Origin of the sequence: Oceanibaculum sp. (assembly GCF_022449305.1) — a bacterium.
GTDB lineage: Bacteria > Pseudomonadota > Alphaproteobacteria > Oceanibaculales > Oceanibaculaceae > Oceanibaculum > Oceanibaculum indicum.
The window spans coordinates 1-40,848 of sequence record NZ_JAKUSO010000029.1 but is presented as its reverse complement, the minus strand read 5'-3'; the positions used below and the strand labels follow the sequence as shown (position 1 = coordinate 40,848).

Sequence of the window (40,848 nt, the reverse complement as noted above, 5' to 3'; positions counted from 1 at the left end):
CAGCGGCATCGAAAAGGTCGAGGATATCAAGGGCCGCACCATGGCCTTTACCTCCGAGACCTCGAACTCCGGCTTCAAGGCACCGTCCGCCCAGCAACGCGCCGAGTTCAAGATGGAGGCCGGCAAGGAGTTCAAGACCGCCTTCTCCGGCAAGCATGACAATTCGATCCTGGGCGTCGCCAACAAGGATTACGACGCTGCCGCCATCGCCAACTCGGTGATGAAGCGCATGATCGAGCGCGGCGTCATCAAGGCCGATCAGGTGAAGACGATCTACAAGTCGCAGACCTTCCCGACCACCGGTTATGGCCATGTCTACAATCTGAAGCCGGAACTGGCGGAAAAGGTGAAGCAGGCCTTCGCCACCTTCGAATGGGAAGGCTCGGACCTGAAGAAGGAGTTCGAGAAGTCCGGCGAGGCCAAGTTCATCCCGATCACCTACAAGGGTCATTGGGAAGTGGTCCGCAAGATCGATCAGGCGATGGGCGTGAGCTACGCCTGCAAGTAAGCATATCCGATCGCTGACATAAGGGAGGCGGCCTGGCGCCGCCTCCCTTTCCGATTTTTGCGGGCATAAGGGACGTCTCATGCTGAAAATCCAGGGCCTGAGCAAGCGCTACAAGACCGGCGATCATGCGCTGAAAGGCGTCTCCATCGAGGTGCCCGCCGGGCAGGTGATGGCGCTGATCGGCCCGTCCGGCGCCGGTAAATCGACGCTGATCCGCTGCGTAAACCGGCTGGTCGAGCCGACCGACGGGCACGTCTTCCTGGCCGGCGAGGAAATTACCGGCAAGGGCAGCGGGGCCTTGCGGCGCCTGCGCCGGCGCATGGGGATGATCTTCCAGGAATATGCGCTCGTGGAGCGGCTGACGGTGATGGAGAATGTGCTCTCCGGTCAGTTGGGCTATGTCGGATTCTGGCGCAGCTATTTCCGACGCTTCCCACAGGAAGCAGTGGATCAGGCCTTCCAGACGCTGGAGCGGGTAGGGCTGCTCGACCATGTGGACAAGCGCGCCGACGCCCTGTCCGGCGGCCAACGCCAGCGCGTCGGCATCGCCCGGGCGCTGCTTCAGAACCCCGACATCTTGCTGGTGGACGAACCCACCGCCAGCCTGGACCCCAAGACATCGCGCCAGATCATGCGGCTGATCTGCGAAATCTGCGCCGAGCGCGACCTCGCCGCCATCATCAACATCCACGACGTGCCGCTGGCGCAGATGTTCGCCCAGCGCATCGTGGGGCTGCGCGCCGGCGAAATCGTGTATGACGGGCCGCCGGAAGGGCTGACCGATGCCGTGCTGACGGAAATCTATGGCGAGGAGGACTGGACACTCGCCAACCAGCGCGACTCCGAGGATGAGGACAGCGAGCAGCGCCTCGATGAAGAACGCCTGGCGGGGGCGGTATGAGCCTCGCCTCCCCCTCTGGCGCCGCCGCTGCCGGCCGGGTCTGGCGCCGGCCGCCGCTGATCGCCAATCCGCTGTTGCGCTGGAGCCTGATTATCGGGTCGCTGGCCTATCTCGTACTGGCCGTCGGCAGTGTCGAGGTGAACTGGCTGCGCATCTATGAAGGGCTGGACCGCGGCTGGGCCTTCATCAAGGGCTTCCTGGCCCCCGATTTCACCAGCCGCTGGGGTGACATCGTCGATGGCATGGTGGAAAGCCTGACGATGACCGTCACCTCCACGGCGGCCGGCATCCTGCTGTCCGTACCCATCGGCATCGGCGCGGCGCGCAATGTCGCCCCGCGCTGGATCTATTACGCCTGCCGGTCGATCATCGCCGTGTCGCGCAGCTTCCAGGAAGTCATCATCGCCATCGTGCTGGTGGCGCTGGTTGGCTTCGGGCCGCTGGCCGGCTTCATCACCCTGTCCTTCGCCACCATCGGCTTCCTGTCGAAGCTGCTGGCCGAGGATATCGAGGATATCGACCCGGCCCCGGCCGAGGCCATCCGCGCCACCGGCGGCAGCTGGTTCCAGTGGCTGAATTACGGCATCCAGCCGCAGGTCATGCCGCGGCTGATCGGCCTGTGCCTGTATCGGCTGGACATCAATTTCCGGGAATCGGCAGTGATCGGCATCGTCGGCGCCGGCGGTATCGGTGCGACGCTGAACACGGCCATTGATCGCTACGAATTCGATTCGGCTGCCGCCGTGCTGATCCTCATCATCGCGATTGTCATGGCCGCCGAATATTCCTCCAGCTATATCCGCAAGTGGATTCAGTGACATGCCGGTGACGGAACGGAACGGCAAGCCGGAATGGGCGCTGCGCACGACGCCGCAACAGCTGGCCATCTGGGCCGGCTGGCTGGCCGGTGTGGCGCTGTTCGTCTATTGCTGGGAACTGATGACCCAGACCACCATCTGGGCCTTCTTCTGGGATGCGCCGCGCCAGGCCGGTGACCTGTTTGGCCGCATGGTGCCGCCACGCTGGAGCTATATGGATCAGCTCTGGTGGCCGCTGTGGGACACGCTGAACATCGCCACGCTGGGCACGCTTGCGGGCATCGTCATGGCCGTGCCGGTAGCTTTCATGGCGGCGCGCAACACCACGCCCAGCGCCACCTTCCTGCGGCCGCTGGCGCTGCTGATCATCGTGTCGTCGCGGTCGATCAACTCGCTGATCTGGGCACTGCTGCTGGTTTCCATCATCGGGCCGGGCATCCTGGCCGGCATCATCGCCATCGCGCTACGCTCCATCGGCTTCGTCGGCAAGCTGCTCTATGAAGCCATCGAGGAGATCGACGAGAAGCAGGTGGAGGCGATCCGCGCCACCGGGGCATCCCGCGCGCAGGTGCTGACCTATGGCGTGGTGCCGCAGATCATGCCCGCCTTCGCCGGCATCTCGGTGTTCCGCTGGGACATCAACATCCGCGAATCGACGGTGCTGGGGCTGGTCGGCGCCGGCGGCATCGGATTGCAGCTGCAATCCTCGCTGAACGTGCTGGCCTGGCCACAGGTGACGCTGATCTTCATCGTCATCCTCGGCACGGTGGTGTTGAGCGAATATGTCTCCGCCAGGGTGCGCCACGCGATCATCTAGCCCTGATCCGCAGCGGAACGAAAAAGGCCGCCACCCGCGAGGGTGACGGCCTTCTTTCTTGCCGTTACGGCAGGACTGGCTTACAGGCCAGCTTGCGTGACGAACTTGGTGTTCAGGTACGCCTCGATGGCTTCCGAGCCGCCCTCGCTGCCATAGCCGCTGTCCTTGATGCCGCCGAACGGCACTTCCGGCAGGGCCAGGCCATGATGGTTGATCGACACCATGCCGCTCTCGACCGCCGCGCCGATGGCGTTCGCGGTCTTGGCGGAGTTGGTGTAGGCATAGGCCGCCAGGCCGTAGGGCAGGCGGTTGGCTTCCTTCACCACCTCGTCGAAGCTGCTGAACGGCATGATCGGGGCGACCGGGCCGAACGGCTCCTCATGCAGGATGCGGGCATCGTCCGGCACGTCGGTCAGCACTGTCGGCTCGAAGAAATAGCCCTTGTTGCCGATGCGCTTGCCGCCGGTCTTCACCGTGGCACCCTTGGAGACGGCGTCGGCGACGAAGCCTTCCATGGCGGTCACGCGGCGGCCATTGGCCAGCGGGCCCATCTCCACGCCATCCTCCAGGCCGTTGCCGACCTTGGTGTTCTTGGCGATGGTGGTGAAGGCATCGACGAATTTGCCGTACAGCGATTCATGCACCAGGAAGCGGGTGGGGGAGACGCAGACCTGCCCGCCATTGCGGAACTTGTTCACGCCCAGGATCTTCACCGCGGTGTCGAGGTCGGCATCCTCGAACACGATGGCCGGCGCATGGCCGCCCAGCTCCATGGTGACGCGCTTCATGTGCAGGCCCGCCAGGCCGGCCAGCTGCTTGCCGACGGCGGTGGAGCCGGTGAAGGTCACCTTCTTGATGATCGGGTGCGGGATCAGATATTCCGACACCTCGGACGGCACGCCATAGACCAGGTTGATGACGCCCGCCGGCACGCCAGCATCGATATAGGCGCGGATCAGCTCCATGCAGGAGGCCGGGGTCTCTTCCGGGCCCTTGATGATGATCGAGCAACCCGCCGCGATGGCGCCGGAAATCTTGCGCACCGCCTGGTTGATCGGGAAGTTCCAGGGCGTGAAGGCGGCGACGGGGCCGACCGGCTCCTTGATCACCAGCTGGTAGATGCCATCGGCGCGGGCCGGGATGACGCGGCCATAGGCGCGGCGCGCCTCCTCGGCGAACCAGTCGATGATATCGCCGCCGGCCAGGGTCTCCATCTTCGCCTGCGCGACCGGCTTGCCCTGCTCCAGGGTCATCACCTTGGCGATCTCGTCGGCGCGGCTGCGCAGGATATCGGCGGCCTTTCGCATGATCTTGTAGCGATCATAGGCCGACACTTTCTTCCACTGCTCGAAGCCCTTCTCGGCGGCGGCCAGCGCGCGGTCCAGGTCGGCCTTGTCGGCATGCGGCACGGTGCCGATCTGCTCCTCAGTTGCCGGGTTCAGGACGGGTTCGCTGCGGCCCGTGGCGCCCTTGCACCATTTGCCGTCGATATAAAGGGAAACCTCGGGATACATGGCGTCTCTCCTGTGCTTCGGATCGGTCGGACCGGGTATGTCCGGTCCGATATGTCGCTCTTGCGGGCGGATGTTAGTAGCCCTGACAGGCGAAGCCAAGGGTCAAGGCAGACGCATGGCTGCGGGGCGCTCATTATTGTTTGCGGAATCGGCTAAATTTTAGACGTTCTTACCTTTTTATTACAAAATAATATTGATTTAGCCCCAGATCATTCAAATGAAATTGTGGTTGTTACACCTATTCGTTCAATAAAATTATATTGCTCTTTTAGGCGAACGTGATCGTAAGGTGCTGGTATTTTTTCAATTACTCTTTCTAGATATTTTTCAGGATTTTTCTTTAGTTTCTCTACATTATTATCTTTTATAAATATTTGACATACGCCAACTCTATATTTTTCAGAATATGATTCTATTTCTTCAGGAATTGGTTCATCTTCTTCTTTTATGCGATAACAAAACCATGATCGGTTACAGAATCTTTTGTGGGATATAGCCTGAAAAATATCTTGTTTCCAGTTATTTTCTCTAATTTTAACTTCACATGATACGAGTTCAATTTGTACTGAACCAAAAACTTCAATCCTTTCTATCCCGATTATATCAGGATTTCCCCACTTTCCACCGGATTTCATCTTTGATTTATCCTTGGATATATATCCTTTTGTTTGAAGCCATATCTCAATGAGTTCATATAAATCTATTTCTTTAAAAGTAAATTGACCTCTTGTAGTTTTTATTTTTTCTTCTTCATCAATTTTATCATGTGTTGCCTCTGGTTTTTGATACCAGTAACCTCCCCTTCTTTTGTTGCTAGTTACATATGAATCTGGATCATTATTTGCGGCGTGACTGATGTATTGGGCAATTGTCGAATTAGATATATTGATTTTAATTTTATTTTCACTTATTAATTTTTGAATATGGTAAAGAATTTCGAAGTATTTTTTCGAACTTGATTTATCTATTGCTTTATTTTCTTTGAGGAATTTTTCAGATTCATTCTTTACAATTAGATACGCATCACTTGGCATTTTTTCCCCCTTCTCAATAAGTCGCCCGCCCGCCGGACAGGTCGAAGACCGCGCCGGTGGTGAAGGAATTTTCGGCCGAGGCCAGCCAGGCGACCATGGAGGCGATCTCCTCCACCTGCACGAAGCGGCCGCGCGGGATCTTCTGCAGCATGTAGTCGATATGGGTCTGGGTCATCTGGTCGAAGATGCGCGTCTTCGCGGCAGCGGGCGTGATGCAGTTCACGGCGATGTCGTGGCTGGCCAGTTCCTTGCCCAGCGATTTGGTCAGCGCGATGACGCCGGCCTTCGCCGCCGAATAGGCGCCGGCATTGGGGTTGCCCTCCTTGCCGGCGATGGAGGCAGTATTCACGATGCGGCCATAGCCGCGGGCGACCATGCCGGGCACCACGGCCTTGCAGCAATGGAACACGCCGTTCAGGTCGATATCGATGACCCGTTTCCACTCCTCGACCGGGTATTCGGTGACAGTGGTGTTCATGCCGGCGATCCCGGCATTGCAGACCAGGATGTCGATGCCGCCCAGCGCTTCGACGGTCTTCTTCTCCGCTGTCGCCACCGCGTCATAGTCGGTCACGTCCACCGGTACGCCGATGGTCTGGCCCGACAGTTCTTCCAGCGCCTTCCTGGTGACGCCCGCATCGGCATCCCAGACCGCCACCGAGGCGCCTGAGAGCAGCAGGCGCTTCGTGATCGCAAGGCCGATGCCCTGCGCGCCGCCGGTGACCACGGCCCGGCGGCCCTTCAGATCGATCTGGTTCATGGGAAAGCTTCCTCCGCTGTCGCTGTTCTTATTCCTTAACGGCACCTGTCATCGAGGAGACGTAATGCTCCACGAAGAAGGAATACAGAATGGCGACAGGAAGCGATCCGAGCAAGGCGCCCGCCATCAGCGAGCCCCAGTGATAGACATCGCCTTCCACCAGTTCCGTCACCACGCCGACCGGCACCGTCTTGTTCTCCGAGGAGGAGATGAAGGTCAGGGCGTAGATGAACTCGTTCCAGGACAGGGTGAAGGCGAAGATGCCGGCCGAGATCAGCCCCGGGACGGACAGCGGCAGGATGATCCGGACCAGGATCTGCAGGCGTGAGGCGCCGTCGATCAGCGCGCATTCCTCCAGCTCGTAGGGGATGGAGCGGAAATAGCCCATCAGCAGCCAGGTGCAGAACGGAATCAGGAAGGTCGGGTATGTCAGGATCAGCGCCCAGTTGGTGTCGAACAGCCCGTAGGAGAACACCATCGTGGCCAGCGGGATGAACAGGATCGAGGGCGGCACCAGATAGGCGAGGAAGATCGCCAGCCCGACGACACGCGCGCCGGAGAAGCGCAGCCGCTCGATGGCATAGGCGGCGCACACCGCGCAGAACAGTGACAGGAAGGTCGCCACGGTGGAGACCAGCATGGTGTTCCACAGCCAGACCGGGTAGCTGGTGTCGAAGAACAGCTTCTCGACATTGGCCAGCGTGGCGTTCACCACCCAGAACGGGCTGAAATCGTGGAAATTGTACAGCTCCTCGTTCGATTTGAAGGTGGTGATCGCCATCCAGTAGAACGGGAACAGCAGCACGAACAGGAAGATCAGCAGCGGGATATAGACCGTCACCACCCGGCGCGGGATGGAGGAGAGATAGGTCATCCCCTCATTTGGTGCCGGCCCCCTGGAGCGTCCGCCCTCACGGGCCTCGATGTCGGTGCCGGCATGGTCGGCCTGGCGGTTTGTCACGGTGCTCATGATATGGCCCTCAATCCCCTTGCCGCCCTCAATCCTTGCCACCCTGCTGCCAGCGCCGGCGCTGCAGGCCGAAATAGCTGAACAGGATGGCCGCCAGCAGGAACGGGATCATGGCGACCGCGATGGCTGCACCCTCGCCAAGCTGGCCACCGGGGATGGCGCGCTGGAAGCCCAGCGTGGCCATCAGGTGAGTCGCGTTCAGCGGCCCGCCACGGGTCAGCACATAGATCAGCTGAAAGTCGGTGAAGGTGAACAGCACGGAGAAGGTCATCACCACCGCGATGATCGGCGTCAGCATCGGAAAGGTGACGAAGCGGAAGCGCTGCCAGCTGTTGGCGCCATCAATGGTGGCCGCTTCGTACAGCGATTGCGGAATGGTCTGCAGGCCTGCCAGCAGGGTGATGGCGACGAAGGGGATGCCGCGCCAGGTGTTGGCGGCAATCACGCTGGCCCGGGCATTGTCCGGGTCGCCCAGGAAATTGATGTATTCGTCGATCAGCCCCATCCGCTGCAGTGACCAGGAAATCACCGAGAACTGCGCGTCATAAATCCACCAGAAGGCGATGGCTGACAGCACGGTCGGCACGATCCAGGGCAGCAGCACGATGGCGCGCAGGAAGGCCTTGAAGGGCAGATGCTCGTTGATGATGAGCGCCAGCCATAGCCCCAGCACGAATTTCAGGATGCTGGCGACCAGCGTGTAGAGGAAGGTGTTGTACACCGACAGCCAGAATACCGGGTCGTCGGCCAGCAGCTCGAAATTCTCCAGCCCGATGAAATAGCCGCGCCGCCCGATGGTGGTGTCGGTCATCGACAGGTAGATGCCCAGGATCAGCGGCCAGGCGAGGAACAGCAGCAGGATCGCGGCGGCCGGTAGCATGAACCAGATCGCCAGGAAGTTGCGGTTGTTCATCAGCCGCGCGGTCAGCGGCACGTGAAAGTCCTCGGCCTTGGCGAAGCGGTTGTGGCGCGCTCCGGCGGGTGTCTCGGCGACCATGCGGACTCCGTTCGTTGGGGCAGGCAGCGTGCGGCAGGAGCGGCGCTATCCTGAAGGACAGCGCCGCCCCCGTCACGCATCAGACGCGGTAGTAGCGCTCGGCGCGCTTGGCCGCGCGTTCGGCCGCCTGTTTCGGCGTCTGGTTGCCCGCACAGACCTCGGCGAACATGTTGACGATGATGTAGTCCGCCATCGCCGCCGCCGAGGCATAGCCCAGATCGCCGGCAAAGCCGTTCCACTGCATGTTCTTCACGCAGTCACGGTAGGGCGTGTGCTTCGGGTCGGAGGTCCAGATCGGGTTCGATGCATAGGCCGCCAGCGGATGGGTGATGTAGCCGATGGCCGCCTGCTGCCAGGGCTCGTACTGCTCCTTCTCCCACATGAAGCGCAGATATTCCTTCGCCGCATTCGGGTATTTGGAGTGCTTGAACAGCATCGCCTGGGTGAACAGGTGCAACTCGGTCGGCTTGCCCACCGGGCCGATCGGCATGTTCACATGCTCGATGTCGGCGGCCACGGCCTTCATCGCGTCTTCCTTGGACGTCTTGGCGGCGTAATAGACCGAGATGCCGTTGTTGGTGGCACCGATTTCGCCGGCCAGGAAGGCCTTGTTGTTGTTCGAGTCCAGCCAGGACAGCGTGCCGGGGATGAAGGTCTCGTACAGCTCCTTCACATATTCCAGGGCTGCGACCGTCTCCGCGCGGTTCAGCACGACCTCGTTATTCTCGTTCACCATCTTGCCGCCGAAGCCCCACAGGATGGTGTGCACCCAGCCATTGCCGTCACCGACCGCATTGCCCAGTGCCATGCCCATCGGGTGGCCCTTGGCCTTCAGCGCCTTGGCGCATTTCAGCACTTCGCGGTAATCCTGCGGGAACTTCTCGAACCCGGCTTCCTGGACCCAGCTCTTGCGGTACACCATGCACGCACCCGCAGCGCCCAGCGGCAGGCCGATCCAGCGCCCGTCCTTCTTGCCATAGCGTTCGGCAACCGGATACCAGCCGCCATATTTCTTGCCGAGATACTCGGCGACGTCGCTGACATCGACCAGCTTGTCGGGATACTGGTGCGGGTCGTCGAACCAGCCGACGATGATGTCCGGGCCGGAGCCGACATTGGCCGCCACCGCCGCCTTGGGGCGCACATCTTCCCAGCTTTCATTGTCGATGCGCACCTCGACACCGGTCTTCTCGGTGAATTTCTTGGTGTTGGCGACCCACTGCTCCTCGTCACCGGCGACGAAACGGCGCCAGCGCAGCACGCGCAGGGTCGCCCCGGCCTCCGGCTTGAAGCTCATATCCTGGGCGGCGGCACCGCCGGGCCCGACCAGCCCAGCACCCGCCACGCCAACAGCAACGCCGGCGCTGCTCTTCAACAGATCGCGTCTGGTAAAACTCATTGCCCATTCCTCCCTTGTTTGCCGGTCCGGCTTTCCGCCGGCCGTTTCGGCCCTTGTCCGGGCCAGCGGCGAACCGTCCGTCAGAGGCGGTTGCCGGTCTCCGCGTCGAACAGGTGCGTGTGGCCCGGCTGCGGCGCGACCTTGATCCGCTCGCCCGGCCGGAAGGCATGGCGCTCCCGGAACACGGCGATGATCTCGGTGCCGCCCATGTCGGCCACCACCTGAATTTCGGACCCTGTCGGCTCGATCACCGTCACCGTCGCCTCGGCGCCATCATCGGCCAGCACCAGATGCTCCGGGCGGATGCCATAGACGACAGGGCGGCCATGCGCGGCGGCGGGGGCATTGTCGAGCGGCAGGCGGATGCCGCCATCGCTGACGAAGGAAAGCTTGCCATTCGCCTCAATGCGGCCGCGCAGCATGTTCATGGCGGGTGAGCCGATGAAGCCGGCGACGAACAGATTGTCCGGCCGGTCATACAGGCCCAGCGGATCGCCGATCTGCTCGACGATGCCATCATGCATGACGACGATCTTGTCGGCCATGGTCATGGCCTCGATCTGGTCGTGCGTGACATAGACGGTGGTGGAGGTGAGGCGCTGGTGCAGCGCCTTGATCTCGGTCCGCATGGCAACGCGCAGCTTGGCATCCAGGTTGGACAGCGGTTCGTCGAACAGGAAGACCTGCGGGTCGCGCACGATGGCGCGGCCCATGGCGACGCGCTGGCGCTGGCCGCCGGACAACTGGCGCGGATAGCGGTCCAGCAGGTTGGTCAGGCCCAGAATCTCCGCCGCGACCTTCACCCGGCTGTCGAACTCCTCCCTCGGTGCGCCGCGCAGCTTCAGCGAGAAGCCCATATTCTCGCCGACCGTCATGTGCGGGTAGAGGGCATAGTTCTGGAACACCATGGCGATGTCCCGTTCCTTCGGCGGCACATGGTTCACCACACGTTCGCCGATCAGGATTTCGCCGCCGGAAATGCCCTCCAGCCCGGCGATCATCCGCAGCAATGTGGATTTGCCGCACCCCGAGGGGCCGACGAGGATGACGAACTCCCCATCCTCTATGTCAATGGAAACACCATGAAGCACTTCGACCGGGCCGAAGGCCTTTCGCACGTCCCGAATCTGCACGGACGCCATGCTTTCCCTCCCATCACCTGCATCAAGGCAGGCTTTGTTTTATTAGGGAAAACCATAGAAGGCGTTTCTAATTCGCGCAAGGGGATTAGGTGTGTGTGCGGAGCTGATTCCTTTTCAGGTTGAATAAGACAAACCGTATGAGACCTTGGCCGTTCTTCTCAAACCTTTCCGCCCAGTTCGTCCTCGATATGGATGCGGACGATCTCCTCGAAGCTGCTTTCGGCCTTGAAGCCCAGCGCCAGGGCGCGCTTCGCGTCGAACTTGTGCGGCCAGCCGGCAACGATGGTCTGGATCACCGGGTCGGGTTCGCGGCGGATCAGCTTCACCGCCTTCTCGCCGGCAACCGCCCGCAACGCCGATATCTGCTCGCCGACCGTGGCGGAGAGGCCGGGCATGGTCAGGTTGCGGCGCGGGCCGACCTTGTCGCCATCGATGGTCGCGGCATGCATCAGGAAGCCGACGGCCGCGCGCGGGCTGGCGTGCCAGTGGCGCACCTCCTCGGAAACCGGCAGCACCGCCTCCTTGCCGGCCAGCGGCTCGCGGATGATGTTGGAGAAGAAGCCCGACGCTGCCTTGTTCGGCGTACCCGGCCGCACGCAGATGGTGGGCAGGCGGATGCCGATGCCGTCCACGAAACCCTTGCGGGTGAAATCCGCCAGCAGCAGCTCGCCGATGGCCTTCTGCGTGCCGTAGCTGGTCAGCGGCGCGGTCAGGAACTCGTCGCCGATCGCCTCGGGGAAGGGGGCGCCGAACACGGCGATAGAGGAGGTGAAGACCAGACGCGGCCGGTACTCGGTGCCGCCGGTGCGGCGGATCGACTCCAGCAGGTAGCGCGTGCCATCCAGGTTGATGCGGTAGCCCTTCTCGAAATCCGCCTCGGCCTCGCCGGAGACGATGGCGGCGAGATGGAAGATCACGTCCGGCCGGCTGGCAATCAGGCGTGCGGCGGCGGTCGGCTGCGACAGGTCCGCCGGCTCCACCTCCACCGTGAAGGCGGCGACGGGCTTTTCGGGGGCTGACACATCCACCAGATGCAGATGGCTGATGGCACTGCCGCCAAGATTGCCGTCCGCGATCAGCCGCTGCGTCAGCTTGCGGCCGATCATGCCGCCCGCCCCGATAATCAGAATCCGCATGAAGTCTCTCTCCCTGATTTGTTTTTTTGTCCCTCTCCCCTTGCGGGAGAGGGATGCCGAGGTTTGGCGACGTAGGAGCCTAGACTCGGCTGGGTGAGGGGTGACCGCTCTGACCGTGCCGTACTCCTCACCCGCTCGCTCGCGCTCGCACCCTCTCCCGCAAGGGGAGAGGGTTTGGATCAATGATTATCCCGGGCCACGCCCTTGGTCTGGGCGACGCGCTGGTACTTCACCGCCGGCTTCAGCACCATGCCCTCGTCGAACTGGGCGACCATGGAGCGCTGGATTTCCTGCCAGGGCGTCTGGTGGTCGGGGAACGGGAAGCCGCCCTTCGCCACAAGGTCGGCCCTGCGTTTCTCATACTCGTCGCTGGAAATCAGGATATCGGCGGTGCGCTTGTTCAGGTCGATGCGCACCCGGTCACCGGTCTGCAGGATGGCGAGCCCGCCATTCAGGGCGGCCTCCGGTGCGGCGTTCAGGATCGAGGGCGAGCCCGAGGTGCCGGACTGCCGGCCATCGCCGATGCAAGGCAGCGCCAGGATGCCCTGTTTGATGAGGGCGGCCGGCGGCTGCATGTTCACCACCTCCGCCCCGCCGGGATAGCCGATGGGGCCGGTGCCGCGCACGAACAGCAGGCAGGTTTCATCGATGTTCAGCGATGCATCGTCGATGCGGTGGTGATAATCCTCCGGCCCTTCGAACACGATGGCGCGACCCTCGAAGGCATTGGGGTCCTTCGGGTTGGAGAGGTAGCGCTTGCGGAAATCATCGGAGATCACGCTGGTCTTCATGATCGCTGAATCGAACAAATTGCCGCGCAGATGCAGGAAGCCGGCCTTGTCCACCATCGGCGTGTCATAGGACAGGATGACATCATCCCCCTCGCGCTCGCGGCCCCGGCAGTTCTCGCCGATGGGTTTGCCGTTGGCGGTGACGGCATTCTCGCGGATATTGCCGTGCTTCATCAGCTCGTTCACCACGGCGGGGATGCCACCGGCACGGTGGAATTCCTCGCCCAGATACTTGCCGGCGGGCTGCAAATTCACGATCAGCGGAATGTCGTAGCCGATCTTCTCCCAGTCGTCGTTGGTCAGCTCCACGCCGATATGCCGGGCAATCGCGTTGATGTGGATCGGCGCGTTGGTCGAACCGCCGATGGCGGAGTTCACCACGATGGCGTTCTCGAACGCCTCGCGCGTCAGGATGTCCGACGGTTTCAGATCCTCCCACACCATCTCCACGGCGCGCAGCCCGGTCTCGTAGGCGATCTGCCCGCGCTCGCGGTAGGGGGCGGGAATTGCGGCACAGCCGGGCAGGGACATGCCCAGCGCCTCGGCCAGCCCGTTCATCGTCGAGGCCGTGCCCATCGTGTTGCAATGGCCGACCGACGGGGCGGAGGAGGAGACGATATCCATGAACTCCGCATAGTCGATCTCGCCCGCCGCATGGCGTTCGCGCGCCTTCCAGACGATGGTGCCGCTGCCGGTGCGCTCGCCCTTCCACCAACCGTTCAGCATCGGCCCGCCGGACAGCACGATGGCCGGAATGTTCACCGTGGCGGCGGCCATGATGCAGGCCGGTGTGGTCTTGTCGCAGCCGGTGGTCAGCACCACGCCATCCAGCGGATAGCCATACAACAGCTCGACAAGGCCAAGATAGGCGAGGTTGCGGTCCAGCGATGCGGTCGGGCGCTTGCCGGTCTCCTGGATCGGGTGGACCGGAAATTCGAAGGCCACACCGCCGGCGGCATTGATGCCCTCGCGGACGCGCTTGGCGAGGTCGAGGTGGTGGCGGTTGCAGGGCGACAGGTCGGAGCCGGTCTGGGCGATGCCGATGATCGGCTTGCCAGATTGCAGCTCCGCCCGCGTCAGGCCGAAATTCAGGTACCGCTCCAGATAGAGCGCCGTCATACCGGGATTGTCGGGATTATCGAACCAGAGCTGCGAGCGAAGCCGACGCGCGCCGGCCGAAGGCTGGCTGCCAGAACCCATGAAACCCTCCCAAGCGGTTACGATGGCTGATTTTTCTCAGCCTTGCCGCGCAGTATGAGGCTTCGCTGTTGGGAAATCAAACGCCGCCGGAACAAGGCTGAGCGGCGTGCCGTGAAAGGCTGGCGTCAGGCGGCGAGGCTTGGCACGCCGGCGCCGATATCGATGAAGCGGCGCTCGCGCAGGCGGCGGTGTTCGACCACCACATCCTTGCGCTGATGGGGCTTCAGCCTGCCCTCGATGTCGTTGCTCTGGAAGATCATCTGGTCGGCGCGCCCGTCGCTGCCCCGCACCGGATAGCCGATGGCCTCGTTCAGCACGATACGGCCGCTGGAGGTGACGGTTTCGATCAGGTTCCGCGTGCCGCAGGGATGGTTCAGCATGGTCTGGAAGGTCTGCACCGCCTGGGCCCGGCGTTCTTCCGGCACGAAATCCAGATAGTTCCGGCCGGTGATCTCGAAGCCATAGCGCCTGACCTCGTCCGTGCCGGCCAGGCGGAAGCGGACCATGGACGGCGATTCATATTGCAGGATGACGAAGGAGGGCAGGATCTCCTTCAGCTGCAGCAGGTCGATCTGGTCGCGGTCCGGCAGGAAATCCCGCTTCGGCAGGGACATCCAGTATGCACCGAACACCCGCGCACGCGGGTGAATGATATCGGGATTGTCGCTCATGGCCGTACCCGCTTCGGGGTGATTTATATTATTTGCCTAAATTTCCATGTTTTAGGCGCGCCAATCAATAGGAAAATCCCGATCCCGTGCAATCTGTGCGTGTCAGAGCATCTCCAGCGGTCGGGCGCTGGCGGGGGGCGGAAAGGCCCGGTCGAGAATGGCCAGGTCCTCGCTGTCCAGCCGGATGTCCAGCGCCGCCAGATTCTCCTCCACATGCGCGGTGCGCGCGGCCTTCGGGATGGCGACGATGCCCGGCTGGCGCAGCAGCCAGGACAGGGCGATCTGCGCCGGCGTGGCGCCATAGCGTTCGGCCACCTTGCCCAGCGCCGGATATTTCAGCAGCCTTCCCTGCTCGATGGGCGAATAGGCCATGACCGGCACGCCGCGCTCGCGCGACCAGGGCAGCAGGTCATATTCGATGCCGCGGCGCATCAGATTGTAGAGCACCTGGTTGGTCGCCACCTTTCCGGGGGCGAGCTTCTCAAGCTCCCGGCAATCATCCATGTCGAAATTGCTGACACCCCAGTGGCGGATCTTGCCGGCCTGCATCAGCGCCTCGAAGCCGGCCAGCGTCTCCGCCAGCGGATGCGGGCCGCGCCAGTGCAGCAGATACAGGTCGATCCGGTCGGTCCCCAGATGCTTCAGGCTGCGCTCGCAGGCGGCGATGGTGCCTTCGCGGCTGGCATTGCCGGGCAGTACCTTGCTGACCAGGAACACATCGTCACGCCGTCCCTTCATCGCCTCGCCGGTGATCTGCTCGGCACGGCCATTGGCATACATCTCCGCCGTGTCGATCAGCCGGATGCCAAGGTCGAGCCCGTGGCGCAGCGCGTCCGCCTCCTGCCCGGCGCGGCGGTCATCGTCGCCCATGCCCCAGGTGCCCAGACCCAGCACCGGCATGGGTTCGCCGCCCGGCAGGGCGATGGTGGGGATTTCCGGCATGATGGTCCTCTTGGTTTCTCTGGATTGTCAGTCGTCGGGCCGCAGCCGGCGCTGCTGTTCCTCGATCTGCTCGGCGGTCAGCAGCCGGTGGCCGATATCGACATTGCCGACCAGCAGCCGCGTGCAGCGCCCCTGATCGTCGGCGAGCGGCAGGATCAGCCGCCGCCAGGCCTCGGCAGAAGTCCAGGGCGGGGAATTATGTTCGGTGAACAGCGGCATCATCCGGCGATAGACCGCCAGATAGCCGGCCCGGTAGAGCAGGGCCGCCGGGGTGCGGGTGACGCGGTTCATCTCGGAGACCAGCCAGCCGGTCCAGTCGCGCCCGGCCTTGCTGGCGACCTTGGTGCCGTAGAGCCGGTAGCGCGCGTCGAACCCCTCGCGCTCCACATCCAGCAGCATGATGTTGCCCAGTGCCGGCACGAGGTCGATGCCATCGACCTGCGCGGCCAGTGGCACCCCGTCCTTCTGTCCCTCACCGAGGCCGCGCCAGTAATCCAGCAGGAAGGCCAGCTTTTCGTCGCTGACCGACGCCGAACCGGGCACCCAGGCGATGCGCACGACGCACTCGCTGATCGCTTGGACATCCGACGCCGGCACTTCCTCCCGCGCGGCCAGGATGGAACCGGCGGCGGCGACGATGGAATCGTCCGTCGGCTCGGTCCAGGAGCGTTCGGGCCAGGGACGTTCGGGCGGCAGGCTCATCGTCGGTCATGTCCTGTCTTGGACGGGGGGCCGGGCGGGCCTCCCATTGAACCCTCATTCTGAGGGATTGTTCGTATGGTAACGATCACGCCGGAAAAGTGGAGCCGCAAAAACGCCGGCCAGCTTACCCCATATAGCCGAGCATGCCGATATAGCCGATATAGAGCATCAGGAAGCCGCTGCCGATCACCCGGCCAACGGTGCGGGCGCGCAGCAGCACCAGGAAGGCCAGCAGCGTGATGGCCAGCATGATCGGCCCGTCGATCAGCAGGAAGCGCTCGCTGACGCCGATCGGCGCGATGGTGGCGGTGATGCCCAGGATCGCCAGCACGTTGAAGATGTTGGAGCCGACGATATTGGCCAGCACCACGTCGGAATGGCGGCGGATGGCGGCGACGATGGCGGTCGCCAGCTCCGGCAGGGAGGTGCCGACGGCAACGATGGTCAGGCCGATCACCGCCTCCGACACGCCGAAGTCGCGGGCAATCGCGGTGGCACCCTCGACCATCAGCTCCGCGCCGACCACCAGCAGCCCCAGCCCGGCCAGCGTGGCGATGATTGCAATCGGCAGCTTCAGCGGAACGTCGGAAACCTCGTCCGCCTCATGCTCGTAGGCCGACCCTTCCGCGATATCGGCGCGCGACTTGCGCTCCTTCAGGAAGGCCAGCGCCAGATGCAGCGCCAGGCCGGCCAGCAGGGCGAAGCCGATGAGGCGCGTGATCTCGCCATACCACAGCGCGGCGACCAGCGCGGTCGCGGCCAGCAGCATGACCAGCGCCTCGCGCTTTATGCCGCCATCGCTGTTGCCGAGCGGCGAGAGCAAAGCGGCGATGCCCAGGATCAGCAGGATGTTGGCGATGTTGGAGCCGACCACATTGCCCAGCGCGATATCGGGGGAGCCGGCCAGGGCCGCCTGCAGCGACACCACCAGCTCCGGTGCCGAGGTGCCGAAGCCGACGATCACCATGCCGACCACCAGCTTGGAGATGCCGAGCCGCGTGGCGATGGCGACGCTGCCGCGCACCAGCCCCTCGCCGCCCAGGAACAACAGGAGGAGGCCGGCGGCAACCATTCCGAAATCGAGAAGCATGGGGTATCAGGACCGGGTTGTGGGCGGGCGCGCGAAAACCGGCGACAGGTCGCCGGAAAAGGGCCGGGCGGGACCGCTCGGCGGCCCCTAATATTGGACCGCCGCGCCAGATCGCAACCCCGGCACCACGATTATGCGTGGATTTTCAGGGGGGAGTTATGCCCCCTCACCCGGTTCGCTATCGCTCACCACCCTCTCCCGCGAGGGGAGAGGGTTCAAAACCACCCATTCTTTCCCTCTCCCCTGGCGGGAGAGGGTTGCGGAGGCTTGGCGAGGAACGACCCTAGCCGCAGCTGGGTGAGGGGGAATATCCAGCCCGCCGCCTTATGCTTCGAGACGCCCGCATATTTACTGTCGTCACCCTCGGGCTTGACCCGAGGGTCCAGAGAGGCGGTGCCGTTCGCTGGATGGTCGGCCCCTCGGATCAAGTCCAAGGGTGGTCCGACCATGACGAAGAACAAAAACCCTCACGCCGCCGCTTCGAGGGGCGTGCGACTGATCTTGTCGGTGTTCTTGCCCTCGATGCGGATCAGCTTGGTGGGGCCGGCGCGGTAGGGCGCATGCACGTCGCCGGCGAGATAGAGATGCGCCACGCCCGGCGTCAGCCGATAGGTGCGCGTCTTCTCCACCCGGCCTGGCTTGCCGCCGGAGGGCGGGGTGACGATGCGCCAGTCGGTCATGTCGGTCTCGCCCTCGGCCTGGCCGTAGATCGCCCAGGTGGGGCCGTGATCGTGCGGGCCGGAATCCTTGGCGCCGGTATAGACATGGCGGCAGATGGCGAAGCCCAGATCGGCATCCTCGTACAGCACCTCGCGTTCCTTGGGGGCCGGCACGCCGAAGCAGGCGGTCATGAAATCCTCGTCGCGCAGGGCCTTCTCGGTCAGAAGGCGCACCTTCTCCTGACCCGCAGGACCGGGATCGGCGGTCAGCGCCGCGCGGATATCGGCCGCGAACTCATGCAGCGTATAGGACATAGGGGGCATCCTCCGGAGCGTTTCTTGGTCAGCAATCCGGACAGGTTAGGAGGCTTTCGCCCCGCCGCCAAGGGGCGAGGGGAGAGAGGGCAGACGTTCGGATGCTAAGTTTTCCCCAAAAAAAGCTGTCTGTTGATGGAATGTGTGATGCGTGTGTTCGCTCAATACTAAGAAGGGAGTTTTAATATTTATTCCATGTGGCGTTAATATTTTTACGTAAAATTGCTTCTATCGCTTTATGATTCGACGAGGAATGGAACCATAACTCTAACATTTCGCCGTCGCTCACCGTCGTATAAATCAGGTTGTTTATTCGGCAGTTAGTTTCCTGCCCGCCCTTAAAGCAATTCTTGGGCGAAATGATGCCGTATCCCGAGTTGAACCGGGCAGAAAGATTTGAGCATTCGCCAACATATTTCAGGTTATCGCCGGCCATGACAAGATATACGCCACTTTGCTTGTAGGTCTTCGGGATGGTGAATTTGCAGAATGGCCCCGAGCCGTAGCGGTTAAGCGGATCGCCGCGCACATTGGCGTATCGCGATTGCGGTAACAGAGCAGCAATTGCCCCGTCCAATGATCGCGCCGGCTGAATGTCGGCGACGAATGAAAATTCGAACCCTTCGACGTTCATTGTTACGGCTGGTGTATTTTTTCGGTAAGAAAGAACACGCCATGTAGTGTCGTAACGACCATCGAAGCGAACGCGAACGTCAATGGGATACCGACTAAGGCTTTGAATACGAACCATGGCCAAGTCATGCCAGTGCTGCAAACAATATATTCTTGCAAAGCTTCAATAGAGCCTGACAACGCATTAATAGTGACTAGAGAAAAGCATAGGCCGAACGATAGGATGACAAGATAGGAAAACAAGTATGACAGGAACAACCGCCGCGTTAGCTTGACCGTCGCAGTCTTTCCCGCAACGCGCATATCGACTTCTGGCGCTGGTGCCGGCATTTCGTGGTCCATAGTCGTGTTGCCGAACGTAGCGACCGCCGCAAGACCAGCGAAGTAGAAACCGGGCAGCGTCGAAACGAGCGTCAATAGGTTGGACGCCAACCCTTTGTCACCGATTAGCGCGGGTTTCACCGGCAAAATCAAATAGATACCTATCGCTATCACTGTAAGTGTTAGCGGAAGCCATCTCGTATAGGTTTGCATTTCTCCGTGCGAAATACGGCGATAAGCGAAACCTCGGCTAAGTTCATATATTAGCTGTTTCAGCACCTTAGATTGTCCGATGGGCCAAAAATTGTGGTACGGCCAAGTCGTGCAAATGCGGAACAATCTGCATAGCAGATTGCGCCAAAAATGGATATATATTGTTTAATTCAAACGATAAAACATACATTTCTGTTAATGGCGCTCCTGTTGCCGCATCAATTTTAACAGTCACCGTTCGTTTTGAGTTTGGAACACGATACTTAATTTGCGCCGTATTATATGTCTGAGCGTTTTGTCGAATTGCTTGACGAAGCGAAGCCCACAAGTTTGCCGGAAGGTTATTATGATCAATGCCAAGCTTTAGTTCCGATTCCGACTTTGTGAGATACGGTGCCCCCGCTATTGGCGTTACCTGTTCGGCCTTGATTAGCGACATGCTGGAAATACGGCCGGCGTTTATATCGTTGATGAGTGTGTCAGACGGGCGGCCCCGCAATTCAACATGTGGGCAGCATCTATCTCGGCGCGGCTCGTTGTTTGCGTCTAGGCCGCCTGCCGGATGAAGGTAAGAAAAAAATGTGGCATCGTCGTGATATTCGAAGTTCAGAAACTTCGAAAGAAGGCGGCGGACTAAATCGAACGGAAGGCCAGGAACACGCTCAATGGCGCAAGTGTAGATATTCGGTTGGTTTTGCTCCGGTGCCGTTGAAATTAAGACGTGACACCCGAAATCCGAGCCAACGGTGCCAACCTTCACATGTTCGTCGAATCGACCAGCGGCAGGGTCGGAATATACGCTGTTCGGTGTGGTTGTGTCTGACATGCGGACTAACAAAGTGATGAACTGTTGGGCTGCGTCCTCGGCCATATCGCCGATCAACATCGTCGCTGTATTCGATCTAACCGGATAAGTCCGACCAGCATTCTTCATTTTCAGTAGAATGGGGACAATTTCGTTCATCGTTGGTATAGTCGCGCCTGCCTTTCGCGCCGCTAATTCCAAATCAAAAATATAAAACTGCCGTCTATTATTCTGCATTCAATGTTTCTCCAAAAAAGGCTATTTTCTAATATTGAGAATATAGAAATTAACCTTGAATGCTACGATAGCCCAGTGTGCTTTTTTTCTAGAGGTTAGTCTGCGCAATAGCGAGAAATCAGGCAGAAGAAATTTTAGCTTAACTTCGGTTCGGCGACGGTATGGAATTTAGTGCTATATCACTACAGTTGAGCCTTCCGATTTCAAGCGGCTTCCTATTGCGCTTCCGGTCGTCAATTGTATTTTTATGATCGTAACAACGGTTAATCCAGATTGCCTACAATATTTTTATCAATCGCGGGCCAAGATTATGTTCCCCCCTCACATTAAAAACACGCCCTTGCCGGTGGTCTGGCTGTCGAACAGGCGGTAGGCGGGCTCGGCCTCGTCGAGGCGCCAGCGGTGGGTGAACAGCGCGTCCACGTCGATCCCGCGGTCGGCGATGAAACGGGCGCAGTCGGCCTGGCCGATGGTCGAGAAGGTCCAGGAGCCGATCAGCGTCACCTGCCGGCGCAGCAGGTCGTTGCTGACATCGAGCGTCACCTCGCCGCCCTCGCCGACGAAGCAGGCCTTGCCCCAGGTCCGCACGCATTTCACCGCCTGCGCGCGGGCGGCCGGCGCCGACGAGGCATCGAGCGACAGGTTCGCGCCGAGGCCATGCGTCAGCTCGCGGATGGCGCCGACAACATCCCCCTTGCCATTTGCCAGTTCGGCCGGGTTCAGCACTGCATCGGCGCCGAACTCCAGCGCGCGGGCCAGGCGCTCCGGGCTGGTGTCCAGCGCAATGACCCGCGCCCCCAGCGCGCTGGCGAGCTGTGTCGCCGACAGGCCCACCGGCCCCTGTCCGAAGATCGCGATGGTGTGGTCGCCCTGTAGCCCCAGCCGTTGCAGGGCGCCCCAGGCGGTGCCGGTGCCGCAGGAGATCGCCGCCCCGGTGGCGAAGGAGAGTTCGTCCGGCAGCTCGACCAGCGTGCGTGCCGGGCATTTCATGTAGGTCGCGTGCGCGCCATGGCCGGTGACGCCATAGACCTCCGCCACGCCCTCGACGCAGAGCTGCATCCAGCCGGTCGAGCAGTGCGGGCACACGCCGCAGCCGCGATAATGGTGCTGCATGACGCGCATGCCGATGCGGGCCTGCTTTTCCGAGACACCGGGGCCGATGGCGACGACCACGCCGCAGGGCTCGTGCCCGCCGATGATCGGCCCGTCCTGCATTTTGAAGCCCAGCGCCTTCGCCCCGCCCGGCGTGCGGTAGAATTTCAGGTCGCTGCCGCATATGCCGGATGCCCTGATCTCCAGCACCACCTCGCCGGGGCCGGGCGTGGGGTCGGGGAAGTCGCGCAGCTCCAGCCGCCGGTCGCCCAGAAAGACGATGCCCTTCATGCCGCGTGTCCTCTCCCTGTTTCTTCTGTGCGGGGCTGTTTGTTGTGCGCTTCCGCTTTTTCAACCGTGACGCTACTGCCGGTTCCGGTGCTTTGACAAGCAGGTGCTGTTTCTTGGCATGGCGCTGGGGGTTTGCATGATGGCCTTACGGTTCTCTCTGACCGTCATTCCCGGGCTTGTCCCGGGAATCCAGACCTCGGCTTGCTTTGGCGCGGCCTGAGTAGGCTGAACCCTGGACCCCCGCAATAAATGCGGGGGTGACGGTCTGGGTATGGGTGACGGTCGGAGAACGGCGAGGTGAAGAACGGAGTAAGGGAGGGGGCAGCCAAGCGCCCGCAGTTGACAACCTCGCCGGTGCCGCCTTTGCTGAGGCGCAAAATGAACCGGAGGAACCGCCCATGCCCACCCCGTCCTCACCCAAGCTGCCGACCCGGCTGACCGAGCTGTTCGGCATCGAGAAGCCGATCCTGTGCGGCGGGCTGATGTGGCTGGCGACGGCGGAATATGTCGCGGGCGTGGTGAATGCGGGCGCGATGGGCTTCATCACCCCGCGCTCCTACCCCGATGCCGATGCCTTCCGCGATGCCGTGCGGCGCTGCCGGGAGATGACCGGCGGCAGGCCGTTTGGCGGGAACCTCTATATCTCCGCCCGGCCGGCGGAGAACGAGAAGATGAAGGCCTATGTCGATGTGGTGGTCGAGGAGGGGGTGCGCTGCATCGAGACGGCGGGCTACAGCCCGGAGGCGCTGCTGCTGCGCCTGAAGGATGCCGGCTGTGTCGTGCTGCACAAGGCTACGACCGTGCGCCATGCCGCCAAGGCGGTCTCTGCCGGCGTCGATGCGGTGGCGCTGATCGGCGCGGAATGCGGCGGCCATCCCGGCATGGGCGATATCCCCGCCATGCTGCTGGCCGCCCGCGCGCTGGAGACGTTGGATGTGCCGGTGGTGGTCGGCGGCGGCATCGGTTCGGGCCGGCAGATCGCCGCCGCGCTGGCGATGGGCGCGGATGGCGTGCTGCTCGGCAGCCGCATGTTGGTGGCCGACGAGATCTGGGCGCATCCGCTCTACAAGCAGCATCTGGTCGGGCTGGACGAGACCTGCTCGACGACCGTGCTGCGGTCGCTCAAGAACACCTACCGCTGCCTCGCCAATGAGACGGCCGCCGAGGTCGCCCGGCTGGAAGCTGACGGGCAGAACGATTATGCGGTGTTGGGGCCGCTGGTCGGCGGACCGATCCAGAAGGTGGCCTACGAGACCGGCGACTGGAGCAAGGGCGTGCTGTCGCTCGGCCCGGCCGCGGCCTGGTGCGACCGGCTGGAGCCGGCGGGCGCGATCCTGGACAGGCTGGAGGCCGAGGCGCTTGCCTGCCTGCGCGCCACCGCCGCCCGGCTGGAAGGGCTACAGCCGGCTTAGGACGCCCCTCTTAGGACGCTATAGCGGCCAGCGCCGGCTGGCGCTGCGGGAACAGCGCCCGGCTCAGATAGCTGGCCACATCGCGCAGTTCCTCGCCCAGCCGGTCGATCTGCTCCGGCGTCTGCTGGCCCTGGATGGCGATGCCGCTGATGCCGAAGCGCGGCGTGCCGGCCTGGTCCACCACGGCACTCGCCACCGTGGTGATGCCGCGATAGAGATAGCCCACATCCTTGGTCCAGCCGCGCTTGCCGGCCTCCGCCACCTCCGCCTCGTACTGCTCATAGCTGGGCGGGTTCTGCCAGCGCAGGGTGGTGAAGCGCCGCCGCAGCTCCGCCGGGGGCAGGGCCAGATGCGCCGCGACGCAGCGCCCGACCGCGCCGATCAGGAAGGGCAGGCGCGATCCCACCCGCATGTCGACGCGCACCACATGCTCGCCATAGGCCCGGTCGATGACGACGATGTGGCCGTCCTCGGTCACCCGCCACAGCGCGATCAGCATGTTGTGGTTCAGCGCCAGCCGCTCGATCTCCGGGCGGATCAGGTCCAGATAGCTGGTGCCGATCAGCCCGGTCGCCAGCTCCGCCACGGCGAGGCCCAGCGTGTAGGTCTTGTCGGTCTCGTGGAAGCTGACGAAGCGCGCCCGCGCCATGGTCCGCAGGATGCTGAAGCAGGTGCTGGGGCTGATGCCGGTCTCGCGCGCCACGGCGGCGACGCCCAGCGGGCCCGTTGCATCCGCCAGATGCTGCAGGATGCGCAGCGCATGCACGACCGCGCCGACATCCTTATGCTTTTCTGCCGTATCAGCCATTCAACACTCCGATTGCAATTCTGAATACAGAATGTACCATGGCTTCCCAACGAGACGCCACAGGCGCGATGCGGGAGGATAAAATAAAGGTATTTCAGTAATTTGAATATGTTTTGTCAGGCTTCTGGCGGCTTTGCCCTCCGGAAGGCGGATGACGGAACGGACATTCTCTTTTGCAGAAATGTGAATGTCGTTCGAATTTTGAAATCCCGCCGTTTCCCGCTCCGCGCTGCCGGCGCCGTCCCGTGTATTGCGACGCCAAGCGAGACAGAGGAAACGCATGATCCCCACACAGAGCCAAGGCCCCGGCCCCGAAGCGCAGTACCGCGCCTTTCTGGACGAGGGCCGCTTCATGATCCAGCGCAGCGCCTCCACCGGCCAGCACGTATTCTATCCGCGCGTCGCCGCCCCCGGCACCGGTGCCATGGACCTGGAATGGGTCGAGGCGTCGGGCCTCGGCACGATCTATTCCATCACCGTCAACCGGGGCCGTGACAGCAGCTTCAACATCGCGCTGGTGCAGCTCGACGAAGGGCCGCGCCTGATGACCCGCATCGAGGGGGTGGAAACCGCCCCCATCGGCACGCGGGTGAAGGCGCGGATCACGGAGCTGGAGGGCGAGAAGGTCATCGTGTTCGACCTCGCGGAAAAGGGAGGTGCGGCATGAGCAACATGAATGTGCGCGGCCGCACGGCCATAGTCGGGGTCGGCGGGGTCGGCTGGGGCGAAGCGCCCGGCCGCAGCGCTATCGAGCTGCTGGGCGAGGCGGCCATCGCCGCCGTGAAGGATGCCGGGCTGGAGCTGAAAGATATCGACGGGCTGTGCGCGGCGACCAGCACGCACGCCTTCCCGACCCTGTCGGTTGCGGAATATCTGGGCATCAAACCGGCCTTCTTCGACGGCACCAATATCGGCGGGTCGTCCTTCGAGATGCATCTGCTGCAGGCCGCGCTGGCGCTGGAAGCCGGCATCTGTAACGCGGTGCTGATCTGCTATGGCTCCAACCAGCGCACCGCTGGCGGCCGTCTCGTCTCGATGAGCGAGCCGCAATGGCTCGAAGCACCGTTCAAGCCGCGCCATCCGGTGACTGCCTATGCGCTGGCGGCGCAGCGCCACATGCATGAATACGGCACCACGAGGGAAATGCTGGCCGATATCGCCGTCTCCGCGCGGCAATGGGCGAACAAGAACCCGAACGCCTTCGCGCGCGGCCCGCTGACCCGCGAGGATGTGCTGAACGCCCGCATGATCAGCGACCCGCTGACCACGCGCGATTGCTGTCTGGTCACCGATGGCGGGGCGGCCTGCGTCATGGTCCGCGCCGACCGGGCGAAGGATCTGAAGCACAAGCCGGCCTATGTGCTGGGCGTCGGCGGCGCGCATTCGCACCGCTCCATCACCCAGATGGCCGACCTGACGCGCACCGTCGCGGCGGAAAGCGGCCCGCGTGCCTTCGAGATGGCGGGGCTGAAGCCGTCCGACTGCGACCTCGTCATGCTCTATGACGCCTTCACCATAACCACGCTGCTGTTCCTGGAGGACCTCGGATTCTGTCCGAAGGGCGAGGGCGGCCGCTTCGTGCAGGATGGCAATATCGCGCCCGGCGGCTCGCTGGCGGTGAACACCAGCGGCGGCGGCCTGTCCTGCGTGCATCCGGGCATGTACGGGCTGTTCCTGATCCTGGAGGCGGTGACGCAAATCCGTGGCCAGGCCGGCGAACGCCAGCTCGACAAGTGCGATGTCGCGATCTGCCACGGCAATGGCGGCGTGCTGTCCAGCCAGGTGACGGCTCTGTTGGGCTCGGAGGCGGCGCTGTGAGCGACCGGCTGTCGCGCCTGTTCGCGCCGCGCTCGGTCGCCATCATCGGGGCGTCCGGCGATGCCAGCCGGATCGGCGGGCGACCCATCGCGTCCATGCTGACGGGCGGCTACAAGGGCACCATCCTGCCGGTCAATCCGAACCGGCCGGAGGTGCAGGGGCTGACCGCCTATGCCTCGGTCGGCGACCTGCCGGAGACGCCGGACGTCGCCATCGTCGCCGTGCCGGCGAAGCTGGTGACGGAGACGGTGCAGCAGCTGGCCGCGCGCGGCACGGCGGGCGCCATCGTCTTCAGCTCCGGCTTTGCCGAAATGGACGAGGATGGAGCGGCCGAGCAGGACCGCATGATCGCAGCCGCCAACGCGCATGGCATGCGCGTGCTGGGGCCGAACACGCTGGGCCTGTTCGATTTGCGCAGCGGCTTCTACGGCAGCTTCACCTCGGTGTTCGAAGGTGGCATGCCGTCGGTCGGGCGCATCGGCATCGCCAGCCAGTCGGGCGCCTATTGCGGCCATCTGGTCAGCGTCATGCGGGCGCGTGGCCTCGGTATCGCTGCCGGCGTGATGACCGGCAATGAGGGCGATGTGACGCTGGGTGACGCCATCGGCCATATGGTCACCGATGACGGCATCGACGTGATCGCCGTCTATGCCGAGGGCATCAACCGCGGCGACAGCTTCGTGGCGGCTCTGGAGGCCGCCCGGCAGGCGCGCAAGCCGGTGGTCGTCATGAAGGTCGGGCGCAGCGCGCTGGGCGGCGCGGCGGCCAAGTCGCACACCGCCTCCATCGCTGGCGACGACACGGTGACCAGCGCCGTGCTGGCGGAATTCGGCGCGGTGCAGGCGCACACCACCGACCAGATGCTGGATATCGCGCAGCTGGCGACGCGGCGCATCTATCCGGTGAACAACACGCTGGGCGTCATCACCGTCAGCGGCGGGGCCGGCGTCGTCGTTTCCGACGCGGCGGAGGAGCTGGGCCTCGCCATGCCGGAAATGCCGGAAGACGCGCAGAAGCGGCTGAAGGCGATCCTGCCCTATGCCGCCCCGCGCAATCCGGTGGACTGCACCGCGCAGGTGCTGAACGACCTGTCGCTGATGGGCCAGTTCTCCGAGGCGGTGGTGGCCGAGGGCGGCTACACCTCGATCCTGGGGTTCCTGACCTATACGGCGGGCTCGCCGACGCTGTCGCCGCGCCTTCGGGAGCAGCTGCGCCTGCTGAAGGACAAGCACCCGGACCGGCTCTATGTGCTGTCCGTCGTGGCCGGGCGCGACCGCATCGCGGAATATGAGGGCGACGGCTTCAGCGTGTTCGAGGACCCGACCCGCGCCGTCGTCGCCATCGATGCGATGGGCAGGTTCGGCAAGGGTTTCGCCCGCAAGCCGGGGCAGAAGCCCCCTTCCGTGCCGGCCATCTCCCTGCCGGCAACCACGCCGACCGAGGCGGAGGCCAAGCGGCTGCTGGGCGAGGCCGGCATCAAGGCAGCGCCGGAGCAGGTCTGCACCACGCCGGAGGAGGCCGCAAAGGCCGCCGCCGGCTTCGGCTATCCGGTGGTCATGAAGATCGTCTCGCCGGACATTCTGCACAAGACGGAGATCGGCGGCGTGCTGCTGGACGTGGGTGACGAGGCCGCCGTGAAGGCCGGCTACGCCACGTTGATCGAGCGCGCGAAGCAGCATGCGCCGAAGGCCCGTGTCGAGGGCGTGCTGGTGGCCAAGCAGCTGAAGGGCGGCGTCGAATGCATCCTCGGCATCCATCGCGACCCGGTGTTCGGGCCAGTGGCGATGGTCGGCCTCGGCGGCGTGTTCGTCGAGATCGTCAAGGATGTCGCCTTCCGCCGCTGTCCGTTCGGCGTGGATGTGGCGGCGGAGATGATCGGCTCGCTGAAGGGCGTCTCCCTGCTGCAGGGCGCGCGTGGCCGGCCCAAGGCCGATGTGACGGCACTGGCGGAGATGCTGTCGCGCCTGTCGGTCATGGCCCATCAGGCGGGTGACACGCTGCAATCGGTGGACCTCAACCCGGTGATCGTGCTGCCGGAGGGCGAGGGTGCCTACGCGGTCGATGCCGTCATCGAGATAGGGGGCGGCGATGGCCATTGAGTACGAGAAGCTGCTGAACTTCCCGATCCCGGAAGTCCGCCAGCATCTGACCAAGCGGGACAGCGTGTTCTATGCGCTGTCCGTCGGCCTGGGCATGGACCCGATGGACGAGCGCCAGCTCGACTTCGTGGACCATCACCGGGAGATGAAGGCCATGCCGTCGATGGCGGTGGTGCTGGGCCATCCGGGCTTCTGGCTGCGCAACCCGGAGACCGGCGTCGATGCCGTGCGCGTGGTGCATGGCGAACAGGGCATCGAGATCCACAAGCCACTGCCGGTCGAGGGCGCGATCATCGGCACCACCCGAGTCACCGGCATCGTCGACAAGGGCGAGGGCAAAGGCGCGCTGCTCTATTCCGAGAAAGAGGTGCGCGGCGCCGACGGCACGCTCTACGCCACCACCCGCTCCACCACCTTCCTGCGCGGCGATGGCGGGTTCGGCGGTCCGTCCGGGCCGGTGAAGCCGCCGCATCCGGTGCCGGAGGGCGAGCCGGATATGGTGGTCGATCTGCCGACAAGGCCGGAACAGGCGCTCTATTACCGGCTGAATGGCGATGACAATCCGCTGCATGCCAGCCCGTCCATCGCGGCGAAGGCGGGCTTTCCCCGGCCGATCCTGCACGGGCTGTGTACGCTGGGCGTGGTCACCCACGCGCTGATCCGCGCGCTGGCGGGCTACGATGCGGCGGCTCTGAAGTCGCTCGACCTGCGCTTCTCCTCGCCGGTCTATCCGGGCGAGACCATCCGCACGGAAATCTGGCGCGATGGCGCCTTCCGCGCCCGCCTGCTGGAACGCGACGTGGTGGTGGTGAATAACGGCAAGGCGGTGATTCATGGCTGAGGAAACAGCACAGGTGCTGCGCGAGAGCCGCGACGGCGACATCGCCATCCTGACGCTCGACAATCCGGCCCGGCGCAATGCGCTGTCGTTGGAGATGCGGCTGAAGCTGACCGAGGCGCTGCGCCGGCTGGACGGCGACAAGGATGTCCGCGCGCTGGTGCTGACCGGCACGGGCGGGCATTTCTGCGCCGGTGGCGATATCGCCGGGCAGGGCAGCGGAAGCCTCAATGACGGGCGCGAACGTTTCCGCATGACGCATGAGATGGTGCGGCTGCTGGTGCGCTGTTCCAAGCCCAGCGTCGCCGCCGTGGAGGGCTGGGCCGCCGGTGCCGGCCTGTCGCTGGCGCTGCTGTGCGACAGCGTTGTGGCGGGCGAGGACGCAAAATTTTCGGCGCCCTTCGGCAAGGTCGGGCTTATCGCGGACCTTGGCCTTCTGCACACGCTGCCGCGCCGCATCGGCGAGGGGCGCGCGCGGCAGATGTTGCTCTATGGCGAGGCGATGGAGGCGAAGGAAGCGCTGGCCACCGGCCTGGTGGACCGGCTCGCCCCCGATGGCGGCGTGCTGGCGGTGGCGCTGGAGCGCGCCCGGCTGCTGGCCGCCGCGGCACCGCTGCCACAGCAGCTGACCCGGCAATATCTCTGGCGTGGGCTGGACGAGGCGCTCGACTGGGAGCGCGAGGCCCAGGCCGCCCTGATGACCACCGAGGATCATGCGGAAGGCCGGAATGCCTTCCTGGAGAAACGCGCGCCGCGCTTTGCCGGCCGCTGAGCGAAGAGAGAACGAGGAAAAGACCATGCAGACTTCCAACATGCTGGCCGGCAAGGTGGCGCTGGTGACCGGGGCGGGCGGCGGCATCGGCCGAGAGATCGCCGTCGCCATGGCGACCGCCGGGGCCGACATCCTGATCAACGATATCGGCGTCTCGCTGACCGGCGAGGGCGGCTCCGGCACGCCGGCCGAGCAGACCAAGCAGATCATCGAGCAGCGCGGCGGCCGCGCCGCCATCAGCACCGAGAGCGTGTCCGAATGGGCCTCGGCCAAGCGCAGCGTCGAGGCCGCGCTGGACGCCTTCGGGCGCATCGACATCGTGGTGAACAATGCCGGCATCCTGCGCGACGTGATCTTCCACAAGATGTCGCCGGAGGACTGGCTGGCGGTCATCAACGTGCATCTGAACGGCAGCTTCTTCATCAGCCGCGCGGCCGCCGAGCATTTCCGCAAGCAGGAGAGCGGTGCCTACGTCCACATGACCAGCACCTCCGGCCTTGTCGGCAATTTTGGCCAGGCGAACTATTCGGCGGCAAAGCTGGGCATCACCGCGCTGTCCAAGTCCATTGCGCTCGACATGGCGCGCTACAACGTCCGCTCCAACTGCATCGCGCCCTTCGCCTGGAGCCGCATGACCAGCTCCATCCCGGCCGATACGCCGGAGCAGAAGGCCCGAGTCGCCAAGCTGCAGCAGATGACGCCGGACAAGAACGCGCCGCTGGCGGTCTATCTCGCTTCCGACGCAGCGTCGCATGTGTCGGGCCAGGTCTTCGCCGCGCGCATGAACGAGATTTTCCTGATGAGCCAGAGCCGGCCGATCCGCTCCATTCATCGGTCCGAGGGCTGGACGCCGGACCTGATTGCCGAGCACGGCATGCCGGCGCTGAAGGCTTCGCTGCTGCCGCTCGATCGCAGCCCCGACGTGTTTTCCTGGGACCCTGTATGACCCCGTAACGCCAACCACCGACGAGAAACCGCGACCAACGCGGTCGTCATCAAAAGAGGAGGAAACCGAGATGCGTATCACCCGCCGTACCTACCTGAAAGGCACCGCCGGCCTTGCCGCCGCCGGCATGCTGGGCACTCCCGCCATCATCCGCGCTGCCAGCGCCCAGACCGCCCTGCCGAACCTGGCCTCGACGATGATCTGGAGCACCTATGACGTTGGCTCCACCGGCTATGTGGAGGCCTCGGCCATCGCCGATGCCTTTGGCAAGAAATTCGGTTCCCGTGTCCGGTTGCAGCCTTCGGGCAGCGCCATCGGACGGGTGAAGCCGCTGACCGACGGGCGCGTCTCGCATGCCTGGCTGGCGAACGAGCTGTTCTTCTCGGTCGAGGGGCTGCACGAATATTGCGCAGCCGACTGGGGGCCGCAGAATCTGCGTACCCTGATGGGCCGCACCAACGCCTTCTCGGTCGTCGCCACCAAGGTCAGCGGCATCAAGGAACCGAAGGATCTGAAGGGCAAGCGCTTCGCCATCGCGCGCGCCAACAGCTCGGTCAATATCAAGGTAGAGCCGATCCTGGCCTTCGCCGGCCTGACCTGGGACGATGTCGAGCTGATCGAGTTCCCCAGCTATGGCGCGACCATGAAGGGGCTGATCGAGGGCAAGGCCGATTGCGCCGGCGTTGCCCCGGCGGCGGCTACGCTGCGCGAGCTGGAGGCCAGCCCGAACGGTATCGGCTGGGTGGCGCTCGACCCCTCTAACAAGGAAGGCTGGGCACGCGCGCAGAAGGCGGTGCCGTTCGTCGAGCCGTTCCAGGAGACCATCGGCGCCGGCCTGTCGAAGGACAATCCGGTATGGATGATGGGCTACCGCTATCCGATGATCACCGTTTCCGCCGACGCCAGCGTGGACGAGGTCTATGCCATGACCAGGGCGGTCGCCGAGACCTTCGATGGCTACAAGGATGCCAGCCCCGTCATGGCGCGCTGGGAGGCCGCCAAGGCTGGCACGCCGCCGATGGATGCCGCCTTCCATGACGGCGCCATCAAGTATCTGAAGGAAGCTGGCATCTGGAAGCCGGAGCATCAGACCTGGCAGGACGCGTCGCTGAACCGGCATGCCAAGCTGCAGGCTGCCTGGGCCGACATGATGGCGAAGGATTCCGCCGCCAAGTCCGCCGATCCGGAGGCGCTGCAGAAGATCTGGTACCCGATCCGGGCGGATGTCCTGAAGTCGCTCTGACGCGCTGAGACCTGCCGGGAATCTGACGGTTCCCGGCAGGCTTTCCCTCTTTTCCAGGGCTGCCAGTATGAGTACCGAGACCGATGCTCTCCCCGCCGACCCGGAGGCCCGCTCCAAACGGCTGACGGGTGCTGCCTTCTGGGTGGCCTTCGCGATGACGGCGGTGGCGCTGTTCATCACCGTCAACCAGATGTTCAATCTGGGGCTGGGTGGGTTCCGCCCGGTCAGCACGGGCTATTACTATTTGATCATCGGCCTGTTCGGCGGGCTGGGATTCCTCGCCTTCCCGGCGCGCAAGGGCGAGCTGCGGGTGCGCTGGTACGACTGGCTGCTGACGGCGGCCTGGCTCGGCAGCTCGGTCTGGCTCGCCAGCCGGGCGCAGCAGATCATCGACCGCGGCTGGAACCTGGAGGCGCCGCTGGAGGCGACTTTGATCGCCGGCCTCTACGTGCTGCTGGCGCTGGAGGCGCTGCGCCGCACCGGCGAGTTCATCCTGTTCGTGTTCTGCATCGTCTTTGCCGCCTATCCGCTCTATGCCGGCTCCATGCCGGGCTTCCTGTGGGGCGTGCAGCTCGACCTCGCGCAGACGGTCACCGAGCATGTCTATGGGCTGGAGAGCATCATCGGCATCCCGATGCAGGTGGTCTCCGATACGCTGATCGGCTTCATCGTGTTTGGTGTTGTGCTGGCGAATACCGGCGGCAGCAGCTTCTTCATGGATTTCGCGTCCGCCCTGATGGGCCGCACGCGCGGTGGCCCGGCCAAGGTCGCCATCGTCTCGTCCGGCCTGTTCGGCATGCTGTCGGGCAGCCCGACCTCGAATGTGCTGACCACCGGCACGCTGACCATCCCGACGATGAAGCGCAGCGGTTATGACCCGGCCTATGCCGGCGCTGTCGAGGCCTGCGCCTCCACCGGCGGCTGCCTGATGCCGCCGGTGATGGGGGCGGCCGCCTTCATCATGGCCAGCTTCCTGAACGTGCCCTATGCCGAGGTCGTGACGGCGGCCTTCCTGCCGGCCATCCTGTTCTATCTGGCGCTGATGCTGCAGACCGACCTCTATGCAGCGCGCAAGGGGCTGGTCGGCCTGACCGGTGACCAGGTGCCGCGCCTGCTGGGGACGCTGAAGGAGGGCTGGTACTATATCCTGGCGCTGGTTGGCCTGACCCTGCTGCTGCTGATGTGGCGCATGGAGGGTGAGGCGCCGTTCTGGATCTCGCTGTTCCTGCTGGCTGTCGCGATCCTGCGCCGCAAGGCCATCGGCTTCGACCTCCGTGCCTTCTGCCGGCTGGTCGTCGATACCGGGCAGGCGGTTTCGCAGCTGGTCTGCCTGATTGCCGGCATCGGCCTGATCATCGGCGCCATGTCGATCACCGGCGTCGCCAATTCCTTCTCGCGTGAGCTGGTGCAGTATGCTGGCGGCAACCTTGCCCTGCTGCTAGCGGCGGGCGCAATCACCAGCTTCATCCTCGGCATGGGGATGACAGCCTCGGCCTGTTACATCTTCCTTGCCATCGTGCTGGCGCCGGCGCTGGTGCAGGTCGGCATCGATCCGATGGCGGCGCATCTCTACATCTTCTACTGGGGCATGGTGTCCTTCATCACCCCGCCGGTGGCGCTGGCCGCTATTGCCGCAGCCTCCATCGCCAAGGCCGATGCGATGAAGGTCGGCTTCAAGGCGCTGCGCATCGGCTGCCTGCTGCTGCTGCTGCCGGTGCTGTTCGTGCTGCAGCCGGCGCTGATCCTGAAGGGGGAGGTTGCCCTCGTCCTGCAGTCGGCGGCGACCGCGACCGCGGCGGTGATCCTGCTGTCGGCAGCGTTCGAGGGCTATCTGTGGCGGCTGGGCCGGCTGCCGGTCTGGGCGCGTGCCGGCATCGGCGCCGGCGGGCTGATGCTGTTCGTGCCGGAGCTGATGACCGACCTGATGGGGCTGCTGCTCGCGGGGGCATCCATCATCGCCGCATTGCTCGGCAAGAGGCTGACCGAAGGGAGGGTAATCCGATGAACGGCAAGACCGCTTCCACCGGCGCCATCGCGCCGGACACGACGGGCATGAACTTCTATACGGCCGATCCGTCGCTGTCCGACCTGCTGGACATTCATCTGCCCGCCGATATCCGCGCCCATATCGAGCCGCACCTGGCGGCGCTGGGGGCGGAGGTTGGCGGCAGGCTGGACGAATGCGGGCGGCTGGCCGACCGGCACACGCCGATCCTGCACCAGCGCGACCGCTTCGGCCGCGATATACAGAGCATCGAATATCATCCGGCCTACCGCGAACTGGAGGAGGCCGCCTTCGGCCGCTACGGCATCCATGCGATGTCGCACCGTGACGGCATTCTCGGCTGGAAGGGCCGCTATCCGGCGGCGGCGAAGCATGCCTTCACCTATCTGTTCAACCAGTCCGAATTCGGCATGGGCTGCCCGATCAACGTGACCGACGGTGCCGCCATGCTGCTGGACCGTTATGGCAGCGACGATCTGAAGGCGCGCTATCTGGACGGGCTGACCACCACGGACATGGCGCGGCTGACCCAGGGCTCGCAATTCATGACGGAGAAGGAAGGCGGCTCCGACGTCGGCAAGCTGACCACCCGCGCCGTGCCGGAGGGCGATCACTGGCGGCTCTATGGCGACAAATGGTTCTGCTCCAACGCCGACGCGAAAGTCGCGATGCTGCTGGCCCGGCCGGAAGGGGCGGGCGAGGGTACGCGCGGCGTCGGCCTGTTCCTGATGACGCGCTTTCTCGACGATGGCAGCCCGAACCAGTACCGGATCGTGCGGCTGAAGGACAAGCTGGGCACCCGCTCCATGGCGTCCGGCGAGATCAAGCTGGAAGGCGCTGTCGCCTATCATGTCGGGCAGCTTGACCGCGGCTTCGTGCAGATGGCGGAGATGGTGAACTGGTCGCGCCTGTCTAACGGCGTGAAATCCACCGCGCTGATGCGCCGGGCGCTGCATGATTCGATGACCGTCGCCCATAACCGCGTGGTGTTCGGCAAGCTGATCGCGGAGCACCCGCTGGCGCGCCGGCAGCTGCTGAAGCTGATGCTGCCGCTGGAACAGGCGCTGTCGCTGTGCTTCGTCACCGCGGATGCGCTGGACCGGGCGGAACAGGGCGGCAGCCAGGAAGCGGCGGCGCTGCTGCGCATCCTCACGCCGGTATTGAAATACCGCTCGACCCGCGATGCCCGCAAGCTGTGCGGCGACGCGATGGAGATGCGCGGCGGCATCGGCTATGTCGAGGAATTCGTCACCCCGCGCCTGCTGCGCGACGCGCATCTGGGGTCGATCTGGGAGGGGACTGGCAACATCATCGCGCTGGATGCGCTGCGCCGCGCCGTCGGACGGCACGGGGCGGAAAGCGCCATGGCGGACGATCTGCACCATCGTATCGGCGAGATGGAGGGCGTGCCCGACGCCTATCGCGACCGGCTGAAGGGGCTGGTGGACAGGGCGATTGCCTTCGCCCGCGACGTTGCCTCCCGCGACGAGCACGAGGCCGACTCCCGGCGCGCGACCAGCACGCTCTATCACGTCGCCAGCTCCGTCACGCTGGCGTGGGAGGCATCGCGCGTGCATGCGCGGCGCGGCGATGCGCGCCGGCTGCTGCTCTCCCGGCTGGTACTGGATCACAAGCTGGGGGCGGGCGACCCGTTCGCGCTGCAGGCCGGGGCGGCGGAGGAACGCATTGCCGGCCTGCTGCTGTCCGACAAGCCGGTTGCGATGAAGGAGGCGGCGGCAATCGCCGGGGCAAACACATGAATGCGGTGACCCAGATGACCAGCGACAACAGCGAGACGATCAGCCTGCTGCGCGATTCCGTCAGCGGAACAGTGCCGTTCGACGGCAAGCGCATCCGCAGCCTTCGAGGCGCGGAGCCGGATTTCGACCGTACCCTCTGGCGTGCCATGGGCGAGCAGGGCTGGCTCTCCATCCTGGTGCCGGAGGAGCAGGGCGGCCTCGGCCTCGGCATGGCTGCTGCTGCCGCCGTGGCGGAACGGCTGGGCGCGGCCTGCGCGCCGGAGCCCTATGTGATGGCCGGGTTGCTGACGCCGTATCTGCTCTCGCAATCCTCCAATCAGGCCCAGAAGCAGGGTCTGATGCCGGCCGTGCTGTCAGGTGACCATCTGGTCTCCCTGGCCTGGCAGCCGGCCGGCGGCTCCCTCGATCCGGAACAGGCGGAAATCACCGCCCGGATGCAGGGCGGGGATGTCATGCTGTCCGGCCAGTGCCGTTTCGTCGTGCCGGCCCTCGCGGATGCCTATCTGGTGCTGGCGAAGGCGGAGAGCGGCCCCATGCTGGTGCGGGTCGATGCTGCGAAGGCCGCCGCCGGCCGCGTGCTGGAGCCTGGGCCGGATGGCGTGGCGAGCGCGCGCCTCAGCCTGTCGGAAGTGAAGGTGCCGGCGGATGCCGTACTGCTATCCGGCGAAGCCGCGCGCACGGCACTGCGGCAGGCGCTGGATCTTGCGGTCATCGCGCAATGCGCGGAGCTGTGTGGCCTGATGCAGCGCTCGCTGGAGATGACACTGGAGTATCTGAAGACCCGCCAGCAGTTCGGCGCCGCCATCGGCAGCTTCCAGGCGTTGCAGCATCGATCCGTTGATCTGTTCATCCAGCAGGAGCTGGCGCGCCACGCCACCGACGCCGCCGTGCAGAAGGCGGAGCAGGGCGCAACCGGCAAGGCGCTGTCGCTGGCGGCCTCAAGCGCCAAGGCGCGGGCCGCGCAGGCGGCGATGCTGATCGGCACCCAGGCGATCCAGCTGCATGGCGCCATCGGCTTCACCGACGAATATGACCTCGGCCTCTATATGAACCGCACGGTGCGGCTGGCGGCGACGCTGGGCAATGCCGCCTGGCACCGCAACCGCTTCGGCGATATGAGCGAAGGAGCCTGACCATGAGCTTCCGGTATGGCGTCAAGCAAGAGCAGGACTGGAACGCGCTGTCAGACGCGGAATTCCGGCGCATCGTGCGCACCGAGTTCGAGACCCATTATCCCGCGCATCTGCGCTATCCGCCGCGCCGGCTGCGCTGGTCGGAGAATGGCAGCTGGTATCTGCGCATGGCGGAGAAGGGGTGGATCGCGCCCAACTGGCCGGCTGACTATGGCGGCATGGGTCTGTCGGTGCAGAAGCTGCTGATCTTCCAGGAGGAGGCGGAGCGCTGGGGCATCGCGCGCTATCAGGATCACGGTACGCTGATGCTGGGGCCGGTGCTGATGAAGTGGGGCACGGAGGAACAGCGCCGGAAGTACCTGCCGGACGTGCTGGCCTGCAAGGCGATCTGGTGCCAGGGCTATTCCGAGCCGGGCAGCGGTTCCGACCTTGCCAGCCTGAAGACGAAGGCGGTGCGCGATGGCGACGAGTTCGTCATCACCGGCCAGAAGATCTGGACCACGCTGGCGCAGGACGCCACGCACATGTTCGTGCTGGTGCGCACCGACCCGGACGCCAAGAAGCAGGAAGGCATCAGCTTCATGCTGCTGGACATGGCGCAGAAGGGCGTGACCGTGCGGCCGATCCGCGACATCGCCGGGCATGAGGAATTCTGCGAGGTGTTCCTGGATGAGGCGCGCACGCCGGTCAGCAATCTGGTGGGCGAGCTGAACAAGGGCTGGACCGTCGCCAAGTCGCTGCTGGGCTTCGAGCGCATCCATATCGGCAGCCCGAAGATGCCGGAGTACGGCCTGACCGTGCTGGAGCGCGTGGCGCAGGCGCAGGGCGTGTGGGACGACCCGGTGTTCCGCGAGAAATACGTCGCGCTGAAGCTGGATGTCGCGCATCTGACCGACGCCTACAACCACTTCACCGGCATCGTCGTGCGTGGCGAGCAGCTGGGGCAGGACGTCTCCTACCTGAAGATCTGGGCCAGCGAGACCTTCCAGCGCATCGCCGACCTGGTGGGGGAAACTGCCGGTCAGTTCGCCGCGATCAATGGCGAGGTCGGCATCGGCAACAGCGAAATCGACGTGCTGGCCAGCTTCTACAAGGCGCGCCCGCCGACGATCTATGGCGGCACCAACGAAATCCAGCGCACGATCATCGCCCAGCAGGTGCTCGGCCTGCCGAGGCGATAGGGCTTTTGTTTGTCATTGCCGGGCTTGACCCGGCAATCCAGGGGCGGTGCCTTGCCTGGACCGTTTCAGTAGGTGGCCCCTGGACCCCCGGGTCAAGCCCGGGGGTGACAAGTCTAGAATTGGCGGGCCGCGTCTCGAAACGTAAGGCGACTTGTGTTTTCCCCCTACTCGTCCTCAATATCCCAGACCGTCACCCCCGCATTTATTGCGGGGGTCCAGGCCTCCGCTTGCTGGATGTCGGTCGAGTGGGCTGACCCCTGGATTCCCGGGACAAGCCCGGGAATGACGGCTGGATGAGTGGCACCGCAGAGTGATTCACCCTGTGCCTTGTACATATTTTCTAGCCGGAGCTGGGTGAGGGGGCAGAGCTGGCCTACAGCACCTCGAAGACCTGGTAGATCGGGCCGGTCGGCTCGCGGCGACCGAGCGAGACGAAGCAGGACCGGTTCAGCCAGGCATAGGGGCCGTCCTTGGCGGTCTCGAAATAGGGCGTGGTGCGGAAATAGATCAGGCTGGGATCGACCGGTTGGCCGGCATTCAGCTTCGCCATCACGTCGGCCGGGCCGTGCCGCAGGCCGCGATAGATCATGTAGATCAGCGCGCCATCATGGGTTTCCATGGTCAGGCGGACGTCGAGCTGGGTCACCCCGTCGATGCGGTTCAGAATCCAGTCGCCCCCACCCGGATGCACTTTGCCCTTGAGGCGCGGCCCCTCGAAGGTGCCGCCCAGCACCTTGGCGATGCGGCGCTCGCCATATTGCGTGTCGCCCAGCAGGGTCATCGGCATCTCGACCTGCAGGTGCATGTCCATGAGGAACTGCGTCTTGATCTCCGGCATCTTTATCCCCGTTCCTGTTATCTGGCGGCTGAATGCCGCTTGGGGACAGCATGCCGCCTGAACGGAGAATGCTCCAGAGGCGTATGCGGCGGGGCTGATATGCCGGGGCCAATGAGGCGGGAGTGATCAGGCGGCGCGGGCAGCTTCCATGCGGCCGGCCTTGCGGGTCAGCATCCACCAGGCGATGCGGTTCACCACGCGGTTCAGCATGCCGTGCGGCTTCAGCCCGATGGCCTTGAACAGCATCGCCATGCCGCGCTCCACATGCTGCGGGCGGTAGAAGCGCAACGCACGCTGCTGATAGGCCTGGCAGCAAAAATCGCGGTCATAGGGGCCGCCTTGGCCATTGTCGTTGGCGGCGTAATAGGCGAAGGCCAGCTCGTCATCCTCGCTCTCGGCGACGCGGCCCAGCGCCACCCGCAGCCGCTTCAGCACACCCAGCTTTTCGATGTCCTGGTAGCGCTTCAGATGCTGGTAGAACAGCTTGTAATGGCGCAGCTCGTCGGCGGCGATGCGCTGGCAGATTTCCTTCAGCACTGGCTCGTCGGTCGATTCGGCAAGCGCGCTGTAATAGGAGCTGGTGCCGATCTCGACCACGCAGCGCGCCACCAGCTCACCCGACAGCGAGCCGCGCACCGAGCGGTCGATATCCATTGGCAGGGTGATCGTGTCGGCGAAGCGCTTGAAGGCGGCATCGAAATCGAAGGCAGGGTCAGCCATCTCCGCCCAGCGGCGCAGGGCTTCGCCATGCTGGACTTCCTCGACCGCCCAGTTGCGTGCGGCTTCCTGGAAGGCCGGATCATCGTGGAACACGTTGCACAGATAGTCGGCGTAAACCCCGCCATTGAACTCGACCATGCTGGCCGCCTTCACGACCGGCACGATTTCCGAATCGATCTTGCCGGGCTCGAAACGGCCCCAGTCGATATCGTCCAGGCTCCAATGCTTCATCGGCTTGCCGCGTCCTTTCCCGTTCGAGACGAAATCAGACGCTCCCCCTTCTTCGTGGCGTGCATCCCACCGTATCGGTGCCTCCTATTTAAGGAAGCTGGGAACAAGATCAAAGGGGTAGCGCGAAATTACCGCCATATTACGTAAATGTTGCAGGGGCTGGCAATGTTCCGTGACAGCCTGCCGCAGGGGACAAAAAAAAGCGGGACCCGAAAAGGGTCCCGCCTGATTGTCTTCCGGCGCAGGCCGAAGCTGGATCAGCTCCCGGTATCCAGGGCACGCAGCTTGGCCTGTTCCACCGCGATCTTGTCCTGCACGGCGGCCTTCTCGGCGTCGCTCTTGGCCTCCTGAAGGTCCTCGGCGAGGTTCTTCAGGGTCTGCTCGATGGCGGCACGGTCGATCTCGCCCATCGGCATCGCCACCTCGGCCAGAACCGTGCAGCGATCCTCCGTCACCTCGGCGAAGCCGCCGGCGACGAATATGCGTTCCTTCACCTGGCCACCCCCATAAATCTGGATGACGCCGGGAATCAGGGTCGAGATGAAGGGGGCATGGCGCGGCAGGACACCGAAATACCCCTCGGCGCCCGGCACCACAACCATCTCCACCGGCTGCGAAACCAGCAGCTTTTCCGGCGAGACCAGCTCGAAGTTCGTGGTTTCGGCCATTTGTCAGCCTTCTCCCGTCAGCGGGTGCGATTCAGGAAAGCGGGGGGTGGCCGTTAGGCCACCTCCGCCGCCATCTTCTTCGCCTTCGCAATGGCCTCGTCGATGGTGCCGACCATGTAGAAGGCCTGCTCGGGCAGGTCGTCATACTCGCCGGCGCAGATGCCCTTGAAGGCCTTGATGGTGTCTTCCAGGCTGACCAGCGTGCCCGGCGTGCCGGTGAACACTTCGGCGACATGGAAGGGCTGCGACAGGAAGCGCTGGATCTTGCGGGCGCGGGCGACGACCAGCTTGTCGTCTTCCGACAGCTCGTCCATGCCCAGAATGGCGATGATGTCCTGCAGTGACTTGTAGGTCTGCAGGATGCGCTGCACATCGCGGGCGGTGTTGTAGTGCTCCTCGCCGATGATCCGGGGATCGA

The 40,848-nt window shown here is 64.0% G+C and carries 37 protein-coding genes and 1 pseudogene; 16 read left to right on the top strand and 22 right to left on the bottom strand.

Going from position 1 to position 40,848, the window contains the following annotated elements:
* From phnD to phnE (MK313_RS10495), 4 genes are all read left to right on the top strand, one after another.
* Positions 1–508 (top strand): phosphate/phosphite/phosphonate ABC transporter substrate-binding protein (gene phnD, locus MK313_RS10510; protein ID WP_287781423.1); only part of this gene is annotated, 508 nt, incomplete at its 5' end.
* Between the two features lie 79 nt (positions 509–587).
* A complete protein-coding gene (gene phnC, locus MK313_RS10505; protein ID WP_008945526.1) occupies positions 588–1,409 on the top strand; it encodes a phosphonate ABC transporter ATP-binding protein in 822 nt (273 codons plus the stop codon).
* Positions 1,406–2,227 (top strand): phosphonate ABC transporter, permease protein PhnE, encoded by an 822-nt coding sequence (gene phnE, locus MK313_RS10500; protein ID WP_121218798.1) that lies wholly within the window; start codon positions 1,406–1,408, stop codon positions 2,225–2,227. Before phnC ends, phnE (MK313_RS10500) begins: the two co-directional genes overlap by 4 nt.
* 1 nt (position 2,228) lies before the next feature.
* Positions 2,229–3,044: a phosphonate ABC transporter, permease protein PhnE gene (gene phnE / locus MK313_RS10495; protein WP_121218796.1), complete on the top strand. Its 816-nt coding sequence runs from the start codon at positions 2,229–2,231 to the stop codon at positions 3,042–3,044.
* Positions 3,045–3,124: 80 nt separating this feature from the next.
* On the opposite strand, the gene MK313_RS10490 is transcribed toward phnE (MK313_RS10495), so the two are convergent.
* The 17 genes from MK313_RS10490 to MK313_RS10410 form a co-directional block, all read right to left on the bottom strand.
* Positions 3,125–4,558, bottom strand: coding sequence for an NAD-dependent succinate-semialdehyde dehydrogenase (locus MK313_RS10490; protein WP_287781420.1), 1,434 nt, complete (start codon positions 4,556–4,558; stop codon positions 3,125–3,127).
* A gap of 209 nt (positions 4,559–4,767) precedes the next feature.
* Entirely contained in the window at positions 4,768–5,592 is an 825-nt protein-coding gene (locus MK313_RS10485) for a hypothetical protein (RefSeq protein ID WP_287781418.1), read from the bottom strand.
* A gap of 13 nt (positions 5,593–5,605) precedes the next feature.
* Entirely contained in the window at positions 5,606–6,352 is a 747-nt protein-coding gene (locus MK313_RS10480; protein ID WP_287781417.1) for an SDR family NAD(P)-dependent oxidoreductase, read from the bottom strand.
* A gap of 28 nt (positions 6,353–6,380) precedes the next feature.
* Positions 6,381–7,322, bottom strand: a complete 942-nt coding sequence (locus tag MK313_RS10475) for a carbohydrate ABC transporter permease (RefSeq protein WP_220660223.1) — start codon at positions 7,320–7,322, stop codon at positions 6,381–6,383.
* Positions 7,323–7,350: 28 nt separating this feature from the next.
* Positions 7,351–8,319, bottom strand: a complete 969-nt coding sequence (locus tag MK313_RS10470; protein WP_008945520.1) for a carbohydrate ABC transporter permease — start codon at positions 8,317–8,319, stop codon at positions 7,351–7,353.
* A 79-nt stretch (positions 8,320–8,398) separates the two neighbouring features.
* The gene (locus tag MK313_RS10465) at positions 8,399–9,718 is read right to left on the bottom strand and encodes an ABC transporter substrate-binding protein (protein WP_287781414.1); all 1,320 of its coding nucleotides are present in this window, start codon (positions 9,716–9,718) and stop codon (positions 8,399–8,401) included.
* Positions 9,719–9,798: 80 nt separating this feature from the next.
* On the bottom strand, positions 9,799–10,860 hold the full coding sequence (locus tag MK313_RS10460) for an ABC transporter ATP-binding protein (protein WP_287781412.1): 1,062 nt from the start codon (positions 10,858–10,860) through the stop codon (positions 9,799–9,801).
* Between the two features lie 158 nt (positions 10,861–11,018).
* Positions 11,019–11,996 carry a D-erythronate dehydrogenase gene (denD, locus tag MK313_RS10455; protein ID WP_287781410.1) on the bottom strand — a complete coding sequence of 326 codons (978 nt, stop codon included), beginning with the start codon at positions 11,994–11,996 and terminating at the stop codon, positions 11,019–11,021.
* 179 nt (positions 11,997–12,175) lie between these two features.
* A complete protein-coding gene (locus MK313_RS10450; RefSeq protein ID WP_287781408.1) occupies positions 12,176–13,987 on the bottom strand; it encodes an IlvD/Edd family dehydratase in 1,812 nt (603 codons plus the stop codon).
* A gap of 125 nt (positions 13,988–14,112) precedes the next feature.
* Entirely contained in the window at positions 14,113–14,658 is a 546-nt protein-coding gene (locus MK313_RS10445) for a PAS domain-containing protein (protein ID WP_121218784.1), read from the bottom strand.
* 102 nt (positions 14,659–14,760) lie between these two features.
* The gene (locus tag MK313_RS10440) at positions 14,761–15,600 is read right to left on the bottom strand and encodes an aldo/keto reductase (protein ID WP_287781405.1); all 840 of its coding nucleotides are present in this window, start codon (positions 15,598–15,600) and stop codon (positions 14,761–14,763) included.
* 27 nt (positions 15,601–15,627) lie between these two features.
* Positions 15,628–16,302 carry a PAS domain-containing protein gene (locus tag MK313_RS10435; RefSeq protein WP_287781403.1) on the bottom strand — a complete coding sequence of 225 codons (675 nt, stop codon included), beginning with the start codon at positions 16,300–16,302 and terminating at the stop codon, positions 15,628–15,630.
* 124 nt (positions 16,303–16,426) lie between these two features.
* Positions 16,427–17,392 (bottom strand): calcium/sodium antiporter, encoded by a 966-nt coding sequence (locus MK313_RS10430; protein WP_287781401.1) that lies wholly within the window; start codon positions 17,390–17,392, stop codon positions 16,427–16,429.
* Between the two features lie 467 nt (positions 17,393–17,859).
* Entirely contained in the window at positions 17,860–18,366 is a 507-nt protein-coding gene (locus MK313_RS10425; RefSeq protein ID WP_287781399.1) for a hypothetical protein, read from the bottom strand.
* Positions 18,367–18,547: 181 nt separating this feature from the next.
* The gene (locus tag MK313_RS10420; protein WP_287781397.1) at positions 18,548–19,117 is read right to left on the bottom strand and encodes a GIY-YIG nuclease family protein; all 570 of its coding nucleotides are present in this window, start codon (positions 19,115–19,117) and stop codon (positions 18,548–18,550) included.
* 483 nt (positions 19,118–19,600) lie between these two features.
* A complete protein-coding gene (locus tag MK313_RS10415; protein WP_287781395.1) occupies positions 19,601–20,575 on the bottom strand; it encodes a hypothetical protein in 975 nt (324 codons plus the stop codon).
* Positions 20,576–20,896: 321 nt separating this feature from the next.
* On the bottom strand, positions 20,897–21,958 hold the full coding sequence (locus tag MK313_RS10410) for a zinc-dependent alcohol dehydrogenase family protein (protein WP_287781393.1): 1,062 nt from the start codon (positions 21,956–21,958) through the stop codon (positions 20,897–20,899).
* Between the two features lie 398 nt (positions 21,959–22,356).
* Between MK313_RS10410 and MK313_RS10405 the strand changes: the two genes are divergently transcribed.
* Positions 22,357–23,370: an NAD(P)H-dependent flavin oxidoreductase gene (locus tag MK313_RS10405; protein WP_287781391.1), complete on the top strand. Its 1,014-nt coding sequence runs from the start codon at positions 22,357–22,359 to the stop codon at positions 23,368–23,370.
* Positions 23,371–23,380: 10 nt separating this feature from the next.
* Here the strand turns inward: MK313_RS10405 and MK313_RS10400 are convergent, their stop codons facing one another.
* Positions 23,381–24,178: an IclR family transcriptional regulator gene (locus tag MK313_RS10400; RefSeq protein ID WP_287781389.1), complete on the bottom strand. Its 798-nt coding sequence runs from the start codon at positions 24,176–24,178 to the stop codon at positions 23,381–23,383.
* A 280-nt stretch (positions 24,179–24,458) separates the two neighbouring features.
* Here MK313_RS10400 and MK313_RS10395 point away from each other — a divergent pair, with 280 nt between their 5' ends.
* The 11 genes from MK313_RS10395 to MK313_RS10345 all read left to right on the top strand — a co-directional run bounded on the left by MK313_RS10395 (position 24,459) and on the right by MK313_RS10345 (position 37,973).
* A complete protein-coding gene (locus MK313_RS10395) occupies positions 24,459–24,845 on the top strand; it encodes a Zn-ribbon domain-containing OB-fold protein (protein ID WP_287781387.1) in 387 nt (128 codons plus the stop codon).
* Positions 24,842–25,996: a thiolase gene (locus MK313_RS10390; RefSeq protein WP_287781385.1), complete on the top strand. Its 1,155-nt coding sequence runs from the start codon at positions 24,842–24,844 to the stop codon at positions 25,994–25,996. The genes MK313_RS10395 and MK313_RS10390 overlap by 4 nt, the downstream gene beginning before the upstream one ends.
* Complete coding sequence (locus MK313_RS10385; RefSeq protein WP_287781383.1) at positions 25,993–28,095, top strand: acetate--CoA ligase family protein; 2,103 nt, start codon at positions 25,993–25,995, stop codon at positions 28,093–28,095. Before MK313_RS10390 ends, MK313_RS10385 begins: the two co-directional genes overlap by 4 nt.
* On the top strand, positions 28,085–28,936 hold the full coding sequence (locus MK313_RS10380) for a MaoC/PaaZ C-terminal domain-containing protein (protein WP_287781381.1): 852 nt from the start codon (positions 28,085–28,087) through the stop codon (positions 28,934–28,936). The genes MK313_RS10385 and MK313_RS10380 overlap by 11 nt, the downstream gene beginning before the upstream one ends.
* Complete coding sequence (locus MK313_RS10375) at positions 28,929–29,705, top strand: enoyl-CoA hydratase/isomerase family protein (protein WP_287781379.1); 777 nt, start codon at positions 28,929–28,931, stop codon at positions 29,703–29,705. Before MK313_RS10380 ends, MK313_RS10375 begins: the two co-directional genes overlap by 8 nt.
* 25 nt (positions 29,706–29,730) lie before the next feature.
* Complete coding sequence (locus tag MK313_RS10370; RefSeq protein ID WP_287781377.1) at positions 29,731–30,651, top strand: SDR family NAD(P)-dependent oxidoreductase; 921 nt, start codon at positions 29,731–29,733, stop codon at positions 30,649–30,651.
* A 70-nt stretch (positions 30,652–30,721) separates the two neighbouring features.
* Positions 30,722–31,894 (top strand): TAXI family TRAP transporter solute-binding subunit, encoded by a 1,173-nt coding sequence (locus MK313_RS10365; RefSeq protein WP_287781375.1) that lies wholly within the window; start codon positions 30,722–30,724, stop codon positions 31,892–31,894.
* 67 nt (positions 31,895–31,961) lie between these two features.
* Entirely contained in the window at positions 31,962–33,899 is a 1,938-nt protein-coding gene (locus MK313_RS10360) for a TRAP transporter permease (protein WP_287781373.1), read from the top strand.
* The gene (locus MK313_RS10355; protein ID WP_287781372.1) at positions 33,896–35,659 is read left to right on the top strand and encodes an acyl-CoA dehydrogenase family protein; all 1,764 of its coding nucleotides are present in this window, start codon (positions 33,896–33,898) and stop codon (positions 35,657–35,659) included. The genes MK313_RS10360 and MK313_RS10355 overlap by 4 nt, the downstream gene beginning before the upstream one ends.
* Before the next feature lie 14 nt (positions 35,660–35,673).
* Positions 35,674–36,792 carry an acyl-CoA dehydrogenase family protein gene (locus MK313_RS10350; RefSeq protein ID WP_287781370.1) on the top strand — a complete coding sequence of 373 codons (1,119 nt, stop codon included), beginning with the start codon at positions 35,674–35,676 and terminating at the stop codon, positions 36,790–36,792.
* A 2-nt stretch (positions 36,793–36,794) separates the two neighbouring features.
* Positions 36,795–37,973 carry an acyl-CoA dehydrogenase family protein gene (locus tag MK313_RS10345; protein WP_287781368.1) on the top strand — a complete coding sequence of 393 codons (1,179 nt, stop codon included), beginning with the start codon at positions 36,795–36,797 and terminating at the stop codon, positions 37,971–37,973.
* A 373-nt stretch (positions 37,974–38,346) separates the two neighbouring features.
* On the opposite strand, the gene MK313_RS10340 is transcribed toward MK313_RS10345, so the two are convergent.
* The 4 genes and pseudogenes from MK313_RS10340 to MK313_RS10325 all read right to left on the bottom strand — a co-directional run.
* Positions 38,347–38,811 carry a DUF3237 domain-containing protein gene (locus tag MK313_RS10340; RefSeq protein ID WP_121218750.1) on the bottom strand — a complete coding sequence of 155 codons (465 nt, stop codon included), beginning with the start codon at positions 38,809–38,811 and terminating at the stop codon, positions 38,347–38,349.
* 126 nt (positions 38,812–38,937) lie between these two features.
* The gene (locus MK313_RS10335) at positions 38,938–39,762 is read right to left on the bottom strand and encodes an acyl-ACP desaturase (RefSeq protein ID WP_121218748.1); all 825 of its coding nucleotides are present in this window, start codon (positions 39,760–39,762) and stop codon (positions 38,938–38,940) included.
* 257 nt (positions 39,763–40,019) lie between these two features.
* The gene (locus MK313_RS10330) at positions 40,020–40,430 is read right to left on the bottom strand and encodes a F0F1 ATP synthase subunit epsilon (RefSeq protein ID WP_287781366.1); all 411 of its coding nucleotides are present in this window, start codon (positions 40,428–40,430) and stop codon (positions 40,020–40,022) included.
* A gap of 53 nt (positions 40,431–40,483) precedes the next feature.
* Positions 40,484–40,848, bottom strand: a pseudogene (locus tag MK313_RS10325) (F0F1 ATP synthase subunit beta); the annotation flags it as partial.

Coding starts and splice junctions, on each gene's coding strand:
- phnC (WP_008945526.1), top strand. CDS start 588: ATGCTGAAAATCCAGGGCCTGAGCAAGCGCTACAAGACCGGCGATCAT.
- phnE (WP_121218798.1), top strand. CDS start 1,406: ATGAGCCTCGCCTCCCCCTCTGGCGCCGCCGCTGCCGGCCGGGTCTGG.
- phnE (WP_121218796.1), top strand. CDS start 2,229: ATGCCGGTGACGGAACGGAACGGCAAGCCGGAATGGGCGCTGCGCACG.
- MK313_RS10490 (WP_287781420.1), bottom strand. CDS start 4,558: ATGTATCCCGAGGTTTCCCTTTATATCGACGGCAAATGGTGCAAGGGC.
- MK313_RS10485 (WP_287781418.1), bottom strand. CDS start 5,592: ATGCCAAGTGATGCGTATCTAATTGTAAAGAATGAATCTGAAAAATTC.
- MK313_RS10480 (WP_287781417.1), bottom strand. CDS start 6,352: ATGAACCAGATCGATCTGAAGGGCCGCCGGGCCGTGGTCACCGGCGGC.
- MK313_RS10475 (WP_220660223.1), bottom strand. CDS start 7,322: ATGAGCACCGTGACAAACCGCCAGGCCGACCATGCCGGCACCGACATC.
- MK313_RS10470 (WP_008945520.1), bottom strand. CDS start 8,319: ATGGTCGCCGAGACACCCGCCGGAGCGCGCCACAACCGCTTCGCCAAG.
- MK313_RS10465 (WP_287781414.1), bottom strand. CDS start 9,718: ATGAGTTTTACCAGACGCGATCTGTTGAAGAGCAGCGCCGGCGTTGCT.
- MK313_RS10460 (WP_287781412.1), bottom strand. CDS start 10,860: ATGGCGTCCGTGCAGATTCGGGACGTGCGAAAGGCCTTCGGCCCGGTC.
- denD (WP_287781410.1), bottom strand. CDS start 11,996: ATGCGGATTCTGATTATCGGGGCGGGCGGCATGATCGGCCGCAAGCTG.
- MK313_RS10450 (WP_287781408.1), bottom strand. CDS start 13,987: ATGGGTTCTGGCAGCCAGCCTTCGGCCGGCGCGCGTCGGCTTCGCTCG.
- MK313_RS10445 (WP_121218784.1), bottom strand. CDS start 14,658: ATGAGCGACAATCCCGATATCATTCACCCGCGTGCGCGGGTGTTCGGT.
- MK313_RS10440 (WP_287781405.1), bottom strand. CDS start 15,600: ATGCCGGAAATCCCCACCATCGCCCTGCCGGGCGGCGAACCCATGCCG.
- MK313_RS10435 (WP_287781403.1), bottom strand. CDS start 16,302: ATGAGCCTGCCGCCCGAACGTCCCTGGCCCGAACGCTCCTGGACCGAG.
- MK313_RS10430 (WP_287781401.1), bottom strand. CDS start 17,392: ATGCTTCTCGATTTCGGAATGGTTGCCGCCGGCCTCCTCCTGTTGTTC.
- MK313_RS10425 (WP_287781399.1), bottom strand. CDS start 18,366: ATGTCCTATACGCTGCATGAGTTCGCGGCCGATATCCGCGCGGCGCTG.
- MK313_RS10420 (WP_287781397.1), bottom strand. CDS start 19,117: ATGGTTCGTATTCAAAGCCTTAGTCGGTATCCCATTGACGTTCGCGTT.
- MK313_RS10415 (WP_287781395.1), bottom strand. CDS start 20,575: ATGCAGAATAATAGACGGCAGTTTTATATTTTTGATTTGGAATTAGCG.
- MK313_RS10410 (WP_287781393.1), bottom strand. CDS start 21,958: ATGAAGGGCATCGTCTTTCTGGGCGACCGGCGGCTGGAGCTGCGCGAC.
- MK313_RS10405 (WP_287781391.1), top strand. CDS start 22,357: ATGCCCACCCCGTCCTCACCCAAGCTGCCGACCCGGCTGACCGAGCTG.
- MK313_RS10400 (WP_287781389.1), bottom strand. CDS start 24,178: ATGGCTGATACGGCAGAAAAGCATAAGGATGTCGGCGCGGTCGTGCAT.
- MK313_RS10395 (WP_287781387.1), top strand. CDS start 24,459: ATGATCCCCACACAGAGCCAAGGCCCCGGCCCCGAAGCGCAGTACCGC.
- MK313_RS10390 (WP_287781385.1), top strand. CDS start 24,842: ATGAGCAACATGAATGTGCGCGGCCGCACGGCCATAGTCGGGGTCGGC.
- MK313_RS10380 (WP_287781381.1), top strand. CDS start 28,085: ATGGCCATTGAGTACGAGAAGCTGCTGAACTTCCCGATCCCGGAAGTC.
- MK313_RS10375 (WP_287781379.1), top strand. CDS start 28,929: ATGGCTGAGGAAACAGCACAGGTGCTGCGCGAGAGCCGCGACGGCGAC.
- MK313_RS10370 (WP_287781377.1), top strand. CDS start 29,731: ATGCAGACTTCCAACATGCTGGCCGGCAAGGTGGCGCTGGTGACCGGG.
- MK313_RS10365 (WP_287781375.1), top strand. CDS start 30,722: ATGCGTATCACCCGCCGTACCTACCTGAAAGGCACCGCCGGCCTTGCC.
- MK313_RS10360 (WP_287781373.1), top strand. CDS start 31,962: ATGAGTACCGAGACCGATGCTCTCCCCGCCGACCCGGAGGCCCGCTCC.
- MK313_RS10355 (WP_287781372.1), top strand. CDS start 33,896: ATGAACGGCAAGACCGCTTCCACCGGCGCCATCGCGCCGGACACGACG.
- MK313_RS10350 (WP_287781370.1), top strand. CDS start 35,674: ATGACCAGCGACAACAGCGAGACGATCAGCCTGCTGCGCGATTCCGTC.
- MK313_RS10345 (WP_287781368.1), top strand. CDS start 36,795: ATGAGCTTCCGGTATGGCGTCAAGCAAGAGCAGGACTGGAACGCGCTG.
- MK313_RS10340 (WP_121218750.1), bottom strand. CDS start 38,811: ATGCCGGAGATCAAGACGCAGTTCCTCATGGACATGCACCTGCAGGTC.
- MK313_RS10335 (WP_121218748.1), bottom strand. CDS start 39,762: ATGAAGCATTGGAGCCTGGACGATATCGACTGGGGCCGTTTCGAGCCC.
- MK313_RS10330 (WP_287781366.1), bottom strand. CDS start 40,430: ATGGCCGAAACCACGAACTTCGAGCTGGTCTCGCCGGAAAAGCTGCTG.